The following is a 56,976-nucleotide window of genomic DNA, read 5'->3' as shown; positions in this document are numbered from 1 at the left end:
TGGCTACCTGCCCATTGCCGACGAAAGCGCCTGGGCTGAGGCGATCGAGCGCTGTACGGCAATCGGTGCCCCGGCGGTAGCCGCCAGGCAGCGCCAGGCGCTGGCGCCGGAGCAGGCCTGGCAGGCCTTCTGCAACGGCTCGCAGAGCCTGTTGCGCAACTGACCGTCAGCGCGCCAGCAGGGCTGCCTCGAAGGCGGCGAGGGGGAACCGGTCACCCAGGTTCTCCCGCTCGATATAGCGCACCATGTGCTGCACATTGCGCCGAATCATGCGTGCCGACAGCGGCGGGCGCAGGAAACGCATGTCGGCAACATCGATCAGGCCGAGCTGCTGCTCAGGGGTGACCACCACATTGCCCAGGTGCAGCGAGCGGAAGTACACGCCGCTGCGGTGCAGCTGGCGGACCAGCTGGATCAGTTCCGGCAGGTAAGTGTCCCAGCTGAAGCCTTCATCGCGCGACATTTGCAGCAAGGTGCGCCCGGGTAGCGGGCGATAAAGCACGGCGGTGCGGCCTGGCAGGTCGAGCTTGTGCTGGCTGATCACCTCGAGGGTGGGGATGCCAAGTTGCGCCAGGCGCGCGGCGTTATCGACGAAGCGCTGCGAGTAGGGACGCAGCAATGCAGATGAAATCAGCCGCTTCCTACGAAAAACCTTGAGGAAATTACCATCCGCGAGCAGGTAGACTTTGGCGCCATGGCTGTCTGCCTCAAGCACCTGTGCGCCTTGTGTCAGCTGATCGAAGTCGACCTGGGTGAGCCGGGAGCATTGCATGAATAGAGCCTTGTCGTCTGGCGAGCAAAATGACCGGCAATAATGCCGAAAATAATGCGGTAGCACCATGGATGGTGTCTTTGATTCATCGGGGGAAAAGGATGTTGTATCAAAAAAACTGGGCACGGGTCTGGTTGGGGTTGGGTCTGGTCTGGTTCCTGGCGGCGATTGCCTTGGCGCCGAGCAACAAGATTTATCAGCAAGGCCTGGTGTTGTTCCTGTGGCTGCCAACGCTGGTGCTGGCATGGTCCGCCCGCGAGGTGCTGGTGCAGGCCTGGAAGCGTCAGCCGGCGCTGTGGATGAGTTTGCTGTTGCTGTTGGCCTGGAGTGGGCTGAGCCTGGTCTGGTCATCGGCAGAGGACCCGGGGCGTGAGATCAAGCGCCTGGTCTACATTCTGGTGTTCCTGCTGGCGTTTCCGTTGCTGGCCCAGCTTGGCCTGGCGAGGATTCGCCAGCTGTTGCTGCTCGGTAGTGCCTTGCTGGCTGTTGCCGCTCTGGTTTCGGTCATTCATTTCTATGGCGTGCTTGGCATGCCTTGGCGGGCCCGCCTGCAGGGTATCGGTGAAATATCGCACCCCATCCTGGGTGCATACGTCGTCGGTACGGCGGTGCTTTTCATGCTTTACGAGCCGCCTCGGCACCGTGGCCTGCAGCTCTTGTGGCTGGCGGCACTGGCGTGCCTGGGGGCGTTTGCCATGCTTAGCCAGAGCCGTGGCGCGCTTTTGGCCCTGGTGCTCACCGTCATCATGGCGCCGCTGTGGTTCCGTGACCGCCACAGCCGGGTGTTTTCCATCCTGGCAGTCATTGCTACCGGCGTTGCTTTCTATGTGGTGTACGACCTGATCGCCAAGCGCGGCTCATCCTACCGGCCGGAAATTTTCCATGCCGTGGTCGACATGATTGCCGCCCACCCTTGGACCGGCCTGGGCCTGGGGGCTGCCTACGACGTCAGTGCGGTGGGCAAACATTTTGACCACACCCACAACATGTTCACCCACGTTGCCGTAGAGATGGGCCTGCCGGGCATGCTGCTCTGGGTCATGGTGTGGTTGTTCACCCTGGGTGAAATCATTCGCGCGCGCGGCACGCTGTTTGGCAAGCTCCTGCTGGGCTTCTGGGTGTATTCGACCCTGGCCATGCAGTTCGATGCCGCCAGCCTCACCGGTACGCCACGTGCCGAATGGTTTATCAGCTGGCTGCCTGTCGGCCTTGCCATGATGCTGCCATGGAGGCGTGCCGAAAATGACGCCTGTGGTAAAATTTCCGGTTCAACCTGAACAGCGAGCTCGATAATGGCCGAAACCCCGCGACCGGCGGAGCACACCTCCAGCCTGAAGATCTACTTCCGGCTGTTGGGCTATGTGAAACCCTATGTCGGCATTTTCCTGCTGAGCATTGTCGGTTTCGTGATCTTTGCCTCGACCCAGCCGATGCTGGCCGGCATCCTGAAGTACTTTGTCGACGGGCTGAGCAACCCTGAAGCGGTGTTGTTCCCCAATGTCCCCTACCTGCGCGACCTGCAATTGCTGCAGGCCGTGCCGTTGCTGATCATCCTGATCGCTGCGTGGCAGGGCCTTGGGTCGTTCCTTGGTAACTATTTCCTGGCCAAGGTTTCCCTGTGCCTGGTGCACGACCTGCGCGTGGAGTTGTTCAACAAGCTGCTGGTACTGCCCAACCGCTACTTCGACAATCACAACTCCGGGCACCTCATTTCGCGTATCACCTTCAACGTGACCATGGTCACCGGTGCTGCCACCGATGCAATCAAGGTGGTCATCCGTGAAGGCCTGACCGTGGTGTTCCTGTTTGCCTACCTGCTGTGGATGAACTGGCACCTCACCTTGGTCATGGTTGCCATCCTCCCGGTGATTGCGGTGATGGTCAGCATCGCCAGCAAGAAATTCCGCAAGCAGAGCAAGAAGATCCAGGTGGCCATGGGCGACGTCACCCACGTCGCGTCGGAAACCATCCAGGGTTACCGCGTGGTGCGCAGCTTCGGCGGCGAGGCCTACGAACAGCGGCGTTTCAGCAAGGCCAGCCAGAGCAACACCGACAAGCAGCTGCGCATGACCAAGACCGGCTCGCTGTATACGCCGATGCTGCAGCTGGTGATCTACAGCGCCATGGCCGCGCTGATGTTCCTGGTGCTGTTCCTGCGCGGTGAGTCTACCGCCGGTGACCTGGTGGCCTACATTACCGCTGCCGGCTTGCTGCCCAAGCCGATTCGCCAGTTGTCGGAAGTCAGCTCGACCATCCAGAAGGGCCTGGCGGGTGCAGAAAGCATCTTCGAGCAACTGGACGAAGAGCCTGAACTGGACACTGGTACTGTCGAGAAAGACCGCGTGGAAGGGCGCCTTGAAGTGCGCAACCTGAGCTTCACCTACCCGGGTACCGAGCGTGAAGTGCTGAGCGACATCAGCTTTGTCGCCGAGCCTGGGCAGATGATTGCCCTGGTTGGCCGCTCTGGCAGTGGCAAGTCGACCCTGGCGTCGCTGATCCCGCGCTTCTATCACCACGACCAGGGGCAGATCCTGCTCGATGGCGTGGAGATCGAGAACTACCGCCTGCGCAACCTGCGCCGCCACGTTTCGCAGGTGACCCAGCACGTCACCCTGTTCAACGACACTGTGGCCAACAATATTGCCTATGGCGATCTGGCGGGTGCCCCGCGCGCAGACATCGAAGCCGCTGCGGCCGATGCCTATGCCAAGGAGTTCGTCGACCGCTTGCCGAAGGGCTTCGACACCGACGTGGGTGAAAACGGCGTGCTGCTCTCCGGCGGCCAGCGCCAGCGCCTGGCCATTGCCCGGGCACTGCTGAAAAACGCGCCACTGCTGATTCTCGACGAGGCCACCTCGGCCCTGGATACCGAATCCGAGCGGCACATCCAGGCTGCCCTGGACCACGTGATGCAAGGGCGCACCACGCTGGTGATCGCCCACCGCCTCTCGACCATCGAGAAGGCCGACCAGATCCTGGTCATGGACCAGGGGCGTCTGGTAGAGCGTGGCACCCATGCCGAACTGCTCGCGGCCAATGGCCATTATGCCCGCCTGCACGCCATGGGCCTGGATGAGCCGGCCAAGGCCGATATCACCTGAGTCCTCCCTGATCGGGGCCGTAACGGCCCCGATTGTCACGGGAATTTTCCGGGGGCGATCTGGCCGTAAAGCCGTCGTCTACCCTGTGCTAATATCCTGCCCCTGTTCATTATTTCCATATGGGTTGCCCATGAAGTTGTCCATGCCGCGTTTCGATCAAGCCCCGGTTCTGGTGGTCGGCGATGTCATGCTCGACCGCTACTGGCATGGCGGTACTTCGCGTATTTCGCCTGAAGCGCCAGTGCCGGTGGTCAAGGTCGATCAGATCGAGGATCGCCCCGGCGGCGCGGCCAACGTTGCCTTGAACATCGCCGCCCTGGGCGCACCGGCGTCGCTGATCGGCGTTACCGGCCAGGACGAGGCCGCCGACAGCCTCGCCAACAGCCTTCAGGCTGCGGGCGTGCGTTCGGTGTTCCAGCGCATCGCGCACCAGCCGACCATCGTCAAGCTGCGGGTCATGAGCCGTCACCAGCAGCTGCTGCGTATCGATTTCGAAGAGCCGTTCGCCACCGACCCGCTGTCGCTGGGTGCCGAAGTCGACAGCCTGCTCGAAGGCGTCAAGGTGCTGGTCTTGTCGGACTACGGCAAGGGCGCGCTGAAGAATCACCAAAGCCTGATCCAGGCAGCACGGGCCAAGGGCATTCCGGTGCTGGCCGACCCCAAGGGCAAGGATTTTTCCATCTACCGCGGCGCCAGCCTGATCACCCCGAACCTCAGCGAGTTCGAGACCATCGTTGGCCGTTGCGCCGATGAGGCCGAACTGGTCGCCAAAGGCTTGCAGCTGCTGCAGGATCTGGACCTGGGCGCCGTGCTGGTAACCCGTGGCGAGCACGGCATGACCCTGCTGCGCGTTGGCCAGCCGGCGCTGCACCTGCCGGCGCGGGCGCGTGAAGTGTTCGATGTGACCGGTGCCGGTGATACCGTCATTTCCACCCTCGCGGCGGCCATTGCCGCTGGCGAGGACCTGCCCCACGCGGTGGCCTTGGCCAACCTGGCGGCCGGCATCGTGGTCGGCAAGCTGGGTACGGCTGCGATCAGTGCCCCGGAACTGCGCCGGGCGATCCAGCGTGAAGAAGGTTCCGAGCGCGGCGTGCTGGGCCTGGAGCAACTGCTGCTGGCCATCGATGACGCGCGGGCGCACAAAGAGAAGATCGTCTTCACCAATGGCTGCTTCGACATCCTGCATGCCGGGCACGTCACCTACCTGGAGCAGGCGCGGGCCCAGGGCGATCGGCTGATCGTCGCGGTCAACGACGACGCTTCGGTCAGCCGTTTGAAAGGGCCGGGCCGGCCGATCAACAGCGTCGACCGGCGCATGGCCGTGCTGGCCGGCTTGGGCGCGGTGGACTGGGTGATCAGCTTCCCGGAAGGCACCCCGGAAAACCTGCTGAGCCAGGTCAAGCCGGATGTGCTGGTCAAGGGTGGCGACTATGGCATAGACCAGGTGGTAGGCGCTGATATCGTCAAGGCGTATGGCGGCACTGTGAAGGTGCTTGGCCTGGTCGAGAACAGCTCGACCACCGCGATTGTCGAGAAGATTCGCAAGAACTGACACAGCCGGGGCCGCTTTGCGGCCCATTCGCGGCACAAGGCCGCTCCTACAGGGATCGCATAGCTCAGGGCCTACACAATCTCCTGTAGGAGCGGCCTTGTGCCGCGAACGGACTGCAAAGCAGCCCCAGTATCACTTGTGCAGGCTAGTACGCGCCCGCTCCAGCAATGCCCGGGCCTTGTCGCCAAACCGCTGCAGGTGCGATGACCGTGCCGGTTTGCTCTCCACCAACCCCTGCTGCTTCACCCAGTCCTTCCAGCGCACCCGCTCGTCTGTCACCACCCAGCCTTCCTGCCGGGCGAAACTCTCAGCCAGATACAGCCCGCGTGTGCTCGCCGGCACCAGCTCATCCTTCTTCAGCGTATACAGCTCCGCCAGCGGGTGGCCGTCCTTCAACGGCATCAGGTACAGGTCTGGCCGTTTGCGGTTGAGCCGCGCTACCAACTGGCCGCCCTCCAGCCGCTCATCGACGTGGAACAGGCTGAGTTTCTTGGCTTCACGAGGCACCTGTAGGCGCATGTCGTAGATCAGCTGCAGCGATGCGGTGGGCAAGTGCACATAGGCCCTTGGCCGCTCCAGCAGCATCAGGTTGCCGCAGTGCACGGGCCGCGCGGCACCGGACTCGGGGGCCAGCAGGAAGTGCGGTGTTTCGCGGTAGTGCAGGGCAGCGGCGTATGGGACGGGCAGCCAGGTATCGTTGAAGCGCCCGCCTAACCAGCCTTCCGGGGTTTCCAGCAGGCATTCCTCAGCCACTTCCTGAACAGCCGTGTGCAACGGCAGGTTCAGCTCCTGCGCCGGAACATACCCAGAAATCAGTTTCAGCACCACATCGCCACGGTCTTGCCGGCGCTGGCGCACCAACACCCAGTAATCTCGGTTTTGCCAATGCAGGGTAAGGCGCACCGACACACCCAGGTTGGCCAGTTCGACCACGAAGCGCTGCGTGTCGGGCAGCTGGATGGCCTTGCGCCGCTGTTGGGTCTGGGCAAAGTTCAGTGGCATGCCGATGCTCTGGTAGATCAGGCCTTCGGGTGTGGCTTCGACATGCAGTGGCAGTGTCTTGAAGTTGCTCGGGTTCTTGCGGATCAGCGTTCGCGCCACGAGGCTCCTCCTTGCGTCGGGTCATTCTCCTGGCCCTTGTTGGGCCAGGGGCAACTCAGTGCTGGCCCAGGATGCGGGCGACGGTGGCCACGTTGTGGGCCAAGTGCAGCGGATTGATGGTGCCGACGATAGCACTGCTGACGCCCGGGTGGGCGAACAGCAGCTCGAAGCTTGCCTGCACCGGGTCAACGCCCGGGGCCAGGCAGACGTGCCCGCTGGCCAGGGCCTTCTTTACCAGGATGGCCTTGCCGTGTTCGGCAGCGTAGTCCAGCACCGGGCGTTCTGCCTGCTCGTTGAGGTTGTAGGTAACCATGGCGCAGTCGCCTTGTTCCAGTGCTTTCAGGCCACCGGCCACGGTCTTGCCGGACAGGCCGAAGCCGAGGATCTTGCCCTCCTGCTTGAGCTCCGCCAGGGTCTGGTAGACCTCCTGCTGTTCGAGGATCGCCAGGTCGTTGCCGTCGGAATGCACCAGCACCAGTTCGATGCGGTCGGTTTCCAGGCGGCGCAGGCTGCGCTCCACCGAACGGCGGGTGTGGGCGGCACTGAAGTCGAAGTGCGACTGGCCGTTGTCGAATTCTTCGCCTACCTTGCTGACGATCACCCACTCATCGCGTTGGCCGCGCAACAGCGGGCCCAGGCGTTCTTCACTGCGGCCATAAGCGGGGGCGGTGTCGATCAGGTTGATGCCCAGCTCGCGGGCCTGGGCCAGCAGCATGCGGGCTTCGTCATCGTCGGGGATGGTGAAACCGGTGGGGTACTTCACACCTTGGTCGCGGCCCAGCTTGACCGTGCCCAGGCCCAGTGGCGAAACCTGGAAACCGGTGCTGCCCAGCGGGCGGTGGAAGTCGTGCAGGGTGGGCAGGCTCATGGCAGCAAGTGCTCCCAGGCCGGCACGCCCAGGGGGGGGCGTGGCAGGTCGGCCAGGTCGGCTTGTGCCTGCGGGCGGATGCCGTCGCGCTCCAGATGGGCGATGACCCGGTCACTGAAGTCCGGTGCCAGTGCCAGCTTGGTCGGCCAGCCCACCAGCAGGCGCTGCTGGTCGGCAAGGAAGGCGTTGTCCGGGCGTACCAGGCCGGATTGCGCAGGTTCGGCGCGGTCGACGCGCAGGGTGGCCCAGCGCACCAGGCTCTGGTCAACCCATGGCAACAGGTTGGCGATTTCCTTCTGTGCCGCAGCAATCTGCGCTGCAGGCTCGCGCGCTACGCCATCGGCTTCCGCCAGGTCGCCGCCGAGGTACCACACCCACTGGCCATCGGCTGCCGGGTGGGTGGTCACCGTCACCCGTGGCTTGGGCCCGCCACCGAGGCAGTGGGCGTACAAAGGTTTGAGGTTCGGGCCCTTGGCCATGACCATGTGCAGCGGGCGGGTTTGCATGGCTGGCTGGTCCAGGCCCAGCGCCTGCAGCAAACCTTCGGTGCCGGCACCGGCGCTCAACACGATGCGCTGGGCACGGATTTCCCGGTCATCCACGCGCAAGCCAACCAAGGCATCACCTTCACGCAATGGTTCGATGCGCTCACCTGCAAGCAAGGAGTCGCCGGCCAGCTCGGCCAGGTTGGCCAGCAGGCTCGGGACATCAATCACCAGTTCTGCCAAGCGATAAACCTTACCCTTGAAGGCGCGGTCCTGCAGCGCGGGCGGCAGCTGGTCGCCCTTGACCTGGTCGACCCGGCCGCGCACGGCCTTGCTGGCGAAGAAACTGGTGAGGTTGCCGGCCAGGGTGCCGGGTGACCACAGGTAGTGGGCATCGGAGAGTAGACGGGTACGGCCGAGGTCGAGTTCGCCGTCGCCAGCCAAGGCCTCACGCCAGCGGCGCGGCATGTCGGCGATGGCTTCCGAGGCGCCGGTAAGGGCACCGTGCAGGGCGTACTTGGTGCCGCCGTGGATAATGCCCTGCGACTTTATCGTCTGCTCACCGCCAAGGCTGGCGCGTTCCACCAGCACTGTCGAGTAGCCCTGGCGGCGTAGGCGGGCATTGAGCCAGAGGCCTGCGACCCCGGCGCCGACGATCAGCACGTCAGTGGAAATGGCAGATGGCATGGCGGTACCTCGAAGACTGGGACAGCTGGCAAGTATACAGGCTATACCTGTGAGGGCCCTATCGCCGGCAAGCCAGCTCCCACAGGGATAGTGCAGAGCCTGCAACTTCCACTATCCCTGTGGGAGCTGGCTGCCGGCGATGAGGCCCACACAGGTTGTCTCAATGCCCGGCTGTTTTGGAGAACAGCTGAATCACCACCACCCCACCCACAATCATGGCCATGCCCAGCATCGCCGGCACATCCAGCTTCTGCCCATAGATCACCAGCGCCGCCACACTGATCAGCACAATCCCCAGCCCCGACCAGATGGCATAGGCGATCCCCACCGGAATGCTGCGCACCACCAGGGTCAGCATCCAGAACGCAATGCCGTAGCCAACCACCATCAGCAGCAGGGGCAGTGGCGTGCTCAGGCCTTTCACTGCTTTCATGGAGGCAGTGGCGATAACTTCGGCGCAGATGGCGATGGCGAGATAGGTATAGGCATTCATGGCGGGGTCCTCTGGTAACTGGTCGGGCATTCTAGACCTTGCCCAGATGCGGTAAAGTCATTACCTATCAGATATGGGGATAGGATGATGGCTGAGCAATGGAACCTGGAGCAGCTGCGAATTTTTCTGCGCGTCGCCGAATTGCGCTCCTTTTCTGCCGTTGCCCGCGAACAACGCAAGGCTCAATCGGCTATCAGTAATGCCATCGCCCTGCTGGAAGCAGACCTGGGTGTCACGTTGTTCGAGCGCAGCAGCGGCCGGCAACCGAACCTGACCGAAAATGGCAGCGCGTTGTTGGAAGATGCCCGCGAACTGTTGCGTCAGTGCGAACACCTGGACGGCCGTGCCCTGGCCTTGATGCGCGGGCAGGAGGCCTTGCTGCGGGTTGCCCAGGACGAAGCCATGCCTTACCAGCCGGTGATCGACAGCCTGGACGAGCTGGCCAGCCGCTACCCGTTTCTGGAGGTGCAACTGGCCAGCGGTGCCCAGGGCGATGTGGCGCGCAAGCTGGTGGAGCGGCGCGCCGATCTGGGCCTGTTCTTCCACCACGAAAGCATCCCGGCATCGCTGGAGCGGCGGGCGCTGGGCAGTGTGGAGATGGTCACGGTTTGCGCAGTCGGCCACCCGCTGGCGGGCGAAGGCCGGGTCACCCGCCAGCAACTGGCGCGCCACCGGCAGTTGCTGATCACGCCACAACAAAGCGGTTACCCAGGCGGCGAGGCGATCAGCCCGCAGGTATGGCGTGCCGACAGCTTCTACGCCATGGCCGAACTGCTGATGCGCGGCCTGGGCTGGGCCTGGCTGCCGCGGCACGTGGTGCAGTACCCGACCTACCAGGCGCACATGGTCGAGCTCGATAGCGAGTGGCGCCCGCCGGCGCTGGTGGCGGAACTGGCCTGGCGCCGTGATGCGCCCCTGGGGCCGGCCGCGCAGTGGCTGGCCGAGCGCTTTGCGGTGCACCTGCGCGCGATCGGGTAAACTCCGGCGCCATGAACAGAACACTCTATACCTTGCTGTTTCACCTGGGCCTGCCGCTGGTTGCGCTGCGCCTGTACCTGCGCGCACGCAAGGCGCCTGCCTATGGGCAACGCATCGGCGAGCGCTTTGCTTGCAAGCTGCCGGCAATGCGCCAGGGCGGCATCTGGGTACATGCTGTGTCGGTTGGCGAGAGCATTGCTGCCGCGCCCATGGTGCGTGCCTTGCTCAAGGCCTACCCGGAATTGCCGATCACGCTTACCTGCATGACACCGACCGGTTCCGAGCGTATTCGCGCCATGTTCGCCGACGAACCACGCGTACAGCATTGCTACCTGCCCTACGATCTGCCGTGGGCGGCCGAGCGATTTCTCGACCATGTGCAGCCGAAGCTGGGCATCATCATGGAAACCGAGCTGTGGCCCAACCACATCCACCAGTGCGCCAAACGCGGAATTCCGGTGGCGCTGGCCAACGCGCGATTGTCCGAGCGTTCGGCACGCGGCTACGGGCGCTTTGCCAAACTGACTCGGCCGATGCTGGCGGAAATGAGCCTGATCGCCGTGCAGACCGAAACCGAGGCGCAACGCTTTCGTGACCTGGGCGCGCGCCCTGAGTGCGTGCAGGTCACCGGTTCGATCAAGTTCGACTTGCAGGTCGACGGGCAACTGTTGCCGCGAGCCAGGGCATTGCGTGAGCAATGGGGCGCCGAACAGCGCCCGGTGTGGATTGCCGCGAGTACCCATGACGGCGAGGATGCGCTGATTTTGCAGGCGCATCGGCAGATGTTGCAGGTGCATGGCGATGCCTTGCTGATCCTGGTGCCGCGCCATCCCGAGCGCTTCAATGCGGTGCATGCGCTGTGCAGCGAGCAATTCACCACCGTGCGCCGTTCTTCAGCAGCGCCGGTCGATGCGCAAACCCGCGTGTTGCTGGGCGACACCATGGGTGAGTTGCTGTTCCTGTATGCCCTGGCCGACATTGCCTTCGTCGGTGGTAGCCTGGTGCCGACCGGTGGGCACAATCCGTTGGAGCCTGCGGCGCTGGCCTTGCCGGTGCTGATGGGGCCGCATGTGTTCAACTTCCTCGAAATCAGCGCGATGCTGCGCGAGGCGGGTGCGTTGCAGCAGGTTGATGATGCTGACGGGCTGACCGGTGCGGTGCGCCGTCTGGTGGAACTGCCGCAGGACGCCCAGCGCATGGGCGAGGCGGGCAGGGCGGTGATGCGGGCCAATCAGGGCGCGTTGCAACGCTTGCTCGATGGCCTGGATGCGCTTATCCGCTGACTTTTGCACTGGCTTCTTCGCGGGCGAGCCCGCGAAGAATTCATCACCTAACTCAAGGGCGGCGCTCAAAGTTCTTGGCCGCTGCCGCAGCCAGGTCTGGCGGCAGGAAGTCCTTGTCCGGGTTGTAGTCCGGTTTCAGGTAACGCTTGAGGTCCTGCAGGTCTTGCGGGCTGAGGGTGCCGGCTGCCTGCTTCAGGCTCAGGTTGTCGAGGATGTAGTCATAGCGGCTGTTGTTGTAGTCGCGTACCGAGGTGTACAGCTGGCGTTGCGCGTCGAGTACGTCGACGATGTTGCGGGTACCCACCTGGTAACCGATTTCGGTGGCTTCCAGCGCGCTCTGGTTGGAGATGATCGACTGCTTGCGTGCTTGCACCTGTTCCACATCGGTGTTCACCGCGCGGTGCAGGTTGCGGGTGTTTTCCACCACTTGGCGGCGCAGGCTTTCACGTTGCTGCTCGCTCTGGCTCAGGCGCTGGTAGGCCTCGCGTACCTGCGAGCTGGTCAGGCCACCGCTGTAGATCGGGATGTTCAACTGCAGGCCAACGCTGGTCTGCTCGACGTCGCCACCGTAGCGCACGTTTTGCTGCGGCGCCGGGTTGGTAAAACCGAGGCTGTCGTTGTCACCCTTCTGGTACTTGGCCACTGCATCCAGGGTCGGCGCATGGCCGGCCTTGCGCTGGCGCAGGGTCTCTTCGGCGGCGGAAACCGCATAGTTGGTGGCCAGCAGGTTGAGGTTCTGGCGGCCGGCGGTTTCGACCCAGGCCTTGGCGTCGTTTGGCGTAGGTACCTGCACCGGCAGGGTATGCACCACGCCTTGAATCGAGGTGTATTCACGGTTGGTCAGGGTGACCAGCGCTTCAAAGGCATCCTGCACCTGGCGCTCGGCGATGATCCGGTTGGCGCGGGCCGTGTCATAGCTGGCCTGGGATTGCAGCACGTCGGTCTTGTCCGACAGGCCCACATCGAAGCGTTCGTTGGACTGGTCCAGCTGGCGCTTGAACGCGGCTTCCTCAGCCTTGGTAGCGGCCAGGTTGTCCTGTGCGCGCAGCACGGCGAAGTAGCTTTGCGCGGTTTGCAGGATCAGGTTCTGTTCAGTGGCCGACAGCTCCAGCGCTGCCTGTTCGTTGACCGCTTCGGCTGCCTGCAGCTGGAACCAGCGATCAGCGCGAAAGATTGGCTGGGCCAGGGTCGCGCTCCAGGAGTTGCCGCTGCGGTTGGAGGTGATGGAAGGCTCGTCCAGCTTGGTGCGGGTGTTCAGCATCTCGGCATCGGCCGAGAGGTTTGGCAGCAACCCGGCGCGGGCCTGCGGCACCACTTCGCGGCGGGCGCCATAATCGGCACGTGCCGCAGCCAGGTCGGCGTTGTTGTCTACCGCTTCCTGATAAACGCTGACCAGGTCGGTCTTGACTGTCGAGGGCACGTCCACTGCCCAGGCCACTCCGTTGGACGCACAAGACACGGCAATCGCCAGTGAGAGTTTGCGCAGCATAGAGGCAATCCTTGTACGAAATTTAATTACTGAACTGTTGAGTATCGAGTGACGGGCCAGTGTAGTGCCATGCGCCCCTGGCAACAATCGCCCGGTGTGCCTTTCATCAACCGCGCATTTACCCGCTTGGCTTTGCCGACCACTCCAGTCTAGACTGCGCATGTTCTTGTCGGGGTGCCTTGAAGCAAAGGCTGAGATCGCAGAGGTGCGGATCCCGTTGAACCTGATCAGGTTAGCGCCTGCGTAGGGAACAAGATTGCTCGCCTTCCCGGGGAGCCTCTTGTGCCAGGTCCGGGAATGTCGCAGCTGCATGCAGCTTCAGGCACCCCCATATCCGGCACTGCACTCGTCCATGGGTGCGTCCGCGCTTTTCAGGTTCTCCCCGACATTCCACTGCTAGGAAGCCGTCTGGAGAGCCTGTGATGACCAAACAAGAAAAAGCGATCAACCTCAGCGAATCGGCACAAGTCGATCAGCAGTCCGTGCAACCGTTCCCGCGCTCACGCAAGATTTATGTCGAAGGCTCGCGCCCGGACATCCGCGTGCCCATGCGTGAAATCAGCCTGGACGATACCCCGACCGATTTTGGCGGCGAAACCAACGCGCCGGTACTGGTCTACGACACGTCTGGCCCGTACACAGACCCCGACGTCATCATCGATGTACGCAAGGGCCTGGCCGATGTGCGCTCGGCCTGGATCGACGCCCGCGGTGACACCGAGCGCCTGGGCGGGCTCAGCTCCGACTTCGGCCAGCAGCGCCTGAACGACGCCGAACTGGCCAAGCTGCGTTTCGCCCACGTGCGCAACCCGCGCCGTGCCAAGGCTGGCGCCAACGTCTCGCAGATGCACTATGCCCGCCAGGGCATCATCACCGCCGAGATGGAATACGTCGCCATCCGCGAAAACATGAAGCTGCAAGAAGCCCGCGCCGCTGGCCTGCTGAACGAGCAGCACGCCGGCCACAGCTTCGGTGCCAACATCCCGAAAGAAATCACCCCCGAATTCGTCCGCCAGGAAATCGCCCGTGGCCGCGCGATCATTCCGGCCAACATCAACCACCCTGAAGTCGAGCCGATGATCATCGGCCGCAACTTCCTGGTGAAGATCAACGGCAACATCGGCAACAGCGCCCTGGGTTCCTCGATCGAGGAAGAAGTGGCCAAGCTGACCTGGGGCATCCGCTGGGGCTCGGACACGGTCATGGACCTGTCCACCGGCAAGCACATTCACGAAACCCGCGAGTGGATCATCCGCAACTCGCCGGTGCCGATTGGTACCGTGCCGATCTACCAGGCCCTGGAAAAGGTCAACGGCGTGGCCGAAGACCTGACCTGGGAGCTGTTCCGCGACACCCTGATCGAGCAGGCCGAGCAGGGCGTGGACTACTTCACCATCCATGCCGGTGTGCTGCTGCGCTATGTGCCGCTGACCGCCAAGCGCGTCACCGGCATCGTCAGCCGCGGTGGCTCGATCATGGCCAAGTGGTGCCTGGCGCACCACAAGGAAAACTTCCTGTACACGCACTTCGACGAGATCTGCGAAATCATGAAGGCCTACGACGTCAGCTTCTCGCTGGGTGACGGCCTGCGCCCCGGCTCGATCGCCGACGCCAACGACGCTGCGCAGTTCGGTGAGCTGGAAACCCTCGGCGAGCTGACCAAGATTGCCTGGAAGCACGACGTGCAGTGCATGATCGAAGGCCCGGGCCACGTGCCGATGCAGTTGATCAAGGAGAACATGGACAAGCAGCTGGAGTGCTGCGACGAGGCGCCGTTCTACACCCTCGGCCCGCTGACCACCGACATTGCCCCGGGCTATGACCACATCACCTCGGGCATTGGTGCGGCGATGATCGGCTGGTTCGGTTGCGCCATGCTCTGCTACGTCACGCCCAAGGAACACCTGGGCCTGCCGAACAAGGACGACGTCAAGACCGGCATCATCACCTACAAGATCGCCGCCCACGCCGCCGACCTTGCCAAGGGCCACCCGGGCGCGCAGATTCGCGACAACGCCCTGTCCAAGGCACGCTTCGAGTTCCGCTGGGAAGACCAGTTCAACCTCGGCCTGGACCCGGACACCGCCCGTGCCTTCCACGACGAGACCCTGCCGAAGGAATCGGCCAAGGTTGCGCACTTCTGCTCGATGTGCGGGCCCAAGTTCTGCTCGATGAAAATCACCCAGGAAGTGCGTGAGTACGCTGCCAAGATCGAGGCCGTGGATGTGACGGTCGAGCAAGGTATGCGTGAGCAGGCCGAGCGTTTCCGCCAGGAAGGCAGCCAGCTGTACCAGAAAGTGTAAGAACGCTGGGGCCGCTGTGCGGCCCCTTCGCGACACAAGGCCGCTCCCACAGGGACCGCACAAGGTTTAAGGCCTGCGCGGCCCCTGTGGGAGCGGCCTTGCGTCGCGATTCGAGGACGAAGTCCTCGCCAAGAACACCAACAACATTGCCGGCGAGCGCCAACCATGACATCACCCAGCCAGTTCTCCCCCGACCACCCGGTCCCCACCCACCAGCGCATCTTCGGCGCCCGCGACCTGTTCTCGTTGTGGTTCTCCCTTGGCATCGGCCTGATGGTGCTGCAAGTCGGCGCCATGCTGGCGCCAGGCCTTGGCCTGGCTGGCGCGGTGCTGGCCATCGCCCTGGGCACCGGGGTCGGGGTGTTGTTGCTGGGCGCCGCCGGTGTCATCGGCAGCGACACCGGTCTTTCGGCCATGGGCACCCTGAAGCTCAGCCTGGGCAGCCATGGCGCGCGCTTGCCGGCTGTGCTCAACCTGCTGCAACTGGTAGGTTGGGGCGCATTTGAGATCATCGTCATGCGCGATGCCGCCAGCCTGCTGGGCGCGCGGGCGTTCGGCGAGGACAGTGCCTGGAACAGCCCGATGCTCTGGACCCTGTGTTTTGGAGCCCTGGCCACCTTGCTGGCCGTCAGCGGGCCGCTGGCCTTCGTACGCAAGGTGCTGCGCGCCTGGGGTATCTGGGTGCTGCTGGGGGCTTGCCTGTGGCTGACCTGGAATCTGTTCGCCAAGGCCGACCTGGCTGAACTGTGGGGCCGCGCCGGTGACGGTTCGATGTCGCTGGCCGTGGGCTTCGACATCGTCATCGCCATGCCGCTGTCCTGGCTGCCGCTGATCGCCGACTATTCGCGCTTCGCCCGCAACGGCAAGCACGTGTTCGGCGGCACGGTCATTGGCTATTTCATCGGCAACACCTGGCTGATGAGCCTGGGCGTGGCCTACACCCTGGCCTTCGCTGCCAGTGGCGAGGTCAATGCCCTGCTGCTGGCCCTGGCCGGCGCCGGCATGGGCATTCCGTTGCTGCTCATTCTGCTGGACGAGTCGGAAAAGGCCTTCGCCGACATCCACTCGGCAGCGGTTTCCACCGGCGTGCTGGTGCCTGTGAAGGTCGAGCACCTGGCGCTCGCCATCGGCGTGCTGTGCACCCTGATCGCCCTGCTGGCGCCACTGGCCCAGTACGAGAACTTCCTGCTGCTGATCGGTTCGGTGTTCGCGCCGCTGTTCGGCGTGGTGTTGATGGACCACTACGTGGTTCGTCGTCGCCGCTTGCCGGCACAGGTCGGCGGCTTGCACTGGCAGGCGCTGGTGGCCTGGTTTGCGGGGGTGGCAGTCTACCACCTGATTGCCGCGCAGGCACCGGAACTGGGGGCTACCCTGCCAGCATTGCTGCTGGCAGGTGTGCTGCATGGGTTACTGAGCCTTAGCCGCGGCCGGGAAACAGTTCAGGCTTGAGTACGCCATTCAGGCGTGGGTAGGGGATCTTCAGTTCCACGTGGCCCATGGAATAGGGCGCGATGGCATAGACCTCGTACTTGACCACTACTGCGCCGTACGTCAGGGCGATGTGCGGCGACTTCTTGAACGGCCAGGTTTTGACGAACTCGGCGTCCTTGTCCATGCCCACGCTCATCAGCCAGGCGCGGTGCGACTCCTCGACGGTTTTCCAGAAGGTGTCCTCCTGGCCTGGCACCAGCATGTCCTGCAGGGTCAGCACCTTGTCCAGCTTGCGCGAATAGTTGATGAAGCCGCGCCCAGGCATGCCGTGGGCGCCACCGCTGTCCAGGTAGCTGGACAACTCGATGATCACCAGCCCGTCATGCTGCTCGCGTACCTTGGCTTGCAGATAACTGCTGTTACGTTTGTCGGCACTGGCCAGGTATTGCTGTTCGTAGGCCTGCAAGGTGCTTGGCGCGGTGCCATGCTGATTGTCTTCGGTCAGTTGCAGCAGGCGTTTTTCGACGATGCCGTCGAGCGCGGGCAGGGCCGGGAAGTGGACCATGTCGATGTTCACCAGCGGGCAGTCGCTTTCGCTGCAGCCGGGTTTGACATGCTCCCAGGCGTCGCGCTTGACCTCGAGCGGGGCCCGGTAGTTGGGCGTGAACAGGCTCTGGCAGGCGCCCAGAGCGAGTGCCAGCACGGCCACGGAAGTCAGTTTGACAAGTGTCATGATGATCCTTGCAGAACAGGGAAAAGTCGGCCTTTGACCGTCTGCGCGGCCTTCAGTTCGCCACTAAGCTAACAGAGTGAAGACGCGCTGTCCCGAGTGTGCGAACGGTTGGCGGAAAGGGGTGAAACGCGAAAGCGTGCAGAGTAGGATGGCGCGAAGCGGTAATTGAGGTAACGAGGATTTCCATGTCAGACACGTTGAATTCGGTGCCCAAGGCGGTCGAGATCGTCAAGCGGGCCAACTGCTTCCAGGGCTTCTACAAGCTCGACAAGGTGCACCTGCGCCACGAGCTGTTTGCCGGGGGTATGGGCCGCGAGATCAGCCGCGAACTGTTTGTGCGCCATGATGCGGTGTGTGTGCTGCCTTACGACCCGTTGCGCGACGAAGTGGTGCTGATCGAGCAGTTCCGCGTCGGCGCACTGGACAAGGTCGCCAACCCCTGGCTGATCGAGATGGTTGCCGGGCTGATCGACAAGGATGAGCAACCCGAGGAAGTCGCCCACCGCGAAGCCGAGGAAGAAGCCGGCCTGACGTTCAGCGCCCTGTGGCCGATGACCCGCTACTTCCCGTCGCCGGGCGGCAGTGACGAGTACGTTCACCTGTTCCTTGGTCGTTGCAGCAGCAAGGGCGCGGGCGGGCTGCATGGCCTGGAAGAAGAGGGCGAAGACATCCGCGTGCGCGTGTGGTCGTTCGAGGATGCCCTGCAGGCGGTGCGCGACGGGCGCATCTGCAACGCGGCGACTATCATCGGCTTGCAATGGCTGGCGCTGAACCGTGACGAAGTACGAGGTATGTGGAAGTGAACCTGCTGCGCGAGCGCTATCGAGTCGACCTGGTCGGGCTGCAGGCTGCCTGCGAGGCCAACTACGCCCGGCTGATGCGCCTGTTGCCCGATATGCGTACCACCCAGAGCTCGCGCCGCATCGGCATGACCCAGGGCGACCAGATGCTCGGCGTGCTGGTACTGGACGTGGTGCTGGCCTGCCCTTACACCACCACCCTGCACGTGCGTCAGGAGCACAGCTTGCCGTGGCTGCCGGTGCCGCACCTGGAAGTGCAGGTTTACCACGATGCGCGCATGGCCGAAGTGGTCAGTGCCGAACATACCCGGCGCCTGCGCAGTATTTACCCGTATCCGAATGAGGCCATGCACCAGCCGGACGAAAAGGCCCAGCTCAACCTGTTCCTCGGTGAATGGCTGAGCCACTGCCTGGCTTGTGGCCACGAACTGGCAAGCGTCCGCTGACATGTACCCAGACAACACGCGCCCTGTTCATGTGGTGCAACTGACCGACGCCCATCTTTTCGCCGACCCGGCCGGCAGCATGCTGGGGCTTAATACCCGTGACAGCCTGCGCCATGTGGTGGCCCAGGTGCGGCGCGAGCAACCGCTTGTCGACTTGCTGTTGTGCACGGGTGATCTTTCCCAGGACGCCAGCGTTGCTTCATATGAAGCGTTCCGGGATCTGACTGCGTCGTTTGCAGTGCCCACCCGCTGGTTGCCGGGCAACCACGACGAGGCCCGGGTCATGGCCGAAGTGGCCCCGGAGCTGGTGCAAGCAGTCACCGATGTTGGCGCCTGGCGTATTGTCATGCTCAACACGGCGGTGCATGGCGCGACACATGGTCTGCTGGAGCGTGACCAACTGGCAGTGCTGGAAGCCGCCTTGAAAGAGGCGGGCGAACGGCATTGCCTGGTGTGTTTCCACCATCAGCCGGTGGACATCGGCTGCGCCTGGATCGCGCCGATAGGCTTGCGCAATGCCCAGGCCCTGTTCGATACCATCGAGGCTTATCCACAGGTGCGGGCGTTGCTGTGGGGGCATGTGCATCAGGAATGGGACGAGCTGCGCGAGGGCCGGCGCCTGCTGGCCACGCCTTCGACCTGTATTCAGTTCGCGGCAGGCAGCGAAGACTTCAAGGTGAGCGAGGAGCAGCCCGGGTACCGCTGGTTGCGCCTGCACGCCGACGGGCGGTTGGAAACCGGAGTGGAGCGGGCCACGGACTTTGAGGTGAGACTCGACTTCGATAGCCCAGGTTATTGAAGAAATTGTTGCGAAACCCGTGACACTGCGTCAAAACCCGGCGAACGCGCTACACTGCGCGTCCCTGCGCCCGCATCATCAGGCGCGAAGCCACAGATTCCGGGGGCAGCATGTCGGGTTCCATCCTCTATATCCATGGCTTCAACAGCTCGCCGCTTTCGACCAAGGCGCGCCAGCTCGAAGCCGTGATGCAGCAACTGGGCCTGTCGGCCCAGCTACGTGTGCCCGCCTTGCATCACCACCCGCGGCAGGCTATCGCCCAGCTTGAAGCTGCCATCGCCGAACTGGGCGCGCCATTGCTGGTGGGCAGTTCGCTCGGCGGCTACTATGCGACCCATCTGGCCGAGCGCCATGGCCTCAAGGCCCTGTTGGTGAACCCTGCGGTAACGCCACACAAGCATTTTGACGGGTACCTGGGCACTCAGCGCAATCACTACAGCGGTGAAACCTGGGAACTGACCCATGATCACGTACAGGCCCTGGCCGAGCTGGAAGTGCCGGCCCCGGTAGATGCCAGCCGCTATCAAGTGTGGCTGCAGACGGCCGATGAAACCCTGGACTATCGCCACGCCGAGCGCTATTACCGTGCATGTGCCCTGCGTATACAGGCTGGCGGCGACCACAGTTTCCAGGGCTTCGCCGAGCGCCTGCCGGCTCTGCTGGCTTTTGCCGGCATTGCTCGCGGGCAGTATGCGGCGCTCGATTTTTCTGTATTTTGACTTTTTTGCACTCACCAGACTGACGAAGAGACCCTATGGCCAATCCCAGCGCTAGCGCCTATAACGCAGACGCCATCGAAGTCCTCTCGGGCCTTGACCCGGTCCGCAAGCGGCCGGGCATGTACACCGATACCAGCCGCCCCAACCACCTGGCCCAGGAAGTCATCGACAACAGTGTCGACGAAGCCCTGGCCGGCCACGCCCGTTCGGTGCAGGTCATCCTGCATGCCGACCACTCGCTGGAAGTCAGCGACGATGGCCGTGGCATGCCAGTGGACATCCACCCGGAAGAAGGCGTGTCCGGGGTCGAGCTGATCCTTACCAAGCTGCACGCCGGCGGCAAGTTCTCCAACAAGAACTACCAGTTCTCCGGCGGTTTGCACGGTGTGGGTATCTCGGTGGTCAACGCCCTGTCGACCCAGGTGCGCGTGCGCGTCAAGCGTGACGGCAACGAATACCAGATGTCCTTCGCCGATGGCTTCAAGGCCAGCGAGCTGGAAGTGGTCGGCTCGGTCGGCAAGCGCAACACTGGCACCAGCGTCTACTTCAGCCCCGACCCCAAGTACTTCGACTCGCCCAAGTTCTCCATCAGCCGCCTCAAGCATGTGCTCAAGGCCAAGGCCGTGCTGTGCCCGGGCTTGCTGGTCAGCTTCGAGGACAAGGCCAGTGGCGAGAAGGTCGAGTGGCACTACGAAGACGGCCTGCGTTCCTACCTGGTCGATGCGGTCAGCGAGTTCCAGCGCCTGCCTGACGAGCCGTTCTGCGGCAGCCTGGCGGGCAACAAGGAGGCCGCAGACTGGGCCTTGCTGTGGTTGCCAGAAGGCGGCGACAGCGTCCAGGAAAGCTACGTCAACCTGATCCCCACCGCTCAGGGCGGCACCCATGTCAACGGCCTGCGTCAGGGCCTGCTGGATGCCATGCGCGAGTTCTGCGAGTTCCGCAATCTGCTGCCGCGCGGTGTGAAGCTGGCGCCTGAAGACATCTGGGAGCGCATCTCTTTCGTGCTCTCGATGAAAATGCAGGAGCCGCAGTTCTCCGGGCAGACCAAGGAGCGCCTGTCCTCGCGCGAGGCGGCTGCCTTTGTTTCCGGCGTGGTCAAGGACGCCTTCAGCCTGTGGCTGAACGCCCACCCCGAGCTGGGCATGCAACTGGCCGAGCTGGCCATCAGCAACGCCGGGCGTCGCCTCAAGGCCAGCAAGAAGGTCGAGCGCAAGCGCATCACCCAAGGCCCGGCGCTGCCTGGCAAGCTGGCCGATTGCGCCGGCCAGGACCCGATGCGTGCCGAGCTGTTCCTGGTCGAGGGTGACTCGGCAGGTGGCTCGGCCAAGCAGGCACGGGACAAGGAGTACCAGGCGATCCTGCCGCTGCGCGGCAAGATCCTCAACACCTGGGAAGTGGACGGTGGCGAAGTCCTGGCCAGCCAGGAGGTGCACAACATCGCCGTGGCCATCGGTGTCGACCCGGGTGCCACAGACCTGGCGCAACTGCGCTACGGCAAAGTCTGCATCCTTGCCGACGCCGACTCCGACGGCCTGCACATCGCCACGCTGCTGTGCGCGCTGTTCGTCCAGCACTTCCGCGCGCTGGTGGAGGCCGGGCATGTGTACGTGGCCATGCCGCCGCTGTACCGCATCGACCTGGGCAAGGAAATCTACTACGCCCTCGACGAAGCCGAGCGTGACGGCATCCTCGACCGCCTGGTGGCCGAGAAGAAACGCGGCAAACCGCAGGTCACCCGCTTCAAGGGCCTGGGTGAAATGAACCCGCCGCAACTGCGTGAAACCACCATGGACCCGAACACCCGGCGCCTGGTGCAGCTGACCCTGGACGACGTTGAGGCCACCTGCGAACTGATGGACAAGCTGCTGGCCAAGAAGCGCGCCGGTGACCGCAAGAACTGGCTGGAGACCAAAGGCAACCTGGCCGAGGTCATGGTTTGATTCGGCAAGTACTTGCCGTTTGCCTTGCGCTGGTTACCTTGCCTGCCCTGGCGGGTAACTGGCCGGAGCTGAAGCTCAGTGCCGAGCACCCGATCGACGGCATGCGTGGTGGCAACCTGTCTGGCCTGGTGGAATGCCGGGGCGGGCTGTGGGGCGTGTCCGACCGCGACGACGACCGCATCTACCGCTTCGACCAGCAAAAACCGACCTGGCGCGCGCAACCGCTGACCTTTACCCCGCCACCGCCGCCGGAAAGCGGCCTGCCGTGGGGCCTCAAGTCGCGCAATTGGGCGGCGTCGTACATTCGCGGGGGCGAGCTGGATTTCGAAGGCATCACCTGTGACCAGGCGGGTAACCTGTACCTGGCCAGCGAAGCCCATGCCGCCGTGTTGCAATTACCGCTGGAAGGCGAGCCGGACTGGCTGAAGATCGACCCGGCCATGGTGCGTCAGGCCCGTGCCAGCGGCATGCTGCTGAACTTCAATGCTTTGTTCGAGGGCTTGGCGATCAACCCTGCGGGCGATCGCCTGTGGCTGGCCGCAGAACGCGAGCGCCGTGGCCTGGTGGCCATCGAGCGCCAGCAATCGGTGTGGACTTGCGGGCGCAGCTGTGTGCTGCTGAGCGAGGCCGGGGTGGAGATGCAGCCGGCGCAAATGCCCAATGCCCGGGCACTGTCGCGCGATTTTGCCGACCTGGCCTGGTTCGAGGGCAAGCTGTTCACACTCGAACGCAATGCCTACCGGGTCTGCCGGCGTGATACCGACAGCGGCAAAGTAGAACGCTGCTGGTCGTTTGCTGCCGACGCCTTGGTCGAGGCCCGCCGTTACCCGCAACCGTTCGGCCTGGCCGAAGCCCTTGTGATCGATGCCAAGGGCGCCTGGATCGGCCTGGACAACAACAACGGCGCCCGCGCCGATGGCGAAACGCGCCCGATCGTCTGGCGCTTTGATGCACCGGAAGGTGGCTGGAGCGCCAAGTCATGAGCCAGGCGCCGGGCAAACGGGCGGGCAGGGTGCTGATGGTCCTCGCCTGGGCGGCCGCGATGTTCCTTGCCACGCGCTTTTTCGGCCAGTGGGAAGACAATAAGCGCAACCCCAATGCCCAGGTGCAATCCGAACACGGCGAGGGCTTTGTCGAAGTGCGCCTGCTGGGCAACGGCCAGGGCCACTTCATGGTGGATGGCGCCATCAACGGCCAGGCGGTGCATTTCATGCTCGACACCGGCGCCACCGATGTGGCGATCCCCGAGGTGTTGGCCCGTGACCTGAACCTTGAGCGCGGCAGCCCGGTGGTGCTCAGCACCGCCAATGGCCGCGCCGAAGGCTACCGCACGCGCCTGGCCAGCCTGCAGCTGGGCGATATCCGGCTGCAGGACGTACGCGCCACCGTGGTGCCGGGCCTGGACGGGCCCATCGTACTGCTGGGCATGAGTGCCCTGAAACAACTTGAATTTACCCAGCGCGGCGGCACCATGCTGTTGCGCCAGAACCTGAAATGACGAGGCCCGCATGAGCGACTCACTGGAACTCAGCCTGGACGGCGTCGAACGCCGCTCGCTGGCTGACTTCACCGAACAGGCCTACCTCAACTATTCCATGTACGTGATCATGGACCGCGCCTTGCCGCACATCGGCGACGGCCTGAAGCCGGTGCAGCGACGCATCGTCTATGCCATGAGCGAGTTGGGGCTGGATGCCGATGCCAAGCACAAGAAGTCGGCGCGTACCGTCGGTGACGTGCTCGGCAAGTTCCATCCCCATGGCGACTCGGCCTGCTACGAGGCCATGGTGCTGATGGCGCAGCCGTTCAGCTACCGCTATACCCTGGTCGACGGCCAGGGTAACTGGGGTGCGCCGGACGATCCGAAGTCGTTCGCCGCCATGCGTTATACCGAGGCGCGTTTGTCGCGCTACGCCGAAGTGCTGCTCAGCGAAGTTGGCCAAGGCACCGTGGACTGGGTACCGAACTTTGACGGTACCCTGCAGGAGCCGGCCGTGCTGCCGGCGCGCCTGCCCAACATCCTGCTCAACGGGACCACCGGTATCGCCGTGGGCATGGCGACCGACGTGCCGCCGCACAACCTGCGTGAAGTGGCCAGCGCCTGCGTGCGCCTGCTCGACGAGCCCAAGGCCACCATCGAGCAATTGTGTGAGCACATCCAGGGGCCGGATTACCCGACCGAGGCGGAAATCATCACGCCACGGGCAGAAATCCTCAAGATGTACGAAAGCGGCCGCGGCTCGATCCGCATGCGTGCCGTTTACCGCGTCGAGGATGGCGACATCGTAGTGACTGCGCTGCCGCACCAGGTCTCCGGGGCCAAGGTGCTGGAGCAGATCGCCGCACAGATGCAGGCCAAGAAGCTGCCGATGGTTGCCGACCTGCGTGACGAATCCGACCATGAGAACCCGTGCCGCATCGTCATCATCCCGCGCTCCAACCGTGTGGATGCCGACGAACTGATGCAGCACCTGTTCGCCACCACCGACCTGGAGAGCAGCTACCGGGTCAACGTCAATATCATTGGCCTGGACGGCCGCCCGCAGTTGAAGAACCTGCGTGCGATATTGGTGGAGTGGCTGGAGTTTCGCACCAACACTGTTCGCCGCCGGTTGCAGCATCGCCTGGACAAGGTGGAGCGGCGCCTGCACCTGCTGGATGGTTTGCTCACCGCATTCCTCAACCTGGATGAAGTGATCCACATCATCCGTACCGAGGAGCACCCCAAGCAGGCCCTGATTGCCCGGTTCGAGCTGAGCGAAATCCAGGCCGAGTACATCCTCGAGACCCGTCTGCGTCAGCTGGCGCGCCTGGAAGAGATGAAGATCCGCGGCGAGCAGGACGAACTGCTCAAGGAACAGGCCAAGCTGCAGGCGCTGCTGGGCAGCGAGGCCAAACTGCGCAAGCTGGTGCGCAGCGAACTGATCAAGGATGCCGAAACCTACGGCGACGCGCGCCGTTCGCCAATCGTCGAGCGCGTCGAAGCCAAGGCCCTGTCTGAAAACGAGCTGATGCCGACCGAGCCGGTCACCGTGGTGCTGTCGGAGAAGGGCTGGGTGCGTTGCGCCAAAGGCCACGACATCGACGCCACCGGCTTGTCGTACAAGGCCGGCGATGGCTTCAAGGCCGCCGCAGCCGGGCGTTCCAACCAGTTTGCCGTGCTCATCGACTCTACGGGGCGCAGTTATTCGGTGGCGGCTCACAGCTTGCCCTCGGCACGTGGTCAGGGCGAGCCGCTGACCGGCCGCCTGACGCCACCCCCAGGCGCCACCTTCGAGTGTGTGCTGTTGCCGGAGGACGACGCGCTGTACGTGGTTGCCTCGGATGCGGGCTACGGCTTCGTGGTCAAGGGTGAGGACTTGCAGGCCAAGAACAAGGCCGGCAAGGGTTTGCTCAGCCTGCCCAACGGTGCCAAGGTCATGACCCCACGCCCGGTGGCCAATCGCGAGCAGGACTGGCTGGCAGCGGTGACCACCGAAGGCCGCCTGCTGGTGTTCAAGGTCAGCGATTTGCCGCAGTTGGGCAAGGGCAAGGGCAACAAGATCATTGGCGTGCCGGGCGACCGGGTAGCCAGCCGTGAAGAATTTGTCACCGATCTGGCCGTGATTGCCGAAGGCGCGACCCTTGTATTGCAAGCAGGCAAGCGTACCCTGTCTCTGAAAGCGGACGATCTTGAGCACTACAAGGGCGAGCGCGGACGGCGAGGCAGCAAGCTGCCACGCGGCTTCCAGCGCGTCGATGGGTTGCAGGTGGAAGTGCCGGCGTAACGGGCAGAAATGTCTGGAACGGCAATTTCAGCGCCGTTCCGGGCAGAAATGCTGGAGTCGGACGGTTATTTCGCGGATGATATGGCCCTTGCGGTGCCGGCGTGGCCGTGTGCCCGTTTGAATCTACATGTATCACTGCGGTGTGCCTTATGGCGGCCGCCTGGATGGGATGATGAAATTTCTGCGCCTTCCATTTGCGCTGTTGATGACTGGCCTGCTGGGCCTTGGCGGGTGCACCATGCATCAGCCGGTTGCCCTGTATCAGCTCGACAGTGGTGATCCTGGCCAGCCGTCGCAGAGTGCGGGCATGGCCGTGGTACTCGGCCCGGTATCGGTAGCCGATTACCTTCAGCGTGAAACGTTCCTGCAGCGTCAAGCCGACGGCAGCCTGAGCGCGGCGACTGACGGCCGCTGGGCGGGTAGCCTTTCGTCGGATATCGACCAGCTGCTGGTGCGTCAACTTGCCTGGCGCCTGGACAGCCAGCGCGTGGTGCTGGCGCCGGCGACCGCTGGCTTCAGCCCGGACGTGCAGGTGCTGTTGTCGATCACGCGCCTGGACTCAGGCAAAAACCAGCCGGCCATCCTGGATGCCCAGTGGCGTCTGCTGGATCGCCGTGGCCATGTGCGTGACAACCGTATCGTTCACCTCGAGCAGCCGCACGAGGGCAGCGAGTCGTCGCAAGTTCAGGCCCAGGGTCAACTGCTTCAGAAGCTGGCCGAACAGCTGAGCACTGCGGTCAAGCCGCTGGCCAACCAGCCGGCGATTGCCGAAGAAGCACCGAAAAAGCCCGCTGCACCGGTGCAGGTCAAAAAGGGGCCGGAGAAATCCAAGATTCCGATGGCCTCGCCGATTCGCACCGACATGGAAGTTTATCGGTTCTGATCGAACTGACACCCACAAAAAAGCCCGCATTTGTTGCGGGCTTTTTTGTACCTAAAGGATAGATGCGGCCTTTGTGGGAGCGGGCGTGCCCGCGAACACCGGCGCAGCCGGTGCCATGCACCGCGGCGCCTGATTCGCGGGCGCGCCCGCTCCCACAGGGAGAAACTATCAGGCGCGGCGCTCGTGCATGCGCGCCAGCTGGCGCTCCAGCATCGACGGGTAAGGCTCCATCAAACGCTCCACACAGCAGGCACCCTCAGGGCTGGCAATCGGGCGAATGCGGGCACGCTGGCGAATCAGCGCGTCATCGCTGATCTGCCGCTCCACCAGCAACAGGTTGCGGCTGTGCTGCGACAGCGCCAGGGCATCCTGGACCTTTTCGGCCATCAGCAAGTCCACCAGCTCCAGCCCTTGCAGGTCGTTGCCCAGGACCAGGCCCAGTTGCAGCTGAAGGGTGATGCCGCTGTCGGCCACTTCGATCTGCAGGGCATGGCCCAGGGCGCGCAGCAGCTCGCCGCAGCAGATGGCGTTGGTCAGGTAGTCCTCGCCACAGTCGCGGCTGTGGAACAGCACCAGGGTGCTGCCGTCGTTGAGCGTGTGGGTTTCACCGTCGTAGAGCGAGGCAGCATGCTCCAGGCAATCGCGGTAGCGGTCAGTCAGCTCGGTCAGGCGTGTACGCGGCAGGCGGCGCAGTTGTTCCTGTGAGCCCAGTTGCACGGCAAGTACGGCGCTGTACTGCGGCTCGTCAGATTCGACCGGGGCGGCTTTGGGCGCACTGTCGTCGTCCAGCAAACCGGCAAAGGCTTCGTCGTCATCGTCCTCGGCCAATGCGGCAACCTTGGGGCGCGGGGCTGCCTTGGGAGCCGGCGCTGCGTCGTGGAAGTCGTCGAAATGCTCGTCGTCCTCTTCCTCCAGCTCTGGCTCCGGTGGCGGCGGCGGGGCCAGGCGCGCGTGCAGCTGGCGGGCGATGTCGCCGATCTCGTCCTGGCGGTCGGTGGCCGGGGTATAGGGCTGGGGGTCTCGCAGCCACACCCGCAACTGCAGCAGCGGCAGGGTGATATAGCGGCCCTGTCGCAGGCTCAGGCTGAGGGCCAGGGCCAGCAGGATTGCCGCCATGATGCCCATGCTCTGCAGGCTGATCAGCATCGGCTGCTGGAACTGGCTCATGTCCAGGCTGATGCGCAGTTGCCCGGCCGTCACGTCCTGGAAGGTGATCTTGGTCTGGTACAGGCCCTCTGCCTCGCCCAGCAGGCTGTTGCGCGGGCGCTGGCCGGCCTCGGCGAGGATGCGGTTGTCCACGCTGTAGATGGCCGCGTGGGCCACCAGCGGGTTTTTCACCAGGTTGCCCAGCAGCACGTTGAGACTGAGGATGTCGTTAGACACCAGCAGCTCGGTCGCCGAGGTGGCGGTCTGGGTGGTCAGGCTCTGGCCAAGGGCATCAGCCTGCTCGTGCATGGCCTGCTTGAACTGCAGGCCCATCACGCAGGCATAGATCACCAGCGCCAGCGCGACCAGGAAGATGTTGGTGCAAGCGATGCGCAATGCCAGCGGCACGCGACGTTGACTCAGGGCACGATAGATCATCAGGAAGAAATTGTCTGGTTTGACGGGCGTGGGCCGGTTCACTGAGCTCGGCTCTTAATGGCAGAAAGTGTGGGGCAGTATAGCGACCCGGGTTTTGTCGGCAAAGTATCGTTGGCGCCCGATGGTCACGGAAAATCGGTAGAATGCGCATTTTTCATCGAAGTCGGAGCCAGGTTGTGCGCGAAATCGTCCTGATCAACATCACCGGTGAGGACCGTCCCGGTCTCACTGCGGCTATCACCGGCGTCCTGCTGCAGGGCGGTGTGAGCATCCTCGACATCGGCCTGGCGGTCATGCACGGCACTTTGTCGTTCGGTATCCTGGTCGACATCCCGGACAACGAAGTGGCTACCGCCCTGCTGCAAGGCGTGCAGGCCAAGGCCCACGAACTGAACCTGCAGGCCCGCTACACGCCGATTTCCGAGGCGGACTACCAGCACTGGGCTGACGGCCAGGGCGAGGCGCGCCACATCGTCACCCTGCTCAGCCGCAAGATCACCCCAGAGCAACTGCAGCGGGTGAGTGCGGTGATCAGCCAGTACGGCCTGACCATCGAGCGTATCGAGCGTCTGTCGGCGCGTGTGGCGCTGGATGCCGAAACCGACAAGGGCAAAGCGGCCATCGAAATCTCCGTGCGCGGCGCGCCGAGCGATGCCCAGGCCCTGCGTGCCGACTTCTTTGCCCTGGCCGAAGCGCTGAGCATCGACATCGCCTTCCAGAAGGACGACCTGTTCCGCCGCAACCGCCGCCTGGCGGTGTTCGATATGGACTCGACGCTGATCGAAGCCGAAGTCATCGACGAACTGGCCAAGGCGGCCGGCGTGGGTGAGCAGGTGGCGGCAATCACCGAGCGCGCCATGCGCGGTGAGCTGGACTTCCGCGCCAGCTTCAAGGAGCGCATGGCGCTGCTCAAGGGCCTGGATGTGGGTGTGCTGGACGAAATCGGTGCCTCGCTGCGCCTGACCGAAGGTGCCGAAAACCTGTTCGCAGAGCTCAAGCGCCTGGGTTACAAGACCGCGATCCTGTCCGGTGGCTTTACCTACTTTGCCCGCCAGGTGCAGGCGCGCCTGGGTATCGACTATGTGTTCGCCAACGAGCTGGAAGTAGTCGACGGCAAGGTGACTGGTGTGGCTGTCGAGCCGATCGTCGATGCCCAGCGCAAGGCCGAGCTGCTGCAACAGCTGGCCAGTGAAGAAGGCTTGCAGCTGGAGCAGACCATCGCCGTGGGTGATGGCGCCAACGACCTGCCGATGCTGTCGCTCGCCGGCCTGGGCGTAGCGTTCCGCGCCAAGCCGCTGGTGCGCCAGTCGGCCAAGCAGGCGATTTCCACCCTGGGGCTGGATGGCGTGCTGTACCTGTTGGGCCTGCGCGACCGCGACGCCCGCGGCTAGTTTGCCGTCTAGTCTGCAGCGCGTGTGAAATCGAGCGCCGCCCGCGCGGCGCTTCGCAGCACAAGGCTGCTCCTGCATCTGTTTCTGACCAGTCAAGCCTGTACCAGCGCACGCGACCGCCTTGTTTGTCCCACGCGACATCGAGGCGGACGCCAAGGCACCGCGCGCCTTCCCCTCAGAAATCATTGGCCTGAAACAAATGTAGGAGCAGCCTTGTGCTGCGAAGCGCCGCGCGGGCGGCGCTCGATCTCACAGGCGCTGGAGAACCCCCGCCGATCACCTCGAAGCAAAAACCACGGTCAAGCCTGTGCAGGCGCCGCCAGCAGCTGCCCCATGCGCACTGCAGAACCAGCGCCCAGGTTCTCAGCCCACTTCACCTGCTCCGGCCCGAACAGCACGATGGCGGTCGAGCCCAGCTTGAAGCGGCCCAGCTCGGCACCTTTCTCCAGGTGGATCGGCGCGCGGCTGGCTTCGTCGTAACGGAAGGTCTTCAGCTCACGCTTGGGCGGCGTCACCAGTCCGGCCCACACGGTTTCGATCGAGGCGACGATCATCGCACCCACCAGCACCACGGCCATCGGCCCACGCTCGGTGTCGAACAGGCAGACCACGCGCTCGTTGCGGGCGAACAGCTCGGGAACGTTCTCTGCGGTGGTCTGGTTGACCGAGAACAGGCGCCCCGGCACATAGACCATTTCGCGCAGGGTGCCGGCCAGCGGCATGTGCACGCGGTGGTAGTCCTTGGGCGACAGGTAGATGGTGGCAAACTCGCCGCCCATGAACGGCGCTGCCATGGCCGGGTCACCGCCCAGCAGCTCCTGCGCGCTGAAGCCGTGGCCCTTGGCCTGGAAGATGCGGCCGTGCTCGATCGGGCCGAGCTGGCTGACGGCACCGTCGGCCGGGCACAGGATGGCGCCCGGGGTTTCGTCCAGCGGGCGGGCACCCGGTTTCAGGGCGCGGGTGAAAAACGCATTGAAGTGCTCGTAGGCGCTCAAGTCCTCGACCAGCGCTTCAGACATGTTTACCTGGTAGCGCTTGGCGAACCAGGCGGTAAAGGCATTCTTGAACCAGCGCACGCGGCACTCGGCGATGCAGCCGGCCAGCCGCGACAGCAGGTGGTGCGGCAGCAGGTACTGGCTGATGATGAACAAACGGGATTTCATGCAGGTTCCTTAAACTTCTACAGGCGTGTCCGGGTGGTTGCCCCATTCGCTCCACGAGCCGGCGTAGGCCTTGACGCGTGGGTAGCCGAGGGCCTTGGCCACCAGATAAGTGAAGCCGGAGCGGCGGTGGGTCTGGCAGTGGGTGATCACTTCCTTGTCAGGGGTGATGCCCAGTTGCTCGAGGACATTTTTGATGTCTTGGCGAATGCGCAAGTGGTCGTTGAGGTCCATGCCGGCGGTCCACTCGAAGTTGATCGCGCCGGGAATGTGCCCGCCCTTGGCAGCCAATACCTTCTCGCCGCTGAATTCCTGCGGGCCGCGGGCGTCCCAGATGACCAGGTCATCGGCGCCCAGGCGGCTTTGCAGGTACTCGCGGGTGGCGGTGGGGGCGTTGTCGATACGCAGGTGCACCGGGCTGTTGACGCTGGCGGGCACGTCGGTGGACAGGGTGTCAGCCGGCCAGGCCTGGATACCGCCATTGAGGTAGTGATAGGCCTTGTGACCAATCACGTCGAGCAGCCAGATGAAGCGCCCGGCCCAGCCCCCGCCTTCATCGTCATACACCACATAGACGGCGTCGTCGCGGTGGCCGAGTTCGCTGAACAGTTTTTCCAGCTCGCCCAGGGACGGCAGCAGGCCCGGCGCTGGAGGCTGGCCAAGCTGGGTACGCTTGCCTTCGACAAAGCGAGCGCCGGGGATATGCCCGCTGACATAGCGGTTGGCACTGCTCAGGTCGACCAGGATCAACTGTGGCGAACCCAGGCGTGGCAGCAGGTCCGCGGCTTCGATCACCAGGGGCAGGCCGGAAAAGTCAGTCATCCACGGTCTCCAGTGTGGAAAGAGGGGCGATTGTAGCGCAAGGCTCAGCCCTTGCGGTTGGCAAACACCGACAGTGCCCGCTCGGTGCATTGCGCGGTCTTGCCGAAGGCCTGAACGCTGATGTCGGCCAAGGGCCGGCAGCCCTGGTCGGCCACCATCAGCATCAGCACCTGATCGTTCACCGCCAGCGAGCGCAGCAGCACGTGCTCGCTGCGGAACAGCGCACGCAGCGGGGCAGGCAGCAGGGCCGAAAACTGGCTGTGGTTTTCCGGGGTAATGCGCAGTTGCCCGGCCTGGGCCATCAGCTTTTGCAGCAGTTTGTTTTGCGACACCTGCAGGGCCAGGGCCGCGGCCTCTTTGGGCAAGCCGGCGGTCTGCTGCACGCGCAGGTAGTCGCTGGCCTTGTCCAGGCTCAGCAGCATAAGGCGCTGCATGCCGCAGGCCAGCAGGGCTTCGCGGGCCTGGGTGGCGAGGTGCACGGTATTGGTGAACGGGCTGGGCTGGGCCAGCAGGTCCTGGCACAGCTTTCGCCAACGCGCCAGGTCGTCGCTGCTGGGCGGGGGCGGGGCCAGCATGTCCGGGTGCGGGCGGCGCTGGTGCCAGGGCCAGATCAGTGCTTCAGCCGGGTGGAACAGGGCATGCCTGGCGTGGCGGCGGGCACTGGCGGCAGCTTGTTGGTGCACTTGCTGCTGCACGTCTTCCAGCGAGGTCTGCAGGTACAGCGCCGTCAGCAGTTGCCAGCGCAGCAGGTGCGGGTTGTCCCAGCCCACCTGCGCCGCCAGCGCAAGGTTGTTGGCCAGCAGCACGGTGTTGGCCGGCTGGTTGAACCAGCGGCGCAGGCCGGGCTCGGCATCCAGGCGGTGCTGCTGGCTGAGCAGGTCTTCGTCGCGGGCGATGCTCAGCACCTGGGCCAGCTGTTCGCGTTCTTCCAGCAGCAGGCGGTAACCCTGGGTTACCCACTGCGGCAGGCGCCAGTACTCCGCCATGGTCTGGCACAGCGCCATGATTCGCACGCCAAACAGCTCTTCCTCTACCTGGGCGGCGTCCTCGCCCTTGTGGATAACCCGCAGCTCCCAGGTATCGAGCAGCTTGGGGTAGACCAGTGCCAGCGGCCAAAGTGGTGACAGGAACAGCAGGCTGCCCCAGTGGATTTCCTGCCACAGCCGTGCCAGGCGGCTGGCGAACAGGCCGCTGGCCTGCTGCGAGGCGTGCTGGCTGATCAGCTGGAACTGGCTGAGCACGGGCGGGATTTCTTCGACCGGCAGCGAGGGCAGGCGCTTGAGCAGTTGCTCACTGCGCTCCAGGCCCAGGCGGTTGAGGGCGACCTCCAGGCTTTCGGCTGGCTCGGCCTGGCTGGCGTTGGTGGGGTGATTGGCTTCGCGCATCACCGATAGCACCAGTGCCGGGCTATCCTGCATCAGTTCGGCGATGTCGCGCAGCGAGCGGCGGCTATCGTGGATGGCAGCCATGACCCGGTCGTAGCTGTGCTTCGGCACGGGGATGCGAACACTCTCTAGCAGCTTTACCCAGGCTTCTAGCGTACGCGGGGCCTGAGCGGGCACCTTGGTTTCAATTGGCATTTTGACATCAGTCCGAACTGGCTTTTCGCATTGAGTGGCTATAGTCTGGCGCAGTTCTGCCGATAAGTAGAAGAAGAGTTTTAAAGCTCCCGTCTCTTCCCCTGACCACGACAGCAAGTGCTTTGAACCTATGGCTAAAATTATCGGCATCATCGTCGTATTCGCGAGCGTGCTCGGCGGCTACGTGCTCTCCCACGGCAAGATCGCAGCGCTGATCCAGCCGTTCGAAGTACTGATCATCGGCGGTGCAGCCTTTGGTGCATTCCTGCAGGCCAACCCTGGCCACATGACCATGCACGTCATCAAGAAGTCGATGAAGATGTTCGGCTCGCGCTTCACCCATGCCTACTACCTGGAGGTACTGGGCCTGGTGTACGAGATCCTCAACAAGAGCCGTCGCGAAGGCATGATGGCCATCGAGGCTGACATCGAAGACGCCGCCGCCAGCCCGATCTTCGCCAAGTACCCGACGGTACTGGCCGATGAGCGCATGACCGCGTTTGTCTGCGACTACCTGCGCATCATGTCCACCGGCAACATGGCCCCGCACGAACTCGAGGGCCTGTTCGACATGGAGCTGCTGAGCATGAAGGAAGAGCTGGAGCACCCGTCCCATGCGGTGACCGGCATCGCTGACGGCATGCCTGGTTTCGGTATCGTCGCGGCGGTACTGGGTATTGTGGTGACCATGGCCTCGCTGGGCGAGGGTGACCAGGCGGCCATCGGCATGCACGTGGGTGCGGCGCTGGTGGGTACCTTCTTCGGTATCCTCGCTGCCTACGGCTTCTTCGGCCCGTTGGCCAAGTGCCTGGAGCACGATGCCAAGGAAGAGCTGAACCTCTACGAATCGATCAAGGCTTCGCTGGTTGCCTCGGCCTCGGGCATGCCACCTTCGCTGGCCGTGGAGTTCGGGCGCAAGGTGCTGTACCCCATGCATCGCCCAAGTTTTGCCGAGCTGGAACAAGCGGTTCGCGGTCGCTGAGTCATGGAAAACAATCAGCCCATCATCGTAAAGCGCGTCAAGCGCTTTGGCGGCGGCCACCACGGCGGCGCCTGGAAAATCGCATTTGCCGACTTTGCTACGGCAATGATGGCGTTCTTCCTGGTGCTGTGGTTGATGTCCACGGCCACGCCGGAGCAGAAGATTGCCATTGCTGGTTACTTCAAGGACCCGATCGGCTTCTCGGAAAGCGGTACGCCTTATGTCATCGACCTGGGCGGCTCGCCTGAACTGGCGCCGGAGAAAACCATCAACCCGGAAGTGAAATCCGAGCCGATGCCCGAGAGCACGACCCAGCTGAGCAAGGACCAGGTCGAGACCATGGCCGAGCAGGTCGAGCGCGAGCGCCTGGAGTTGCTGCTGCAGGAACTGCAGAACAAGGTGGAAGAGAACCCGCAGCTGCAGAAGTTCAAGGACCAGATCCTGTTCGAAATTACCCAGGACGGGCTGCGCATCCAGATCATGGATGCCGAGAACCGGCCGATGTTCGACATCGGCAGTGCCCGCTTGCAGCCCTACTTTGAAGATATCCTGCTGGCCATGGCCGACACCATCAAGGCGGTGCCGAACAAGATCAGCATCAGCGGCCACACCGACGCCAAGCCGTATGCCGGCAGTGGTGAGTTCGGCAACTGGGAACTGTCGGCCAACCGTGCCAACGCGGCGCGCCGTGCGCTGGTGGCCGGTGGTTACCCGGACGGGCAGGTGGCGCGGGTGGTGGGTTACGCCTCGTCGTCGCTGTTCGACCGCAAGGACCCGTTCAACCCAGTCAACCGCCGTATCGATATCATCGTGCTGACCAAGAAGGCCCAGCGCAATATCGAGGGTGAGCAGGGGGCGCCGGAAGCGCCGGCCGGCGAGCCTGCTGCACCGCCGGCTAGCGGCCCTGTGCCTGGGGCTGCCGCACCGGAAGCGGAGCAAGCACCGATGCAACCGCGTGAGCTGCGCCAGAAGCTGAACATCTTTGAAGATGGCACGCTGAAGATGGATGAGGCCAAGGAGCAGTAAGCGGCTTTTGTGTTAATTGCAGGAATTCGCTATTCCTGTGGGAGCAGGCATGCCCGCTCCCACAGGGGGGCGGCGCGCTCACGGTCTTGGTCGTCTGCGCAACCTTGCCCTATCAGTAGCTGTCTTCGCTCAGGCTGGCGATGATCGAGCGGTAGCTGTTCATGCGTTGCGGCTTGATGCGCCCCTCGTCCAGTGCCTTGAGCAGCGCGCAGCCCGGTTCGCGGTCATGCTTGCAGTCGCGGAAGCGGCAGGTGCCAAACAGGTCGCGGAACTCGATGAAGCCATCTTCCACGTCGTCGCGGCTGACATGGCCGAGGCCGAACTCGCGGATGCCCGGCGAGTCGATCAGGTCGCCGCCGTTAGGGAAATGGTACAGCCGCGCCGTGGTGGTGGTGTGAGTACCTTGGCCCGACCATTCCGACAGGTCGCCGACACGGGTGCCGGCATCTGGCAGCAGGCTGTTGACCAGCGACGACTTGCCCACCCCCGACTGGCCGACGAACACACTGATGTGGCCGTCGAGTTGCTGTTGCAGGCGCTGCATGCCGTCACCCTGGTGTGCCGATACTTCCAGCAGCGGGTAGCCCAGTTCACGGTAGACCTCCAGCAGCGCATGCAGGCCGGGGCCATTCTCGTCGTTGATCAGGTCGGCCTTGTTCAGCAGCAGCAGCGGGCGCAGGCCAGCGTGCTCGGCAGCTACCAGGTAGCGGTCGATCAGGTTCGGGTGCGGCTCGGGAGCAGGGGCGAACACAATCACGATCAGGTCGACGTTGGCGGCCACCGGCTTGAGTTGACCGTGGTTGTTCGGCCGGCACAGCTCGGTGCTGCGCGGCATCTGCGCCACGATTACGCCGATGCCCTGGTTACCCGCACGCCACACGACACGGTCGCCAGTGACCAGCGCCGGCAGGTTGGCGCGCAAATGGCAGCGGAACACCTGGCCTGCGGTTTCGCCATCCTGGGCTTCAACTTCTACCTGCACGCCAAAGTGCGCGATCACCAGGCCCAGTTGCTCTGGCCCCAGGTCGCCGCCTTCCAGTTCCTGCAGCGCATGCTGCTCGCGTTTGGCGGCGCGAGCGGCGCGCTCGCCCTGGATTTTTTCGATCCGCCAGTTCTGGCGGCGATTGAGCTGGCGTTTGGCCATGAAGGTACCGTGTGGAAGGCCCGGGCAGGGCATTGAAAACGGCTGGCAGTTTAGCACGCCAGGCGCTGGACCATGGCGCTTACCTTTGAAGCGGTGAATGGGCGTGCTTTTGGCCACTAGGCTAATATGACGGCCTATATGAGGAGCCCTGCATGCAAAACCCACAGAACCTGATCTGGATCGACCTGGAAATGACCGGCCTGGATCCGGACAGCGATGTCATCATCGAGATGGCCACCATCGTCACCGACAGCGAGCTGAACACCCTGGCGGAAGGGCCGGTGATCGCCATCCACCACAGTGACGAAGTGCTGGCGCGCATGGACGAATGGAACACCCGCACCCACGGTGCTTCGGGCCTGACCCAGCGCGTGCGCGAGAGCAAGGTCAGCATGGCTGAAGCCGAGGCGCAGACCATCGCCTTCCTCGAGCAGTGGGTGCCGAAAGGCAAGTCGCCAATCTGCGGCAACAGCATCTGCCAGGACCGCCGCTTCCTCTATCGCCACATGCGCAATCTGGAAAACTACTTCCACTACCGCAACCTGGATGTCTCCACCCTGAAAGAGCTGGCCGCGCGCTGGGCGCCGGACGTGCGTGACAGCTTCAAGAAGGGCAACACCCACCTGGCGCTGGACGATATCCGCGAATCGATCGCCGAACTGCGCCACTACCGCGAGCATTTCATCAAGGTGTGAGCCGAAAAGGCGCAGATATTGTATCTGCGCCCCCTTTTGGTGCCCTGGGCAACTGGTTAGACTGCGCGCCTTTCTCGCACGGACCCGCGCCATGTTGTTGATGCTCTACCTCATCGCTATCACCGCCGAAGCCATGACCGGCGCGTTGTCTGCCGGGCGCCGCGGCATGGACTGGTTTGGCGTGGTGCTGATCGCCTGCGTCACCGCGCTGGGTGGCGGTTCGGTGCGCGACGTGCTGCTCGGGCATTACCCGCTGACCTGGGTGAAGCACCCGGAGTACCTGGTGCTGACCAGCTTTGCGGCGTTGCTGACCATTTTCATTGCCCCGATGATGCGCCGCCTGCGCTCGCTGTTCCTGGTGCTCGATGCCCTGGGGCTGGTGGCCTTTACCCTGATCGGCTGCATGACCGCGCTGGAGATGGGGCAGGGCATGCTGGTGGCGTCGATCAGTGGGGTGATCACCGGGGTATTTGGCGGGATCTTGCGGGATATCTTCTGCAACGACATTCCACTGGTGTTCCGCCGCGAGCTGTATGCCAGCGTGTCGTTTGCGGCGGCATGGTTCTACCTGGGGTGCGTGTATTTCAAGGTGCCGGCAGAGCAGGCGATGCTGCTGACCTTGTTTGGCGGGTTCCTGGTGCGGTTGCTGGCGATCCGCTTCCACTGGGAAATGCCCAAGTTCCACTACAACGACCAGCAGTGACACATGGGGCCGCAAAGCGGCCCCCGTTATTGAATGCCGTGACGGGCCAATGCCCACTCCACATGCTCGCGCACCAGTTCTGATTCATCCTCGCGCCGGGCCTTCAGCGCCTCGATCACAGGAATGGTGGAAGGGGCGTTGCCCAACCCCACCGCCAGGTTGCGCAAGAATCGCTCATACCCCGCCCGCCGCAACGGCCCGCCCTCAGTCTTGCGCAGGAAGGTGCGCTCATCCCACAGGAACATCTGCGCCAACTCGGCATTCTCCAGCCCGTGCCGCGGCTGGAAGTCCTGTTCCTGGCTGTGCTTGGCAAAGCGGTTCCACGGGCAGACGATCTGGCAGTCATCGCAGCCGAACACCCGGTTGCCCATCTTTGCGCGCAACTCGACAGGGATCGCGCCTCTCAGCTCGATGGTCAGGTACGAGATGCAACGCCGCGCATCCAGCACATAGGGCCCGACAAACGCCTGGGTCGGGCAGATGTCCAGGCAGGCCTGGCAGCGCCCGCAGTGCTCGCTGGTAGTCGCTTCGTCCACCGGTAGCGGCAAATCGACAAACAGCTCTGCAAGGAAGAAGTAACTGCCCGCCTTGCGGTTGAGCAGCAGGGTGTTCTTGCCGATCCAGCCCAACCCGGCCTGTTCGGCCAGGGCCTTCTCCAGTACCGGCGCGCTGTCGACGAATGCGCGGTAGCCGAACGGGCCGATGGCTTCCTGGATGCGGTCGGCCAGGAATTGCACGCGCTTGCGCACCAGCTTGTGGTAGTCCCGGCCCAGTGCATAGCGCGATATGTAGGCCTTTTCCGGCTGTGCCAGGCGCTGCGCCATCTGTGTGTCGCCGGACAGGTAGTCCATGCGCAGCGAGACCACCCGCACCGTGCCGGGAATCAGTTGGTCGGGGTGCGAGCGCTTGCTGCCGTGCGCGCCCAGGTACTCCATTTCGCCCTGGTAGCCGGCATCGAGCCAGCGCTGCAGGTGGTGTTCGTGTTCGCCAAGGTCGACCCCGGCGATGCCGACATGGGCAAAACCGAGTTCCTGGCCCCAAATCTTGATCGATTGGGCCAGTTGGGCGAGGTCAGGTGTGCAGCTGGACATGGATGGGCAAGGCAATACGGGCTCAGGTGCGTATAATTCTGCCAGACATTGGAGCCTTTGACCCCATGCCGCAGACCAAACACCCCAGCCATGCCCCGCAATCGCTCAGCAGCGTGACCGTCGCGCACCTGCCGACGCGGCCTGTGTATGCCCATAAAGGCGACTTCGGCCATGTGCTGGTGGTCGGTGGCGATCTGGGCACAGGCGGCGCTGTGCTGTTGAGCGCTGAAGCCGCCCTGCGCAGCGGCGCCGGGCTGGTCAGCGTGGCGACGCGAAATGAGCATGTGAGCGCGAGCCTGGCCCGTCTGCCCGAAACCATGTGCCTGGGCGTCAGCTCGGCCAATCAGTTGATGGGCGTGCTGGAGCGCGCCTCGGTGCTGGTGGTGGGCCCGGGGTTGGGGCAGGCGGCGTGGGGGCGTAGCCTGCTCTCGGCAGTGGCCAACGCCGAACAGCCGCAGGTGTGGGACGCCGATGCCCTGAATTTGCTGGCGCGTACCCCTCTGGCTCTGCCCAGTGGCAGCATCCTCACCCCGCATCCGGGGGAGGCGGCGCGGCTGCTGGGTATTTCCACCGAAGCGGTACAGGCCGACCGCCAGGGCGCTGCGCGCAAGCTGGCGCGCCGTTACAACAGCGTTTGCGTGCTCAAGGGCGCCGGCACCCTGGTGGCCGACCCGGCCGGGCAACTGATGCTGTGCGAACGAGGCCACCCGGCCATGGCCGGGGCCGGCTTTGGCGATGTGCTGACCGGTGTGCTGGCGGCGTTGTTGGCCCAAGGGCTGGATGCCTGGCAGGCCGCTGGCCTGGGGGTGTGGTTGCATGCCTGTGCAGGCGAGCGGCTGGGTGTAAAAGGTAGAGGCTTGGCGGCCAGTGATCTGGCGCCGGTCATTCGTGAGTTACTGGAGGAGCATTCTGCGTGTCTGGCATAACCTTGTTTCTGGCCGATGAAGACGCCACGGTCAAGTTTGGTGCAGCACTGGCCGAGGTGACCGGCGGTCGCGGCGTGATCTTTCTTGAGGGCGACCTGGGTGCGGGCAAGACTACGCTTTCCCGAGGGCTGATCCGTGGCCTGGGCCATACAGGTGCAGTGAAAAGCCCGACCTTCACCGTGGTCGAACCCTACGAAATCGGTGAGGTGCGAGCCTTCCATTTCGACCTGTATCGCCTGGTCGATCCGGAGGAGCTGGAGTTCATGGGGATTCGTGACTATTTCGAGGGCGACCCGCTGTGCCTGTTCGAGTGGCCACAAAAGGGTGCGGGCGTTTTGCCAAAGCCTGACCTGACCATTACCATAAGCCCCCAAGCGGGCGGACGCTCGCTGATCCTTTCGCCGCAGGGGGCTCGCGGCGAGGCCTGGTGCATGGCACTGGCCAAACACTATAAACAGTAAGTGGGGTAGGTATGCGCATACGCGCACTGGTCGCCATCGTTGGGCTGCTGCTGACAACGGTGACCGTTGAGGCTCTGGCCGTCACTCAAGTCAAGAGCGTGCGCCTGTGGCGCGCGCCAGACAACACGCGGCTGGTCTTCGACCTGTCTGGCCCCGTGCAGCACAGCGTCTTCACCTTGAGCGCGCCTGATCGCCTGGTTATCGACATCAATGGCGCGACACTGGCCGCGCCATTGAACGTGGCCACCTCCAACACGCCGATCACTAGCGTGCGTTCGGCTCAGCGCACCCCGACCGACCTGCGGGTGGTGGTCGACCTGAAAAAGTCGGTCACCCCGAAAAGCTTCACGCTGGCGCCGAACGCCCAGTACGGCAATCGCCTGGTGGTCGACCTGTACGACCAGGAAGCCGATGCCATTGCGGCCAGCGCGCCACCGCCGGCACCGGCGCCGGTACAGACGCCGGCGACCACACCAGCGGTGCCGGTATCCCCGGCCCAGCCCGCCATCAAGTTGCCGCCGGTACCTAGCGGTAAGCGTGAAATCGTGGTGGCCATCGATGCCGGCCACGGTGGCGAAGACCCGGGTGCGTCCGGTTCGCGCGGCCAGCATGAAAAAGACATCGTGCTGCAGATTGCCAAAGAGCTTCAGCGCCAGATCAACAGCGAAAGGGGCTTCCGTGCCGAACTGACCCGTACGGGCGACTATTTCATTCCGCTGCGCAAACGCACCGAAATCGCCCGCAAGAAGGGTGCCGACCTGTTCATCTCGATCCACGCCGACGCCGCGCCGTCGCGGGCTGCATTTGGTGCTTCGGTGTTCGCCTTGTCTGACCGCGGCGCCACCTCCGAGACCGCGCGCTGGCTGGCAGACACGGAAAACCGTTCCGACCTGATCGGCGGTGCCGGCAACGTCAGCCTCGATGACAAGGACCGCATGCTGGCCGGCGTGCTGCTGGACCTGTCGATGACCGCCACGCTCAGCTCCAGCCTCAACGTGGGGCAGAAGGTGCTGGGCAACATGGGCCGTGTCACCTCGCTGCACAAGCAGCGTGTGGAGCAGGCTGGCTTCATGGTGCTGAAGTCGCCGGATATCCCGTCGATCCTCGTTGAAACCGGGTTCATCTCGAATAACAACGAAGCTGCCAAGCTGGCTACCGCCAGCCATCAGCAGGCCTTGGCCCGTTCGATTCATACCGGTGTGCGTCAGTACTTCCAGCAGAACCCGCCGCCGGGTACCTATATCGCCTGGCTGCGTGATACCGGCAAGATTGCCGCCGGCCCGCGTGAGCACACGGTGCGCCCTGGCGAAACCCTGGCGATGCTCGCCGTGCGCTACCAGGTCAGCGTGGCCAGCCTGCGCAGCACCAACAGCCTCAAGACGGATGAACTGAAGGTCGGCCAGCGCCTCGACATCCCTGCTACCACATTGGCCGCGCAATGAGTGGCGGTTCGCGCATCCAGCTGCTCAGCCCGCGGCTGGCCAACCAGATTGCCGCCGGCGAGGTAGTCGAGCGGCCCGCCTCCGTCGCCAAGGAGCTGTTGGAAAACAGCCTGGACTCCGGCGCCCGACGCATCGACGTGGACGTCGAGCAGGGCGGCGTCAAGTTGCTCAAGGTACGGGACGATGGCAGTGGTATTTCTGCTGACGACCTGCCGCTGGCCTTGGCCCGCCACGCCACCAGCAAGATTCGTGAGCTTGAAGACCTTGAAGGGGTATTGAGCCTGGGTTTCCGTGGCGAGGCCCTGGCATCGATCAGCTCGGTGGCGCGCCTGACCCTGACTTCGCGTACCGCCAGTGCCAGCGAGGCCTGGCAGGTCGAAACCGAAGGCCGTGACATGACCCCGCGCGTGCAGCCGGCGGCGCACCCGGTGGGTACTTCGGTAGAAGTCCGCGACCTGTTCTTCAATACCCCGGCGCGGCGCAAATTCCTGAAGGCCGAGAAAACCGAATTCGACCACCTGCAGGAAGTCATCCGCCGGCTGGCGCTGGCGCGTTTCGACGTCGGCTTCCACCTGCGCCACAACGGCAAGAGCGTCCTCAGCCTGCACGAGGCCCATGACGAAACTGCCCGGGCGCGGCGGGTGGGCGCCATCTGCGGCCCGGGCTTCATGGAGCAGGCGCTGCCGATCGACGTCGAGCGTAACGGCCTGCGCCTGTGGGGCTGGGTCGGCCTGCCGACCTTCTCGCGCAGCCAGGCAGACCTGCAGTACTTCTTTGTCAATGGCCGTGCGGTGCGCGACAAGCTGGTCGCCCACGCTGTGCGCCAGGCTTACCGTGACGTGCTGTTCAATGGCCGGCACCCGACATTCGTGCTGTTCCTGGAGCTGGAGCCCAACGGCGTTGACGTCAATGTGCACCCGACCAAGCACGAAGTGCGCTTCCGCGAGGGGCGCTCGGTGCACGATTTCCTGTATGGCACGCTGCACCGCGCGCTGGCTGATGTGCGCCCGGAAGACCACTTGGCCGCGCCTGCCGCAGTACCTGAGATGGTCCGCCCTACTGGCCAGCAGGCTGGTGAATTCGGCCCGCAGGGCGAAATGCGCCTGGCCTCGCCGGTGCTTGAACGGCCCCAGGCGCCGCAGCATGCGATTTCCAATGGCGGCAGTGGCGCCGGTTACCAGTATCAATACACCCCGCGCCCCTCGCAGCCCGTGCCGGCCGCGGAGGCGCAGGCGGTGTATCGCGAGTTCTACAAACCGCTGGAAGACGGAGCGGCACCGGTAACCACGCTGCCCGAAAGCCAGGGTGACATTCCCCCGTTGGGCTACGCACTGGCGCAGCTCAAGGGTATCTACATCCTGGCCGAGAACGCCGTTGGCCTGGTGCTTGTGGACATGCACGCTGCCCACGAGCGCATCATGTACGAGCGCCTCAAGGTGGCCATGGCCAGCGAAGGCCTTAGCGGCCAGCCGCTGCTGGTGCCCGAAACCCTGGCCCTGAGCCAGCGTGAAGCTGATTGCGCCGAAGAGCATGCGCAGTGGTTCCAACGCCTGGGCTTCGAACTGCAGCGCCTGGGCCCCGAGACCTTGGCGATTCGCCAGATTCCGGCCTTGCTCAAGCAGGCCGAGGCCAACCGCCTGGTTCAGGATGTGCTCGCCGACCTGATGGAGTACGGCACCAGCGACCGTATCCAGGCCCACCTCAATGAACTGCTCGGCACCATGGCCTGCCACGGCGCCGTGCGTGCCAACCGGCGCCTGGCGATCCCCGAAATGAATGCCCTGCTGCGCGACATGGAAAACACCGAACGCAGTGGCCAGTGCAACCATGGCCGTCCCACCTGGACCCAGATGGGCCTGGACGATCTGGACAAACTTTTCCTGCGCGGTCGATGAAATGAGCGGCAAGCCCCCTGCAATATTCCTGATGGGCCCGACGGCGGCCGGCAAGACCGACCTGGCCATCGAGCTGACCAAAGTGCTGCCGTGCGAGCTGATAAGCGTCGACTCGGCGCTGGTCTATCGCGGCATGGACATCGGTTCGGCCAAGCCGTCAAAAGAAATTCTGGCCGCCCACCCGCACCGCCTGATCGACATCCGTGACCCGGCCGAGAGCTACTCGGCCGCGCAATTTCGCGCCGATGCCCTGGAGGCCATGGCCGACATCACCGCGCGCGGGAAGATCCCGCTGCTGGTGGGCGGCACCATGCTCTATTACAAGGCGTTGATCGATGGCCTGGCCGACATGCCGGCAGCTGACGCTGCGGTGCGAGCCGACCTGGAAGCCCAGGCCCAGGCGTTGGGGCTGGCCGAACTGCACCGCCAGTTGGCCGAGATCGACCCTGAATCGGCGGCGCGCATCCACCCCAACGACCCGCAGCGGTTAATTCGCGCGCTGGAGGTGTACCGGGTGAGCGGCGAGAGCATGACGGCTCATCGCCAGCGTCAATTCGCGGAAAGTCGCGGCGCAGACGCAGGCGCTGGCGGACATTTGCCCTATACTGTCGCGAGTTTGGCGATTGCTCCTACAGATCGTCACATTTTGCATCAGCGAATTGCGTTACGATTTTCGCAGATGTTGGAACAGGGCTTCGTTGACGAGGTCCGATCGCTGCGAGCCAGAAGTGACTTGCACGCCGGGCTGCCGTCTATACGGGCTGTGGGTTATCGGCAGGTCTGGGATTACCTGGACGGCACGCTGACTGAGAATGAGATGCGAGAACGCGGTATCATCGCTACCCGGCAGCTGGCCAAGCGGCAGTTCACCTGGTTGCGTGGCTGGCCTGATGTGCACTGGCTTGACAGCATGGCCTGCGACAATCTGTCCCGCACCTTGAAATACCTTGGGGCCATCTCCATATTGAGCTGAGTCCCTGCTGATTGCCGTCTATTCTTGCGAAGGGGCGGCCTAATTTATCGATTTTCTTGATTTTCTATTATTTATCCTTACAGGAGTGCGGCATATGTCAAAAGGGCATTCGCTACAAGACCCTTACTTGAACACCTTGAGAAAAGAAAAGGTTCCGGTATCCATCTACCTGGTCAACGGCATCAAACTGCAGGGCTCGATCGAATCGTTCGACCAGTTCGTTGTACTGCTGAAGAACACCGTCAGCCAAATGGTCTACAAGCACGCCATTTCGACTGTGGTACCTGCCCGTCCGGTTCGCCTGCCAAGCCCGTCCGATTCCGACCTCGGCGACAGCGAGCCAGGCAACGCCTGATAGGAGCCTGCATTGTTCTTTGAGCGCCACGGTGGTGGTGAACGGGCGTTGCTCGTTCACTTGGAAGGTCAGAACCCTGAGGCGCGCGAAGATCCGCAGGAGTTTCGGGAGCTGGCACTGTCGGCCGGGGCGGACATCGTCTCGCTGGTGACCGTGACACGGCATCAGCCAACGGCTAAATACCTGATTGGCAGCGGCAAGGTCGAGGAATTGCACGACCTGGTCCATGCCGAACAGGTAGACCTTGTGATTTTCAATCACACCCTTACGCCCAGTCAGGAGCGCAACCTTGAACGTGTGTTCGAGTGCCGTGTGCTCGATCGTACCGGGCTGATCCTCGATATTTTCGCCCAACGGGCGCGTACCCATGAAGGCAAGCTGCAGGTCGAACTGGCCCAGCTTGATCACATGAGCACGCGGCTGGTGCGCGGCTGGACCCACCTTGAGCGACAAAAAGGCGGTATTGGCCTGCGTGGCCCGGGTGAAACCCAGCTCGAAACCGACCGCCGCCTGTTGCGGGTGCGCATTCGCCAGATCAAGTCACGACTGGAGAAGGTACGCAGCCAGCGTGAGCAGGCGCGTCGCGGGCGCAAGCGCGCGGATATCCCTTCTGTGTCGCTGGTGGGTTACACCAACGCCGGCAAGTCCACGCTGTTCAACGCGCTCACCGAATCCGAGGTGTACGCCGCGGACCAGCTGTTCGCCACCCTCGACCCGACCCTGCGCCGGCTCGAGCTCAACGACCTGGGGCCGATCGTGCTGGCTGACACCGTGGGCTTCATTCGTCACCTGCCGCACAAGCTGGTCGAGGCATTTCGGGCTACGCTCGAAGAGTCGAGCAACTCCGACCTGCTGCTGCACGTGATCGACGCCCATGAGCCAGAGCGCATGGAACAGATCGAGCAGGTGCTGGCCGTGTTGGGCGAGATTGGCGCTGAAGGCTTGCCCATCCTCGAGGTGTATAACAAACTCGACCTGCTCGAAGATGTCGAGCCGCAGATCCAGCGCAATGCCGATGGCAAGCCGGAACGGGTCTGGGTATCGGCACGCGATGGGCGTGGTCTGGAGCTGGTTGGCCAGGCGATTGCCGAGTTGCTGGGGGATGATCTGTTTGTCGGTACCCTGTGCCTGGAGCAGCATTTTGCACGCTTGCGCGCGCAATTCTTTGCTCTGGGTGCCGTGCAGAGTGAAGAGCATGATGAAGAAGGGCGCAGCCTGCTAAGCGTGCGACTGCCCAGGGTCGAATTGAATCGCCTGGTCAGCCGCGAAGGCATGGAGCCGCAAGTGTTTGTCGAGCAACACACTTTGCAATAAATGCTCGTCGAGGTCGCCGGGCAGCAGTGACAGGCATTCTGTAGCATTGGACGGCGCGCCGTGGGCGCGTCTTTGCTTTATCAGATGGAGAGCGCTATGGCTTGGAACGAGCCGGGTGGCAACTCGAACAATCAGGATCCCTGGGGCGGCCGCCGTGGTGGCGGTGGCGGTGGTGGTGACAAGAAAGGTCCGCCGGATCTGGACGAGGCCTTCCGCAAACTGCAGGACAGCCTGAACGGCATGTTCGGCGGTAACAAGAAACGTGGCGGCGGTGACCGCAATGTCGGCAAGGGCGGTGGCCTGGGCCTGCTGGGCATCGGCCTGGCGGTACTGGCTGCCATCTGGCTGTACAGTGCCGTGTACGTGGTCGACGAGCAGGAGCAGGCTGTGGTGCTGCGCTTCGGCAAGTATCATGAAACGGTCGGTCCCGGCCTGAACATCTACTTCCCGCCGATTGATCGCAAGTACATGGAAAACGTCACGCGTGAGCGTGCCTATACCAAACAGGGCCAGATGCTGACCGAAGACGAGAACATCGTCGAGGTGCCGCTGACCGTCCAGTACAAGATCAGCAACCTGCAGGACTTCGTGCTTAACGTCGACCAGCCTGAGGTAAGCCTGCAGCACGCGACCGACAGTGCCCTGCGCCACGTGGTGGGTTCCACCTCGATGGACCAGGTACTGACCGAAGGCCGTGAGCAGATGGCCGTGGATATCCGCGAACGCCTGCAGCGCTTCCTCGACAACTACCGTACCGGTATCACCGTTACCCAGGTCAACGTACAGAGCGCGGCAGCCCCGCGTGAAGTGCAGGAAGCCTTCGACGACGTGATCCGTGCCCGCGAAGACGAGCAGCGTGCCCGCAACCAGGCCGAGTCCTACGCCAATGGCGTGGTGCCGGAAGCCCGTGGTCAGGCCCAGCGCATCATCGAGGACGCCAACGGTTATCGCGACGAAGTCATCGCCCGGGCCAAGGGTGAGGCCGACCGCTTCACCAAGCTGGTCACCGAGTACCACAAGGCACCTGACGTGACCCGTCAGCGTCTGTACCTGGAGACCATGCAAGAGGTCTACAGCAATTCGAGCAAGGTCATGGTGGCGACCAAGGACGGGCAGAACAACCTGCTCTACCTGCCACTGGACAAGATGGTCGAAGGCAGCCGCAACCCGTCCACGCCAACCACCAGCGTGTCGCCATCGGTCAACGATGCGGCCGCCCGTGCGGCGCAGGACCTGCAACAGCAACAGCAGCCGCTGCGTACTAGGGAGAGCCGCTGATGAGCAATAGATCGCTGATCGCCCTGATCGCCGCCGTCGTTCTGGCCATCGTGGCCTGGAACAGCTTCTATATCGTGTCCCAGACAGAGCGTGCGGTACTGCTGCGCTTCGGTAAGGTGGTCCAGGCAGATGTCCAGCCAGGCCTGCACGTGAAGATTCCGTATGTGAACCAGGTGCGCAAGTTCGACGCCCGCCTCATGACCCTCGACGCCCCGACCCAGCGGTTCCTGACCCTGGAGAAGAAAGCGGTGATGGTCGACGCCTACGCCAAGTGGCGCGTCAAGGATGCCGAGCGCTTCTACACCGCCACGTCCGGCATGAAGCAGATCGCCGACGAGCGTCTGTCGCGTCGTCTGGAAAGCGGCCTGCGCGACCAGTTCGGTAAACGTACCCTGCACGAGGTGGTTTCCGGTGAACGTGACGCACTGATGGCTGACATCACTGCATCGCTGAACCGCATGGCCAACAAGGAGCTGGGCATCGAGGTGGTCGACGTGCGCGTCAAGGCCATCGACCTGCCGAAGGAAGTCAACCGCAGTGTGTTCGACCGTATGAGCACCGAGCGTGAGCGTGAAGCTCGCGAGCACCGTGCCAAGGGTAACGAGCTGGCTGAAGGTATTCGTGCCGATGCTGACCGCCAGCGCCGTGTGCTGCTGGCCGAGGCCTACCGCGAAGCAGAAGAAACCCGTGGTGACGGCGACGCCCAGGCGGCTGCCATCTATGCCAAGGCCTACAGCCAGGACGCTGATTTCTATGCGTTCCACCGTAGCCTGCAGGCATACCGCGAGAGCTTCTCGAGCAAAAGCGACGTGCTGGTTCTGGACCCGAAGAACGAGTTCTTCCGTTACCTGGACAAGAGCAGGCCGTGATGCTCAGGCCCTGATTTTCATGCAGGGGCGCCCCGCCGGGCAGCTAAAACACCAGGCGGGGTGCATCCTGAATGAAAAGGGGTGTATGATGAGGCAGCCGGGAAATTTCCCGGCTTTTTTGCGTCTGAAAGGTTGATTGGCAAAGCGCCAGTTGACGGTTTGGTCAGCTCGCAAGGCAATTCGAGGGTATCGGGTACGGTGGCTGCGCTGGGATCAGTGCTGCCCGCTGCTGTGCGCGATACCGGCTTTACTGACGGCTCGCCTGCTGGCAAGCCGCCCGGACCAGAGGGGAAAAGGCGTAATGGCAACGGTAGACCGCTGGCTGCTGCCAGATGGCATCGAGGAAGTACTGCCACCTGAGGCTGCGCGCATCGAGATCGCGCGCCGTCAGGTGTTGGACCTGTTCCAGAGTTGGGGCTACGAGCTGGTCGTCACCCCGCATATCGAGTACCTGGAGTCGCTGCTCACCGGCGCCGGCCAGGACCTGGATCAGCGCACCTTCAAGGTAGTGGACCCGCAGTCCGGCCGCCTGATGGGCTTCCGCGCCGACTTCACCCCGCAGGTGGCGCGCATCGACGCCCACACCCTGCGCCGTGAAGGCCCGAGCCGCCTGTGCTACGCCGGCAGCGTGCTGCACGCCCAGCCGCGTGCACTGTCCACCTCGCGCAGCCCGATCCAGCTGGGCGCCGAGCTGTATGGCGATGCCAGCCCGACCAGCGACGTGGAAGTCATCAGCCTGATGCTGGCCACGCTGCAACTGGCCGATGTGCCGGACGTACACATGGACCTGGGCCACGTCGGTATCTACCGCGGCCTGGCCCGTGCTGCCGGCCTGTCCGGTGCGGTCGAGCAACAGCTGTTCGACGCCCTGCAGCGCAAGGCCGTCGATGAAGTGCAGGCACTGACCGCCGACCTGCCGAAGGACCTGGGCAACATGCTGCGCGCACTGGTCGAACTGTGCGGTGGCCGTGAAGTGCTGGCCGAAGCCCGGGTGCGTCTGGGTCGTGCTCCGGCCGGCGTGCTGGCAGCGCTGGACGACCTGCTGTCGATCGCCGATCGCCTGACGTCGCGCTTCCCGGACCTGCCGCTGTACTTCGACCTCGGCGAGCTGCGCGGCTACAACTATCACACCGGCGTGGTGTTCGCCGTGTTCGTACCGGGCGAGGGTCAATCGATCGCCCAGGGCGGGCGCTACGACGACATCGGCGCCGACTTTGGCCGGGCACGTCCGGCCACCGGTTTCTCCACGGATTTGAAGACCCTGGTCACACTGGGGCGAGCGGAGGTCGTATTGCCAACGGGCGGCATCTGGATGCCGGACAGTGGCGACGCGGCCCTCTGGCAGCAAGTCTGCCAGTTGCGCAACGAGGGCCAGCGTGTGGTCCAGGCCCTGCCTGGCCAGCCGTTGAGTGCTGCTCTCGAGGCGGATTGTGATCGGCAATTGATTCAGCAAGACGGGCGCTGGCAGGTTCTGCCGCTGGCCCAGTGAGTTTCTGCGTCGGCAACAGGCCGGCAACCAAGTTTGCGTGAATGAGGACCAATGTAATGGGTAAGAATGTCGTCGTCCTGGGCACCCAGTGGGGTGATGAGGGCAAAGGCAAGATCGTCGATCTGCTGACCGAACATGCTGCCGCCGTAGTGCGCTACCAGGGTGGCCACAACGCGGGTCACACCCTGGTGATCAACGGTGAAAAGACCGTTCTGCACCTGATTCCGTCCGGCATCCTGCGTGAAGGCGTACAGTGCCTGATCGGCAACGGCGTGGTCGTTGCCCCGGACGCCCTGATGCGCGAAATCACCAAGCTGGAAGAAAAAGGCGTACCGGTGCGCGAGCGCCTGCGCATTTCCCCGGCTGCGCCGCTGATCCTGTCGTACCACGTGGCGCTGGACCAGGCCCGCGAAAAAGCCCGTGGCGAAGCCAAGATCGGCACCACCGGCCGTGGTATCGGCCCAGCCTACGAAGACAAGGTCGCGCGCCGCGGCCTGCGTGTGGGCGACCTGTTCCACCGCGAGCGTTTCGCTGCCAAGCTGGGTGAGCTGCTGGACTACCACAACTTCCAGCTGGTGAACTACTACAAAGAGCCGGCCATCGACTTCCAGCAAACCCTGGACGAGTGCATGGCCTACGCTGAACAGCTCAAGCCGATGATGCTCGACGTCACCGCCGAGCTGCACAACCTGCGTCGCGCCGGCAAGGACATCATGTTCGAAGGTGCCCAGGGCTCGCTGCTGGACATCGACCACGGTACCTACCCGTACGTCACCAGCTCCAACACCACCGCTGGCGGTATTTCCACCGGTTCCGGCGTTGGCCCGATGTACCTGGACTACATCCTGGGCATCACCAAGGCCTACACCACTCGCGTGGGTTCCGGTCCGTTCCCGACCGAACTGTTCGACGAGACCGGCGCTACCCTGGCCAAGCGTGGCCACGAGTTCGGCTCCACCACTGGCCGTGCCCGTCGTTGCGGCTGGTTCGATGCCGTCATCCTGCGTCGCGCCATCGACGTCAACAGCATTTCGGGCATCTGCCTGACCAAGCTGGACGTGCTGGACGGGCTGGAAACCATCAACATCTGCGTTGGCTACAAGAACGAGAACGGTGCTGTCATCGACGCGCCTTCCGATGCCGACAGCTACATCGGCCTGGAGCCGGTGTACGAAGAGATGCCAGGCTGGAGCGAGTCGACCCTGGGTGCAAAAACCCTGGAAGAGCTGCCGCAAGCTGCGCGTGACTACATCAAGCGCATCGAAGAGCTGGTCGGCGCGCCGATCGACATCATCTCGACCGGCCCGGACCGCAACGAGACCATCGTGCTGCGTCACCCGTTCGCCTGATCCGCCCTCCAGGCTGATCTGACGCCGTGGCCCTGAAAAAGGGCCGCGGCGTTTTCATTTGTGGGGTACACCAGTACCGGCCAATCCACCTTGCTGAACCATGGCGTTTATCCCTGCTGCCTTCGGCACAACCCTTGCTGTAAGAAGTTTCTGAAGATGCCATCAAAATAGTGGCGCCAGAAAACACGAGGGTTACACCGTGTCTGCCATCCTCTCACTGTTACGAAGCCGCCTTTTGCGGCCTGTGTTTGTTGCCCTTGGTATCGCTCTTTTGGTGCAGGTGTTGGTTGCCGTTGCGCTCACCCGAAGCACGGTCACCGCCCTGGAGGCCGACCTTGGCGAACGCCTGGGTAACGACAGCCGCCAGCTGGCCAATGACCTGGAGCAAGCCGGGCAAGATGTGCGCTCGGGCCTCGACGGCCTGTCCAGCAGCACCCGCCAGCGCCTGAGCGCCGGGTTGTCGGAGCGCCTGCAAAGCGAACAGCAGCAACTGCGCAGCACCTTGGAAAAGAACCTGAAGGACTCCGCCAACGACATGGCCGAGCTGCTGGCTTCGGTTGCCCCGCGGGCGATCTGGGACAACGATGTGCCGGTGCTCTCCGACTTTGCCCGGCGTGCCCAGCGCAACCCCAATGTGCTGTTCGTGGTGTACGACGATGCCCAGGGCCAGCACCTGACCCGTTACCTGAACCGGCAAAACCCGATCAACCAGGCTTTGATGGACAAGGGCCAGGGCGAGCGTGCGCTGGACAAGGTGATCAATGCCGCCCGACACGACCCGGCGGTGTACTTTGTCGAAGCTTCGATCAACCCCAATGGCGCAGAAATCGGCAAGGTGGTGATGGGGGTTTCCACGGCGGGCATCGACCAGGAGCTCAAGGCCCTGGACCAGCGCTTCGCGGCGCTGATTGCCAGCGGTGAGCAACTGGTTGGCGACAGCCTGGTGGGTGCCGCAGCCGACAGCGGCAAAACCCTGCGTGAGCGCCTGGAGAAGGCGCAAGGCAGTGCTGCAGCGATGCAGGCCAATACCGCACAGACTGTGCGCGATGCCGCTGCCGAACTGCGCTGGCGCATTGGCCTGGGCCTGGTGCTGGTCGGCCTGGGTGTGCTGCTGGTGGTGGCCGTGGTGCTTGGCCGCCGAGTGCTGAGCAAGCTGCGCCTGCTGATTGCTGCCCTGGACGACCTGGCGGCGGGCGAAGGCGACCTGACCAAGCGCGTGCCGCTCGACAGCCGCGACGAAATTGGCGACATGGCTTCGGCGGTGAACCGCTTTGTCGACAAGCTGCAACCGATCGTACGTGAGGCGGGCGAGGTGGCGCAGCGTACCGGTGTCGAGATTGGCGCGATGGCCCAGCGCAATGCCGGCGCTGATGCGGCTGCGGCACTGCAACGTGATGAAGTGGCAGCCAGCCTGCGCGACCTTTCGAGCATGGCCGACGAAGCTCAGGCCGAAAGCCACGCGATGCAGGCGGCCTTGAAACAGGTGGTGGATATCCGCCAGGCCACCGACGAAAACAGCCGCACCTCGACCCAGCTCGCGGGGTTGATCGAGAACCTGGCAGGCCAGGTAGAGACCGGCTCACAGGTGATCGAGCGTCTGGCCAAGCAGAGTGAGCAGATCGAAGTGGTGTTGACGGTGATCCACGGCATTGCCGAGCAGACCAACCTGCTGGCGCTGAACGCGGCCATCGAAGCCGCCCGGGCAGGTGAGACCGGGCGCGGGTTTGCCGTGGTGGCCGATGAGGTGCGAGCGCTGGCGAGCAAGACGCAGAGCTCCACGGGGGATATCCAGTCGCACATCGCGGCGCTGCAGAAGGGCGCCAAGGAAGCCGTGGCGACCATCAGCCAGGCCGGGCTCAAGGCCAGCGAAGGGCTGCTGGTACTGCGTGATAACGAGCGCCGGCAGCAGTCGGTGCAGGCGGCGGTGGAGCAGGTGCATGCGGCCATTGGGCTAGCCACCCGCGCAGCTGAGCAGCAAGCGAGCGGGGCGCAGGCCGTGCGGGGGCGGGTGGAGACTATCCATGCCCAGGCTGAGCGCTCGGCCGAAGTGGTGATGCAGACCACGGCCAGCAGCAAGGTGCTGGATGACCTCGCCGCGCAGCTACGGGCAAGCCTTGGCCAATTCCGCGCCTGACGCGGTCCCTGTAGGAGCGGCCTTGCGTCGCGATGGGCCGCTCCTACAGTGGGAGGTGTTGCTATGATGGCGGCGACACATGGCAAAGGGAGTTGTTCATGTCCGCCCAACTGGTCGCCGCTCCGGCTGAACTGGATTTTCTTCATAGCGATGGCATTTGCGTCACCGCACCAATGACCGCCATCCAGGCCTACTGCGCCATGACCTCGGACGTTCCGGGCTGGCTGGCCATGGCCTTTCGCCTGCGCGACTTCATCTCGCGCCGGTTCAACGTTGCCACTATCCACGGTTTTTCATCGCGCAGCCCTGAGCGGGTTCCGGCAGTGGGTGAGCTACTGGATTTCTTTACCGTCGAGGGAATCAGCGACCAGCAACTGGTCCTGACGTCGCGTGACACGCACCTGGCGGTGATGGTGAGCATGGATCTGGATGAAGCAGAGCAGGGCCGGCAACGCTTGAATGTGACCACCTCGGTGCAGTGCTCCAATCGTTTCGGCCGCCTCTACATGCTGCCCGTCGGCAAGGCTCATGGGCCAATCGTTCGCCGGATGCTGCGTAACATCTGATGGCCTCATCGCCGGCAAGCCAGCTCCCACAGGTACTGCACAGGCCTTGCGGGCGGCGCGGTACCTGTGGGAGCTGGCTTGCCGGATGAAGGCGACGCGGGTCAAGCTTTGTTCAGGTACATCCGCGTCGTCAGCAGATAAACCGGCAACCCCGACACTACGATCAGCAATGCCGCATAAGGCGCCGCTGCCGCGAACTCGACGTTGGCTGTATGCGCCCACACCTCGGTGGCCAGTGTGGTCATGCCCGTGGGGCTGAGCAGTAGCGTGGCAGTCAGTTCCTTCATGGCATCCAGGAACACCAGCGCAAAAGCCGCCGCCATGGCCGGGAAGATGATCGGCAGGGTCACCCGGCAGAACGCGGTAAAGCTGCTCGCGCCCAGGGTGCGTGCAGCTTCCTCAAGCGTTGGCGAGGCCTTGTTCAGCGCGGTGCGCACCGGCGACTGGGCCAGCGGCAGGAACAGCAGCGCATAAGCCAGCAGCAGCAGTGCCGTGGTCTGGTACAGCGCCGGCACGTAGTGCAGAGCGAAGAACACCAACGTCAGGGCAATCACCAGGCCGGGCAGGGCGTGCAGGAGGTAGGGCAGACGCTCAGCCCAAATCGCCAGGCGACCCTTGTAGCGCACCACCAAGAAGCTGATCGGCAGGGCCAGCAGCACGCAGAAGCCAGCACCGCCAAGCGACACCGACAACGAAGTGAACAGTGCCTTGGAGATGGCCGCGACCGGGAACGCTGCTGACGACCCCACGCTCAGCCAGTAGCCGAGCATGGCCAGCGGAATACCGCTGCCCAGCACCGCCAGGCCCACGCAAAACAGCTGTGCCAGCACCGCCCAGCCACGCAGCCGCACCGGTTGCGCACGCCGCGCTACGCCCTGGCCGATGCGCACATGGCGGGCTTTGCCGCGTACGCGCAGTTCCAGCCACAGCATCACCAGGCACATCGCCAGCAACACGGCAGACAGCATGGCAGCGTTGGCGTTGCTGAACTCCAGTTCGAACTGTTGGTAGATGGCGGTGGTGAAGGTTTGCAGGCCGAGGATCGACAAGGCGCCGAACTCCACCAGCATGTGCAGGGCAATCAGCAGCGCGCCGCCGAGCATCGACGGCCACAGCAGCGGCAGGGTGACCTTGCTGAACACGCCCCAGCGGCTGCAACCGAGGGTGCGCGCCGACTCCTCCAGCGAGGTGTCGAGGTTGCGCAGGGTTGCGGCAACGGGCAGGAACACCAACGGGTATTTGGACAGGGCCATGACCATGATCGCCCCGCCGAGGCCTTCGAAGTCCGAACTCAACGATACCCAGGTGAAGCTGCTGACGAACGACGGCACTGCGAACGGCAGGCATAGCACCACGCCCCACAGCCGGCGGCCGGCCAGGTTGCTGCGCTCCAGCAGCCAGGCCAGCGCCAGGCCCACCACCATGCAGGTCAGCGTCACCCCGACCATCAGCAACAGGGTGTTGCGCATCAGCCCCCAGACAAAGGGACGCCACAGCAGGTGCAAGGCCTCGCGCCAGCCGGCTTCCCAGGCTTTGATGGCGACATAGGCCAGTGGCAGCAGGCTCATCGCCACCAGGAACAGCACAGGTAGCACCACCCAGATGGAGGGGCGCTTGCGGCGCGGTACGAAGCGCACCGGCGCCGGTGCGGACAGGGCGGCAGTCATCAGAGCAGACCGACCTCGCGTTCAAGCTCGATGGCTTCTTCGGCGTTACCAAGGTCGGCCGGCGAGATCTTCGGCGGGCGCAGCTCATCGAACGGCTTCAGTCCACGGTCAGAAACCATGCCCTTGTGCAGCGGGTACTCGGCGGTGGTCTGGGTGATCACGCGCTGGCCTTCTTCGCTGGCCATCCAGTTGAGCAGGGCCTGGGCTTCTTTCGGGTGCTTGCTGGCCTTGACCACGGCCGCGCCGGAGATGGTGACCAGGTTGCCGGCATCGCCGTCGGCCAGGTAGTAGAGTTTGGTGTCCAGCTTGCCGCGTTCGCGTTCAAGCGCGTACCAGTAGTAGTTGTTCACCAGTACCGCAGCCACTTCGCCTTTTTCCACGGCTTTGAGGGCGACCATGTTGTTGGTGTAGGTCTTGCCGAAGGCTTTCAGGCCGGTCAGCCATTCTTCGGTGGCTTCTCGACCGTGCATTTTCAGGATGGCCACGGCCTGCTCCTGGAACGCACCACTGGTGGGTACATAGCCGACGCGGCCTTCCCACTCGGGGTTGGCGAAGTCCATCACCGTGGTTGGCAGGTCTTTTTCGTCGACCTTTTTCGGGTTGTACACCACGATGCGGGTACGGGCCGTGATGCCCATCCAGGTGCCGTTGGCGCCAACGTACTCCTTGGGCACCATGTTCGAGGTGGCGTCGTCGATCTTCGCCAGCAGGCCCAGCTCGCCCAGGTTGTTCAGGGGCGGGGACTCTTCGGTGTAGATGATGTCGGCCGGCGACCGGTCGCCTTCTTCGATGATCTGGCTGGCCAGCTGGTTGCTGCTGCCCTTGCGAATGTCGATGTGAATACCGGTCTTGGCCTCGTAGGCCTTGGCGATGGCTTCGCCGATTTCCTTGTGCTGACCGTTGTACATGGTCAGGGTGACCGGTGCGTCTGCCATGGCGGCCGGAGCGCCGATGACCAGGCTCAGCACGGCGGCGGCCAAGGTGCGCATCAGCGGTTGCGGGCGGATCGTCATGCGGGTACTTCCTCGCTTACGGCTACATATTTGGAAACAATGGTAAACGAAATTGTTTCTCAAGTGGCCGTATGACGAGAAATTCATGGGCAGACCATGGTGTAGGCACTGGGAGCGCGCGGGAAGGGCGGGGGCAAAAAACGCAGGCAAGAAAAAACCCACTAGCAAGCTAGTGGGTTTTTGTATGGTGCCCAGGAGAAGACTCGAACTTCCACGACCTTGCGGTCACTGATACCTGAAACCAGCGCGTCTACCAATTCCGCCACCTGGGCAAAGCTTTACATCATCTGTAGAAGGCGACTATCGTTCGCTTTCACACAGTAGTAACAGATCCTTGGTCATCTGTTACTTGAAAATATTTGGTGCCCAGGAGAAGACTCGAACTTCCACGACCTTGCGGTCACTGATACCTGAAACCAGCGCGTCTACCAATTCCG

The 56,976-nt window shown here is 63.7% G+C and carries 50 protein-coding genes, 1 tRNA gene, 1 pseudogene and 1 riboswitch (1 of these 53 only partly in view); of the genes and pseudogenes, 36 read left to right on the top strand and 16 right to left on the bottom strand.

The genetic code is table 11. The annotated features are described in order from the left end of the window. Positions 1–163, top strand: partial view of a glycosyltransferase gene (locus SB765_RS05595; protein ID WP_341796930.1) — the 3' portion only. It extends 929 nt beyond the left edge of the window; the window shows 163 of its 1,092 coding nt (coding positions 930–1,092); the start codon falls outside the window, past its left edge; the stop codon is at positions 161–163. 3 nt (positions 164–166) lie between these two features. Here SB765_RS05595 and SB765_RS05590 read toward each other — a convergent pair whose 3' ends face one another. Next, positions 167–772, bottom strand: a complete 606-nt coding sequence (locus SB765_RS05590) for a toluene tolerance protein (protein WP_174370328.1) — start codon at positions 770–772, stop codon at positions 167–169. Positions 773–873: 101 nt separating this feature from the next. On the opposite strand from SB765_RS05590, the gene SB765_RS05585 reads away from it, so the two are divergent. The 3 genes from SB765_RS05585 (at position 874) to hldE (ending at position 5,425) form a co-directional block, all read left to right on the top strand. Then, positions 874–2,049, top strand: coding sequence for an O-antigen ligase family protein (locus SB765_RS05585; protein WP_341796929.1), 1,176 nt, complete (start codon positions 874–876; stop codon positions 2,047–2,049). Positions 2,050–2,064: 15 nt separating this feature from the next. Further along, complete coding sequence (msbA, locus tag SB765_RS05580; RefSeq protein WP_341796928.1) at positions 2,065–3,873, top strand: lipid A export permease/ATP-binding protein MsbA; 1,809 nt, start codon at positions 2,065–2,067, stop codon at positions 3,871–3,873. Positions 3,874–4,003: 130 nt separating this feature from the next. Next, complete coding sequence (hldE, locus tag SB765_RS05575; RefSeq protein WP_043198172.1) at positions 4,004–5,425, top strand: bifunctional D-glycero-beta-D-manno-heptose-7-phosphate kinase/D-glycero-beta-D-manno-heptose 1-phosphate adenylyltransferase HldE; 1,422 nt, start codon at positions 4,004–4,006, stop codon at positions 5,423–5,425. Between the two features lie 132 nt (positions 5,426–5,557). Here the strand turns inward: hldE and SB765_RS05570 are convergent, their stop codons facing one another. The 4 genes from SB765_RS05570 to SB765_RS05555 all read right to left on the bottom strand — a co-directional run bounded on the left by SB765_RS05570 (position 5,558) and on the right by SB765_RS05555 (position 9,059). Next, the gene (locus SB765_RS05570; protein WP_410911040.1) at positions 5,558–6,526 is read right to left on the bottom strand and encodes a metal ABC transporter ATPase; all 969 of its coding nucleotides are present in this window, start codon (positions 6,524–6,526) and stop codon (positions 5,558–5,560) included. Between the two features lie 55 nt (positions 6,527–6,581). Next, positions 6,582–7,394, bottom strand: a complete 813-nt coding sequence (locus SB765_RS05565; protein ID WP_341796926.1) for an aldo/keto reductase — start codon at positions 7,392–7,394, stop codon at positions 6,582–6,584. Next, positions 7,391–8,566: an NAD(P)/FAD-dependent oxidoreductase gene (locus SB765_RS05560; RefSeq protein WP_016501915.1), complete on the bottom strand. Its 1,176-nt coding sequence runs from the start codon at positions 8,564–8,566 to the stop codon at positions 7,391–7,393. Before SB765_RS05560 ends, SB765_RS05565 begins: the two co-directional genes overlap by 4 nt. 160 nt (positions 8,567–8,726) lie before the next feature. Then, the gene (locus SB765_RS05555; protein WP_008095055.1) at positions 8,727–9,059 is read right to left on the bottom strand and encodes a DMT family transporter; all 333 of its coding nucleotides are present in this window, start codon (positions 9,057–9,059) and stop codon (positions 8,727–8,729) included. A gap of 87 nt (positions 9,060–9,146) precedes the next feature. On the opposite strand from SB765_RS05555, the gene SB765_RS05550 reads away from it, so the two are divergent. After that, the gene (locus SB765_RS05550; RefSeq protein ID WP_410911041.1) at positions 9,147–10,037 is read left to right on the top strand and encodes a LysR family transcriptional regulator; all 891 of its coding nucleotides are present in this window, start codon (positions 9,147–9,149) and stop codon (positions 10,035–10,037) included. Between the two features lie 11 nt (positions 10,038–10,048). After that, positions 10,049–11,320, top strand: a complete 1,272-nt coding sequence (gene waaA, locus SB765_RS05545) for a lipid IV(A) 3-deoxy-D-manno-octulosonic acid transferase (RefSeq protein ID WP_410911042.1) — start codon at positions 10,049–10,051, stop codon at positions 11,318–11,320. A gap of 52 nt (positions 11,321–11,372) precedes the next feature. On the opposite strand, the gene SB765_RS05540 is transcribed toward waaA, so the two are convergent. Continuing rightward, positions 11,373–12,809 (bottom strand): TolC family outer membrane protein, encoded by a 1,437-nt coding sequence (locus SB765_RS05540; RefSeq protein ID WP_410911043.1) that lies wholly within the window; start codon positions 12,807–12,809, stop codon positions 11,373–11,375. A gap of 160 nt (positions 12,810–12,969) precedes the next feature. After that, a riboswitch (TPP riboswitch) is annotated at positions 12,970–13,076 on the top strand. A 155-nt stretch (positions 13,077–13,231) separates the two neighbouring features. Between SB765_RS05540 and thiC the strand changes: the two genes are divergently transcribed. Beyond that, positions 13,232–15,112: a phosphomethylpyrimidine synthase ThiC gene (gene thiC, locus SB765_RS05535; protein WP_341796922.1), complete on the top strand. Its 1,881-nt coding sequence runs from the start codon at positions 13,232–13,234 to the stop codon at positions 15,110–15,112. A 165-nt stretch (positions 15,113–15,277) separates the two neighbouring features. Beyond that, positions 15,278–16,561: a putative hydroxymethylpyrimidine transporter CytX gene (gene cytX, locus SB765_RS05530; protein ID WP_016501908.1), complete on the top strand. Its 1,284-nt coding sequence runs from the start codon at positions 15,278–15,280 to the stop codon at positions 16,559–16,561. Here cytX and SB765_RS05525 read toward each other — a convergent pair. Further along, positions 16,530–17,276 carry an RsiV family protein gene (locus SB765_RS05525; protein WP_043198160.1) on the bottom strand — a complete coding sequence of 249 codons (747 nt, stop codon included), beginning with the start codon at positions 17,274–17,276 and terminating at the stop codon, positions 16,530–16,532. The genes cytX and SB765_RS05525 overlap by 32 nt on opposite strands. A 185-nt stretch (positions 17,277–17,461) precedes the next feature. Here SB765_RS05525 and SB765_RS05520 point away from each other — a divergent pair, with 185 nt between their 5' ends. The 9 genes from SB765_RS05520 (at position 17,462) to SB765_RS05480 (ending at position 26,630) form a co-directional block, all read left to right on the top strand. After that, on the top strand, positions 17,462–18,079 hold the full coding sequence (locus tag SB765_RS05520; protein WP_341796921.1) for an NUDIX domain-containing protein: 618 nt from the start codon (positions 17,462–17,464) through the stop codon (positions 18,077–18,079). Beyond that, positions 18,070–18,522 carry a DUF1249 domain-containing protein gene (locus SB765_RS05515; protein ID WP_016501905.1) on the top strand — a complete coding sequence of 151 codons (453 nt, stop codon included), beginning with the start codon at positions 18,070–18,072 and terminating at the stop codon, positions 18,520–18,522. Before SB765_RS05520 ends, SB765_RS05515 begins: the two co-directional genes overlap by 10 nt. Position 18,523: 1 nt before the next feature. Further along, on the top strand, positions 18,524–19,321 hold the full coding sequence (cpdA, locus tag SB765_RS05510) for a 3',5'-cyclic-AMP phosphodiesterase (protein ID WP_410911044.1): 798 nt from the start codon (positions 18,524–18,526) through the stop codon (positions 19,319–19,321). Positions 19,322–19,431: 110 nt separating this feature from the next. Continuing rightward, a complete protein-coding gene (locus tag SB765_RS05505) occupies positions 19,432–20,040 on the top strand; it encodes a YqiA/YcfP family alpha/beta fold hydrolase (protein ID WP_012274480.1) in 609 nt (202 codons plus the stop codon). A gap of 35 nt (positions 20,041–20,075) precedes the next feature. After that, positions 20,076–21,980, top strand: a complete 1,905-nt coding sequence (parE, locus tag SB765_RS05500; RefSeq protein ID WP_410911045.1) for a DNA topoisomerase IV subunit B — start codon at positions 20,076–20,078, stop codon at positions 21,978–21,980. Further along, positions 21,977–22,963, top strand: a complete 987-nt coding sequence (locus SB765_RS05495; RefSeq protein ID WP_041167913.1) for an esterase-like activity of phytase family protein — start codon at positions 21,977–21,979, stop codon at positions 22,961–22,963. The genes parE and SB765_RS05495 overlap by 4 nt, the downstream gene beginning before the upstream one ends. After that, on the top strand, positions 22,960–23,478 hold the full coding sequence (locus SB765_RS05490; RefSeq protein WP_410911046.1) for a TIGR02281 family clan AA aspartic protease: 519 nt from the start codon (positions 22,960–22,962) through the stop codon (positions 23,476–23,478). Before SB765_RS05495 ends, SB765_RS05490 begins: the two co-directional genes overlap by 4 nt. 10 nt (positions 23,479–23,488) lie before the next feature. Then, a complete protein-coding gene (gene parC / locus SB765_RS05485; protein ID WP_019471318.1) occupies positions 23,489–25,747 on the top strand; it encodes a DNA topoisomerase IV subunit A in 2,259 nt (752 codons plus the stop codon). 172 nt (positions 25,748–25,919) lie between these two features. Beyond that, positions 25,920–26,630, top strand: a complete 711-nt coding sequence (locus tag SB765_RS05480) for a membrane integrity-associated transporter subunit PqiC (protein ID WP_063423446.1) — start codon at positions 25,920–25,922, stop codon at positions 26,628–26,630. A gap of 168 nt (positions 26,631–26,798) precedes the next feature. Here SB765_RS05480 and SB765_RS05475 read toward each other — a convergent pair whose 3' ends face one another. Then, the gene (locus SB765_RS05475; protein WP_258654178.1) at positions 26,799–28,256 is read right to left on the bottom strand and encodes an AhpA/YtjB family protein; all 1,458 of its coding nucleotides are present in this window, start codon (positions 28,254–28,256) and stop codon (positions 26,799–26,801) included. Positions 28,257–28,390: 134 nt separating this feature from the next. Between SB765_RS05475 and serB the strand changes: the two genes are divergently transcribed. After that, a complete protein-coding gene (serB, locus tag SB765_RS05470) occupies positions 28,391–29,605 on the top strand; it encodes a phosphoserine phosphatase SerB (RefSeq protein ID WP_341796917.1) in 1,215 nt (404 codons plus the stop codon). Positions 29,606–29,904: 299 nt separating this feature from the next. Here serB and asd read toward each other — a convergent pair whose 3' ends face one another. Genes asd through SB765_RS05455 form a run of 3 tightly spaced genes read right to left on the bottom strand, consistent with a single transcriptional unit; the run spans position 29,905 to position 33,167 of the window. Next, positions 29,905–30,768, bottom strand: a complete 864-nt coding sequence (gene asd, locus SB765_RS05465; protein WP_024717361.1) for an archaetidylserine decarboxylase — start codon at positions 30,766–30,768, stop codon at positions 29,905–29,907. Positions 30,769–30,777: 9 nt separating this feature from the next. Beyond that, complete coding sequence (locus SB765_RS05460; RefSeq protein ID WP_341796915.1) at positions 30,778–31,587, bottom strand: rhodanese-like domain-containing protein; 810 nt, start codon at positions 31,585–31,587, stop codon at positions 30,778–30,780. 44 nt (positions 31,588–31,631) lie between these two features. Further along, positions 31,632–33,167: an HDOD domain-containing protein gene (locus tag SB765_RS05455; RefSeq protein ID WP_341796914.1), complete on the bottom strand. Its 1,536-nt coding sequence runs from the start codon at positions 33,165–33,167 to the stop codon at positions 31,632–31,634. Between the two features lie 130 nt (positions 33,168–33,297). Between SB765_RS05455 and motA the strand changes: the two genes are divergently transcribed. Together motA and motB are read left to right on the top strand one after the other, a co-directional pair. Next, positions 33,298–34,149 (top strand): flagellar motor stator protein MotA, encoded by an 852-nt coding sequence (gene motA, locus SB765_RS05450; RefSeq protein WP_016489455.1) that lies wholly within the window; start codon positions 33,298–33,300, stop codon positions 34,147–34,149. Positions 34,150–34,152: 3 nt separating this feature from the next. Further along, complete coding sequence (gene motB, locus SB765_RS05445) at positions 34,153–35,175, top strand: flagellar motor protein MotB (RefSeq protein ID WP_341796913.1); 1,023 nt, start codon at positions 34,153–34,155, stop codon at positions 35,173–35,175. A 112-nt stretch (positions 35,176–35,287) separates the two neighbouring features. Here motB and rsgA read toward each other — a convergent pair whose 3' ends face one another. Beyond that, entirely contained in the window at positions 35,288–36,319 is a 1,032-nt protein-coding gene (gene rsgA / locus SB765_RS05440; RefSeq protein WP_341796912.1) for a small ribosomal subunit biogenesis GTPase RsgA, read from the bottom strand. A 152-nt stretch (positions 36,320–36,471) separates the two neighbouring features. On the opposite strand from rsgA, the gene orn reads away from it, so the two are divergent. Together orn and SB765_RS05430 are read left to right on the top strand one after the other, a co-directional pair. Further along, entirely contained in the window at positions 36,472–37,014 is a 543-nt protein-coding gene (orn, locus tag SB765_RS05435; RefSeq protein WP_043198134.1) for an oligoribonuclease, read from the top strand. 91 nt (positions 37,015–37,105) lie between these two features. Then, positions 37,106–37,717, top strand: a complete 612-nt coding sequence (locus SB765_RS05430) for a trimeric intracellular cation channel family protein (protein ID WP_003249516.1) — start codon at positions 37,106–37,108, stop codon at positions 37,715–37,717. A gap of 26 nt (positions 37,718–37,743) precedes the next feature. Here SB765_RS05430 and queG read toward each other — a convergent pair whose 3' ends face one another. Continuing rightward, positions 37,744–38,808, bottom strand: coding sequence for a tRNA epoxyqueuosine(34) reductase QueG (queG, locus tag SB765_RS05425; protein WP_341796911.1), 1,065 nt, complete (start codon positions 38,806–38,808; stop codon positions 37,744–37,746). Between the two features lie 65 nt (positions 38,809–38,873). Here queG and SB765_RS05420 point away from each other — a divergent pair, with 65 nt between their 5' ends. The 14 genes and pseudogenes from SB765_RS05420 (at position 38,874) to SB765_RS05355 (ending at position 53,859) form a co-directional block, all read left to right on the top strand. Continuing rightward, on the top strand, positions 38,874–39,734 hold the full coding sequence (locus tag SB765_RS05420; RefSeq protein WP_410931059.1) for an NAD(P)H-hydrate dehydratase: 861 nt from the start codon (positions 38,874–38,876) through the stop codon (positions 39,732–39,734). Further along, positions 39,722–40,195 carry a tRNA (adenosine(37)-N6)-threonylcarbamoyltransferase complex ATPase subunit type 1 TsaE gene (gene tsaE, locus SB765_RS05415; RefSeq protein ID WP_016501886.1) on the top strand — a complete coding sequence of 158 codons (474 nt, stop codon included), beginning with the start codon at positions 39,722–39,724 and terminating at the stop codon, positions 40,193–40,195. Before SB765_RS05420 ends, tsaE begins: the two co-directional genes overlap by 13 nt. 11 nt (positions 40,196–40,206) lie before the next feature. Beyond that, on the top strand, positions 40,207–41,637 hold the full coding sequence (locus SB765_RS05410; RefSeq protein ID WP_341796909.1) for an N-acetylmuramoyl-L-alanine amidase: 1,431 nt from the start codon (positions 40,207–40,209) through the stop codon (positions 41,635–41,637). Continuing rightward, positions 41,634–43,532: a DNA mismatch repair endonuclease MutL gene (gene mutL / locus SB765_RS05405; protein WP_410931058.1), complete on the top strand. Its 1,899-nt coding sequence runs from the start codon at positions 41,634–41,636 to the stop codon at positions 43,530–43,532. The genes SB765_RS05410 and mutL overlap by 4 nt, the downstream gene beginning before the upstream one ends. Position 43,533: 1 nt before the next feature. Continuing rightward, positions 43,534–44,505, top strand: a complete 972-nt coding sequence (gene miaA / locus SB765_RS05400; protein WP_410911050.1) for a tRNA (adenosine(37)-N6)-dimethylallyltransferase MiaA — start codon at positions 43,534–43,536, stop codon at positions 44,503–44,505. Between the two features lie 94 nt (positions 44,506–44,599). Then, positions 44,600–44,860, top strand: coding sequence for an RNA chaperone Hfq (hfq, locus tag SB765_RS05395; protein WP_016489445.1), 261 nt, complete (start codon positions 44,600–44,602; stop codon positions 44,858–44,860). A 12-nt stretch (positions 44,861–44,872) separates the two neighbouring features. Beyond that, a complete protein-coding gene (gene hflX, locus SB765_RS05390; RefSeq protein ID WP_341796906.1) occupies positions 44,873–46,174 on the top strand; it encodes a ribosome rescue GTPase HflX in 1,302 nt (433 codons plus the stop codon). A gap of 96 nt (positions 46,175–46,270) precedes the next feature. Next, a complete protein-coding gene (gene hflK / locus SB765_RS05385) occupies positions 46,271–47,452 on the top strand; it encodes an FtsH protease activity modulator HflK (protein ID WP_016501881.1) in 1,182 nt (393 codons plus the stop codon). Next, a complete protein-coding gene (gene hflC, locus SB765_RS05380) occupies positions 47,452–48,321 on the top strand; it encodes a protease modulator HflC (RefSeq protein WP_197898565.1) in 870 nt (289 codons plus the stop codon). The genes hflK and hflC overlap by 1 nt, the downstream gene beginning before the upstream one ends. Positions 48,322–48,622: 301 nt before the next feature. Further along, on the top strand, positions 48,623–49,810 hold the full coding sequence (locus SB765_RS05375; protein WP_258909694.1) for an ATP phosphoribosyltransferase regulatory subunit: 1,188 nt from the start codon (positions 48,623–48,625) through the stop codon (positions 49,808–49,810). A 56-nt stretch (positions 49,811–49,866) separates the two neighbouring features. After that, positions 49,867–51,159 (top strand): adenylosuccinate synthase, encoded by a 1,293-nt coding sequence (locus SB765_RS05370; RefSeq protein ID WP_016489441.1) that lies wholly within the window; start codon positions 49,867–49,869, stop codon positions 51,157–51,159. Between the two features lie 535 nt (positions 51,160–51,694). Continuing rightward, positions 51,695–52,387: pseudogene (locus SB765_RS05365) on the top strand (methyl-accepting chemotaxis protein); the annotation flags it as partial. Positions 52,388–52,408: 21 nt separating this feature from the next. Next, positions 52,409–53,293 (top strand): methyl-accepting chemotaxis protein, encoded by an 885-nt coding sequence (locus SB765_RS05360; RefSeq protein ID WP_371262273.1) that lies wholly within the window; start codon positions 52,409–52,411, stop codon positions 53,291–53,293. Positions 53,294–53,391: 98 nt separating this feature from the next. Beyond that, positions 53,392–53,859, top strand: a complete 468-nt coding sequence (locus SB765_RS05355) for a DUF2867 domain-containing protein (RefSeq protein WP_341796905.1) — start codon at positions 53,392–53,394, stop codon at positions 53,857–53,859. Positions 53,860–53,960: 101 nt separating this feature from the next. On the opposite strand, the gene SB765_RS05350 is transcribed toward SB765_RS05355, so the two are convergent. From SB765_RS05350 to SB765_RS05340, 3 genes are all read right to left on the bottom strand, one after another. After that, positions 53,961–55,526, bottom strand: a complete 1,566-nt coding sequence (locus SB765_RS05350) for an ABC transporter permease (RefSeq protein ID WP_016489439.1) — start codon at positions 55,524–55,526, stop codon at positions 53,961–53,963. Then, entirely contained in the window at positions 55,526–56,539 is a 1,014-nt protein-coding gene (locus tag SB765_RS05345; protein WP_016501876.1) for an extracellular solute-binding protein, read from the bottom strand. Before SB765_RS05345 ends, SB765_RS05350 begins: the two co-directional genes overlap by 1 nt. Positions 56,540–56,724: 185 nt before the next feature. Then, positions 56,725–56,811, bottom strand: a tRNA-Leu gene (locus SB765_RS05340). Positions 56,812–56,976: the final 165 nt, after the last annotated feature.

Source organism: Pseudomonas sp. SIMBA_067, assembly GCF_046534675.1.
Taxonomy (GTDB): Bacteria; Pseudomonadota; Gammaproteobacteria; order Pseudomonadales; family Pseudomonadaceae; genus Aquipseudomonas; species Aquipseudomonas putida.
Note: the sequence above shows the minus strand (reverse complement) of the source record. Positions and strands in the feature narration are given on the sequence as shown.

Excerpts from the sequence above, each read along its gene's own strand:
- SB765_RS05455 (WP_341796914.1), bottom strand. The coding sequence starts at position 33,167 with ATGCCAATTGAAACCAAGGTGCCCGCTCAGGCCCCGCGTACGCTAGAA.
- SB765_RS05480 (WP_063423446.1), top strand. The coding sequence starts at position 25,920 with ATGAAATTTCTGCGCCTTCCATTTGCGCTGTTGATGACTGGCCTGCTG.
- cytX (WP_016501908.1), top strand. The coding sequence starts at position 15,278 with ATGACATCACCCAGCCAGTTCTCCCCCGACCACCCGGTCCCCACCCAC.
- hflC (WP_197898565.1), top strand. The coding sequence starts at position 47,452 with ATGAGCAATAGATCGCTGATCGCCCTGATCGCCGCCGTCGTTCTGGCC.
- SB765_RS05430 (WP_003249516.1), top strand. The coding sequence starts at position 37,106 with ATGTTGTTGATGCTCTACCTCATCGCTATCACCGCCGAAGCCATGACC.
- SB765_RS05460 (WP_341796915.1), bottom strand. The coding sequence starts at position 31,587 with ATGACTGACTTTTCCGGCCTGCCCCTGGTGATCGAAGCCGCGGACCTG.
- queG (WP_341796911.1), bottom strand. The coding sequence starts at position 38,808 with ATGTCCAGCTGCACACCTGACCTCGCCCAACTGGCCCAATCGATCAAG.
- parE (WP_410911045.1), top strand. The coding sequence starts at position 20,076 with ATGGCCAATCCCAGCGCTAGCGCCTATAACGCAGACGCCATCGAAGTC.
- mutL (WP_410931058.1), top strand. The coding sequence starts at position 41,634 with ATGAGTGGCGGTTCGCGCATCCAGCTGCTCAGCCCGCGGCTGGCCAAC.
- orn (WP_043198134.1), top strand. The coding sequence starts at position 36,472 with ATGCAAAACCCACAGAACCTGATCTGGATCGACCTGGAAATGACCGGC.
- SB765_RS05355 (WP_341796905.1), top strand. The coding sequence starts at position 53,392 with ATGTCCGCCCAACTGGTCGCCGCTCCGGCTGAACTGGATTTTCTTCAT.
- thiC (WP_341796922.1), top strand. The coding sequence starts at position 13,232 with ATGACCAAACAAGAAAAAGCGATCAACCTCAGCGAATCGGCACAAGTC.
- cpdA (WP_410911044.1), top strand. The coding sequence starts at position 18,524 with ATGTACCCAGACAACACGCGCCCTGTTCATGTGGTGCAACTGACCGAC.
- SB765_RS05590 (WP_174370328.1), bottom strand. The coding sequence starts at position 772 with ATGCAATGCTCCCGGCTCACCCAGGTCGACTTCGATCAGCTGACACAA.
- asd (WP_024717361.1), bottom strand. The coding sequence starts at position 30,768 with ATGAAATCCCGTTTGTTCATCATCAGCCAGTACCTGCTGCCGCACCAC.
- SB765_RS05360 (WP_371262273.1), top strand. The coding sequence starts at position 52,409 with ATGGCTTCGGCGGTGAACCGCTTTGTCGACAAGCTGCAACCGATCGTA.
- SB765_RS05420 (WP_410931059.1), top strand. The coding sequence starts at position 38,874 with ATGCCGCAGACCAAACACCCCAGCCATGCCCCGCAATCGCTCAGCAGC.
- SB765_RS05505 (WP_012274480.1), top strand. The coding sequence starts at position 19,432 with ATGTCGGGTTCCATCCTCTATATCCATGGCTTCAACAGCTCGCCGCTT.
- motB (WP_341796913.1), top strand. The coding sequence starts at position 34,153 with ATGGAAAACAATCAGCCCATCATCGTAAAGCGCGTCAAGCGCTTTGGC.
- SB765_RS05350 (WP_016489439.1), bottom strand. The coding sequence starts at position 55,526 with ATGACTGCCGCCCTGTCCGCACCGGCGCCGGTGCGCTTCGTACCGCGC.
- SB765_RS05490 (WP_410911046.1), top strand. The coding sequence starts at position 22,960 with ATGAGCCAGGCGCCGGGCAAACGGGCGGGCAGGGTGCTGATGGTCCTC.
- SB765_RS05520 (WP_341796921.1), top strand. The coding sequence starts at position 17,462 with ATGTCAGACACGTTGAATTCGGTGCCCAAGGCGGTCGAGATCGTCAAG.
- SB765_RS05585 (WP_341796929.1), top strand. The coding sequence starts at position 874 with ATGTTGTATCAAAAAAACTGGGCACGGGTCTGGTTGGGGTTGGGTCTG.
- SB765_RS05560 (WP_016501915.1), bottom strand. The coding sequence starts at position 8,566 with ATGCCATCTGCCATTTCCACTGACGTGCTGATCGTCGGCGCCGGGGTC.
- SB765_RS05565 (WP_341796926.1), bottom strand. The coding sequence starts at position 7,394 with ATGAGCCTGCCCACCCTGCACGACTTCCACCGCCCGCTGGGCAGCACC.
- SB765_RS05375 (WP_258909694.1), top strand. The coding sequence starts at position 48,623 with ATGGCAACGGTAGACCGCTGGCTGCTGCCAGATGGCATCGAGGAAGTA.
- SB765_RS05370 (WP_016489441.1), top strand. The coding sequence starts at position 49,867 with ATGGGTAAGAATGTCGTCGTCCTGGGCACCCAGTGGGGTGATGAGGGC.
- waaA (WP_410911042.1), top strand. The coding sequence starts at position 10,049 with ATGAACAGAACACTCTATACCTTGCTGTTTCACCTGGGCCTGCCGCTG.
- hldE (WP_043198172.1), top strand. The coding sequence starts at position 4,004 with ATGAAGTTGTCCATGCCGCGTTTCGATCAAGCCCCGGTTCTGGTGGTC.
- SB765_RS05345 (WP_016501876.1), bottom strand. The coding sequence starts at position 56,539 with ATGACGATCCGCCCGCAACCGCTGATGCGCACCTTGGCCGCCGCCGTG.
- SB765_RS05555 (WP_008095055.1), bottom strand. The coding sequence starts at position 9,059 with ATGAATGCCTATACCTATCTCGCCATCGCCATCTGCGCCGAAGTTATC.
- SB765_RS05410 (WP_341796909.1), top strand. The coding sequence starts at position 40,207 with ATGCGCATACGCGCACTGGTCGCCATCGTTGGGCTGCTGCTGACAACG.
- msbA (WP_341796928.1), top strand. The coding sequence starts at position 2,065 with ATGGCCGAAACCCCGCGACCGGCGGAGCACACCTCCAGCCTGAAGATC.
- miaA (WP_410911050.1), top strand. The coding sequence starts at position 43,534 with ATGAGCGGCAAGCCCCCTGCAATATTCCTGATGGGCCCGACGGCGGCC.
- hfq (WP_016489445.1), top strand. The coding sequence starts at position 44,600 with ATGTCAAAAGGGCATTCGCTACAAGACCCTTACTTGAACACCTTGAGA.
- SB765_RS05550 (WP_410911041.1), top strand. The coding sequence starts at position 9,147 with ATGGCTGAGCAATGGAACCTGGAGCAGCTGCGAATTTTTCTGCGCGTC.
- hflK (WP_016501881.1), top strand. The coding sequence starts at position 46,271 with ATGGCTTGGAACGAGCCGGGTGGCAACTCGAACAATCAGGATCCCTGG.
- SB765_RS05540 (WP_410911043.1), bottom strand. The coding sequence starts at position 12,809 with ATGCTGCGCAAACTCTCACTGGCGATTGCCGTGTCTTGTGCGTCCAAC.
- rsgA (WP_341796912.1), bottom strand. The coding sequence starts at position 36,319 with ATGGCCAAACGCCAGCTCAATCGCCGCCAGAACTGGCGGATCGAAAAA.
- SB765_RS05525 (WP_043198160.1), bottom strand. The coding sequence starts at position 17,276 with ATGACACTTGTCAAACTGACTTCCGTGGCCGTGCTGGCACTCGCTCTG.
- motA (WP_016489455.1), top strand. The coding sequence starts at position 33,298 with ATGGCTAAAATTATCGGCATCATCGTCGTATTCGCGAGCGTGCTCGGC.
- parC (WP_019471318.1), top strand. The coding sequence starts at position 23,489 with ATGAGCGACTCACTGGAACTCAGCCTGGACGGCGTCGAACGCCGCTCG.